This is a genomic window from Roseovarius sp. E0-M6, from assembly GCF_037083845.1.
GTDB lineage: Bacteria > Pseudomonadota > Alphaproteobacteria > Rhodobacterales > Rhodobacteraceae > Roseovarius.
Genome location: NZ_JBAPLA010000010.1, coordinates 1 through 54412, shown reverse-complemented (window position 1 = coordinate 54412; position 54412 = coordinate 1). Strand labels below are relative to the sequence as shown.

The 54412-nt window shown below is 58.6% G+C and carries 61 protein-coding genes, 11 pseudogenes and 1 other annotated feature (1 of these 73 cut by a window edge); of the genes and pseudogenes, 51 read left to right on the top strand and 21 right to left on the bottom strand.

Translation table 11 applies throughout. The features are described 5' to 3' along the window. Positions 1–1408, bottom strand: the 5' portion of a protein-coding gene (locus V8359_RS18370; RefSeq protein ID WP_336430571.1) for a M23 family metallopeptidase. The gene continues 8 nt to the left of window position 1, outside the view; the window shows 1408 of its 1416 coding nt (coding positions 1–1408); the start codon lies at positions 1406–1408; the stop codon falls past the left edge of the window. A gap of 387 nt (positions 1409–1795) precedes the next feature. On the opposite strand from V8359_RS18370, the gene groL reads away from it, so the two are divergent. The 9 genes from groL (at position 1796) to V8359_RS18325 (ending at position 10101) form a co-directional block, all read left to right on the top strand. After that, positions 1796–3403, top strand: a complete 1608-nt coding sequence (gene groL / locus V8359_RS18365; RefSeq protein WP_336430570.1) for a chaperonin GroEL — start codon at positions 1796–1798, stop codon at positions 3401–3403. Between the two features lie 69 nt (positions 3404–3472). Next, on the top strand, positions 3473–3640 hold the full coding sequence (locus V8359_RS18360) for a hypothetical protein (protein WP_336430569.1): 168 nt from the start codon (positions 3473–3475) through the stop codon (positions 3638–3640). A 106-nt stretch (positions 3641–3746) separates the two neighbouring features. After that, positions 3747–4466 carry a hypothetical protein gene (locus V8359_RS18355; protein WP_336430568.1) on the top strand — a complete coding sequence of 240 codons (720 nt, stop codon included), beginning with the start codon at positions 3747–3749 and terminating at the stop codon, positions 4464–4466. Beyond that, complete coding sequence (locus tag V8359_RS18350; protein WP_336430567.1) at positions 4463–5152, top strand: class I SAM-dependent methyltransferase; 690 nt, start codon at positions 4463–4465, stop codon at positions 5150–5152. The genes V8359_RS18355 and V8359_RS18350 overlap by 4 nt, the downstream gene beginning before the upstream one ends. A 61-nt stretch (positions 5153–5213) precedes the next feature. Then, positions 5214–7286, top strand: coding sequence for a HelD family protein (locus V8359_RS18345; RefSeq protein ID WP_336430566.1), 2073 nt, complete (start codon positions 5214–5216; stop codon positions 7284–7286). Further along, complete coding sequence (locus tag V8359_RS18340; RefSeq protein ID WP_336430565.1) at positions 7279–8541, top strand: MgtC/SapB family protein; 1263 nt, start codon at positions 7279–7281, stop codon at positions 8539–8541. Before V8359_RS18345 ends, V8359_RS18340 begins: the two co-directional genes overlap by 8 nt. 212 nt (positions 8542–8753) lie before the next feature. After that, on the top strand, positions 8754–9002 hold the full coding sequence (locus tag V8359_RS18335) for a hypothetical protein (protein WP_336430564.1): 249 nt from the start codon (positions 8754–8756) through the stop codon (positions 9000–9002). 58 nt (positions 9003–9060) lie between these two features. Next, the gene (locus V8359_RS18330) at positions 9061–9285 is read left to right on the top strand and encodes a hypothetical protein (protein ID WP_336430563.1); all 225 of its coding nucleotides are present in this window, start codon (positions 9061–9063) and stop codon (positions 9283–9285) included. Positions 9286–9369: 84 nt separating this feature from the next. Next, complete coding sequence (locus V8359_RS18325) at positions 9370–10101, top strand: RES family NAD+ phosphorylase (RefSeq protein ID WP_336430562.1); 732 nt, start codon at positions 9370–9372, stop codon at positions 10099–10101. 72 nt (positions 10102–10173) lie between these two features. Here V8359_RS18325 and V8359_RS18320 read toward each other — a convergent pair whose 3' ends face one another. After that, positions 10174–11388, bottom strand: coding sequence for an MFS transporter (locus V8359_RS18320; protein WP_336430561.1), 1215 nt, complete (start codon positions 11386–11388; stop codon positions 10174–10176). Positions 11389–11745: 357 nt separating this feature from the next. Between V8359_RS18320 and V8359_RS18315 the strand changes: the two genes are divergently transcribed. Both V8359_RS18315 and V8359_RS18310 read left to right on the top strand, forming a co-directional pair. Further along, on the top strand, positions 11746–11973 hold the full coding sequence (locus V8359_RS18315; protein WP_117156237.1) for a hypothetical protein: 228 nt from the start codon (positions 11746–11748) through the stop codon (positions 11971–11973). Between the two features lie 31 nt (positions 11974–12004). Further along, on the top strand, positions 12005–12616 hold the full coding sequence (locus V8359_RS18310; RefSeq protein WP_336430560.1) for a hypothetical protein: 612 nt from the start codon (positions 12005–12007) through the stop codon (positions 12614–12616). 27 nt (positions 12617–12643) lie between these two features. On the opposite strand, the gene V8359_RS18305 is transcribed toward V8359_RS18310, so the two are convergent. From V8359_RS18305 to V8359_RS18280, 6 genes and pseudogenes are all read right to left on the bottom strand, one after another. Next, entirely contained in the window at positions 12644–12991 is a 348-nt protein-coding gene (locus V8359_RS18305; protein WP_336430559.1) for a TraR/DksA family transcriptional regulator, read from the bottom strand. 5 nt (positions 12992–12996) lie between these two features. Further along, positions 12997–13851: a universal stress protein gene (locus V8359_RS18300; RefSeq protein ID WP_336430558.1), complete on the bottom strand. Its 855-nt coding sequence runs from the start codon at positions 13849–13851 to the stop codon at positions 12997–12999. 14 nt (positions 13852–13865) lie between these two features. Beyond that, positions 13866–15356, bottom strand: coding sequence for a SulP family inorganic anion transporter (locus tag V8359_RS18295; RefSeq protein ID WP_336430556.1), 1491 nt, complete (start codon positions 15354–15356; stop codon positions 13866–13868). A 67-nt stretch (positions 15357–15423) separates the two neighbouring features. Further along, positions 15424–15480, bottom strand: a sequence feature (sul1 is cis-regulatory element that is thought to sense ions involved in sulfur or methionine metabolism; They are found in Alphaproteobacteria). A 224-nt stretch (positions 15481–15704) separates the two neighbouring features. Then, positions 15705–16352 (bottom strand): annotated as a pseudogene (locus V8359_RS18290) (hypothetical protein); the annotation flags it as partial. 157 nt (positions 16353–16509) lie between these two features. Continuing rightward, a complete protein-coding gene (gene scpB / locus V8359_RS18285; protein ID WP_336430555.1) occupies positions 16510–17106 on the bottom strand; it encodes an SMC-Scp complex subunit ScpB in 597 nt (198 codons plus the stop codon). A gap of 3 nt (positions 17107–17109) precedes the next feature. Then, positions 17110–17994 carry a DUF1403 family protein gene (locus V8359_RS18280; RefSeq protein ID WP_336430554.1) on the bottom strand — a complete coding sequence of 295 codons (885 nt, stop codon included), beginning with the start codon at positions 17992–17994 and terminating at the stop codon, positions 17110–17112. A 278-nt stretch (positions 17995–18272) separates the two neighbouring features. Between V8359_RS18280 and V8359_RS18275 the strand changes: the two genes are divergently transcribed. Then, positions 18273–19259, top strand: coding sequence for a tyrosine-type recombinase/integrase (locus V8359_RS18275; protein ID WP_336430552.1), 987 nt, complete (start codon positions 18273–18275; stop codon positions 19257–19259). Between the two features lie 37 nt (positions 19260–19296). On the opposite strand, the gene brnA is transcribed toward V8359_RS18275, so the two are convergent. Together brnA and V8359_RS18265 are read right to left on the bottom strand one after the other, a co-directional pair. Then, on the bottom strand, positions 19297–19512 hold the full coding sequence (brnA, locus tag V8359_RS18270) for a type II toxin-antitoxin system BrnA family antitoxin (RefSeq protein ID WP_336430551.1): 216 nt from the start codon (positions 19510–19512) through the stop codon (positions 19297–19299). Then, positions 19499–19762 (bottom strand): BrnT family toxin, encoded by a 264-nt coding sequence (locus V8359_RS18265; RefSeq protein WP_336430550.1) that lies wholly within the window; start codon positions 19760–19762, stop codon positions 19499–19501. Before V8359_RS18265 ends, brnA begins: the two co-directional genes overlap by 14 nt. Before the next feature lie 182 nt (positions 19763–19944). Between V8359_RS18265 and V8359_RS18260 the strand changes: the two are divergent. Then, positions 19945–20652 (top strand): annotated as a pseudogene (locus tag V8359_RS18260) (recombinase family protein); the annotation flags it as partial. A 129-nt stretch (positions 20653–20781) separates the two neighbouring features. Here the strand turns inward: V8359_RS18260 and V8359_RS18255 are convergent. From V8359_RS18255 to V8359_RS18245, 3 genes are all read right to left on the bottom strand, one after another. Continuing rightward, complete coding sequence (locus tag V8359_RS18255) at positions 20782–21075, bottom strand: helix-turn-helix domain-containing protein (RefSeq protein WP_336430549.1); 294 nt, start codon at positions 21073–21075, stop codon at positions 20782–20784. After that, positions 21072–21413, bottom strand: a complete 342-nt coding sequence (locus V8359_RS18250; protein ID WP_336430548.1) for a type II toxin-antitoxin system RelE/ParE family toxin — start codon at positions 21411–21413, stop codon at positions 21072–21074. The genes V8359_RS18255 and V8359_RS18250 overlap by 4 nt, the downstream gene beginning before the upstream one ends. A 371-nt stretch (positions 21414–21784) precedes the next feature. Continuing rightward, entirely contained in the window at positions 21785–22012 is a 228-nt protein-coding gene (locus tag V8359_RS18245; RefSeq protein WP_336430547.1) for an AbrB/MazE/SpoVT family DNA-binding domain-containing protein, read from the bottom strand. A gap of 463 nt (positions 22013–22475) precedes the next feature. Between V8359_RS18245 and repA the strand changes: the two genes are divergently transcribed. The 3 genes from repA (at position 22476) to repC (ending at position 25937) form a co-directional block, all read left to right on the top strand. Further along, on the top strand, positions 22476–23675 hold the full coding sequence (gene repA / locus V8359_RS18240; protein WP_336430546.1) for a plasmid partitioning protein RepA: 1200 nt from the start codon (positions 22476–22478) through the stop codon (positions 23673–23675). Continuing rightward, positions 23675–24643 (top strand): plasmid partitioning protein RepB, encoded by a 969-nt coding sequence (gene repB / locus V8359_RS18235; RefSeq protein WP_336430545.1) that lies wholly within the window; start codon positions 23675–23677, stop codon positions 24641–24643. Before repA ends, repB begins: the two co-directional genes overlap by 1 nt. Positions 24644–24881: 238 nt before the next feature. Then, a complete protein-coding gene (gene repC, locus V8359_RS18230) occupies positions 24882–25937 on the top strand; it encodes a plasmid replication protein RepC (RefSeq protein WP_336430544.1) in 1056 nt (351 codons plus the stop codon). A gap of 229 nt (positions 25938–26166) precedes the next feature. Here the strand turns inward: repC and V8359_RS18225 are convergent, their stop codons facing one another. Continuing rightward, complete coding sequence (locus V8359_RS18225; RefSeq protein ID WP_336430543.1) at positions 26167–27375, bottom strand: Fic family protein; 1209 nt, start codon at positions 27373–27375, stop codon at positions 26167–26169. Between the two features lie 291 nt (positions 27376–27666). Between V8359_RS18225 and V8359_RS18220 the strand changes: the two genes are divergently transcribed. From V8359_RS18220 to V8359_RS19355, 26 genes and pseudogenes are all read left to right on the top strand, one after another. Next, positions 27667–28137 carry a hypothetical protein gene (locus V8359_RS18220; RefSeq protein WP_336430542.1) on the top strand — a complete coding sequence of 157 codons (471 nt, stop codon included), beginning with the start codon at positions 27667–27669 and terminating at the stop codon, positions 28135–28137. A 40-nt stretch (positions 28138–28177) separates the two neighbouring features. Next, positions 28178–28948, top strand: a pseudogene (locus tag V8359_RS18215) (ArdC family protein); the annotation flags it as partial. Then, a complete protein-coding gene (locus V8359_RS18210; protein ID WP_336430596.1) occupies positions 28909–29313 on the top strand; it encodes a DUF3768 domain-containing protein in 405 nt (134 codons plus the stop codon). The pseudogene V8359_RS18215 and the gene V8359_RS18210, both read left to right, overlap by 40 nt. A 153-nt stretch (positions 29314–29466) precedes the next feature. Beyond that, positions 29467–30237 carry a ParB/RepB/Spo0J family partition protein gene (locus V8359_RS18205; RefSeq protein WP_336430540.1) on the top strand — a complete coding sequence of 257 codons (771 nt, stop codon included), beginning with the start codon at positions 29467–29469 and terminating at the stop codon, positions 30235–30237. Positions 30238–30341: 104 nt separating this feature from the next. Continuing rightward, positions 30342–30641 (top strand): type II toxin-antitoxin system RelB/DinJ family antitoxin, encoded by a 300-nt coding sequence (locus tag V8359_RS18200; RefSeq protein WP_044353023.1) that lies wholly within the window; start codon positions 30342–30344, stop codon positions 30639–30641. Beyond that, a complete protein-coding gene (locus tag V8359_RS18195; protein WP_336430535.1) occupies positions 30628–30903 on the top strand; it encodes a type II toxin-antitoxin system RelE/ParE family toxin in 276 nt (91 codons plus the stop codon). The genes V8359_RS18200 and V8359_RS18195 overlap by 14 nt, the downstream gene beginning before the upstream one ends. A 106-nt stretch (positions 30904–31009) precedes the next feature. Beyond that, a complete protein-coding gene (locus tag V8359_RS18190) occupies positions 31010–33289 on the top strand; it encodes a strawberry notch-like NTP hydrolase domain-containing protein (protein ID WP_336430534.1) in 2280 nt (759 codons plus the stop codon). Positions 33290–33410: 121 nt separating this feature from the next. After that, complete coding sequence (locus V8359_RS18185; RefSeq protein WP_336430533.1) at positions 33411–33797, top strand: DUF6878 family protein; 387 nt, start codon at positions 33411–33413, stop codon at positions 33795–33797. Position 33798: 1 nt separating this feature from the next. After that, entirely contained in the window at positions 33799–34260 is a 462-nt protein-coding gene (locus V8359_RS18180) for a DUF6915 family protein (RefSeq protein WP_336430532.1), read from the top strand. Between the two features lie 100 nt (positions 34261–34360). Further along, positions 34361–34663: a hypothetical protein gene (locus V8359_RS18175; protein WP_336430531.1), complete on the top strand. Its 303-nt coding sequence runs from the start codon at positions 34361–34363 to the stop codon at positions 34661–34663. 124 nt (positions 34664–34787) lie between these two features. Next, positions 34788–35438 (top strand): annotated as a pseudogene (locus tag V8359_RS18170) (DUF736 family protein); the annotation flags it as partial. A 396-nt stretch (positions 35439–35834) separates the two neighbouring features. Beyond that, positions 35835–36149 (top strand): hypothetical protein, encoded by a 315-nt coding sequence (locus V8359_RS18165; protein ID WP_336430530.1) that lies wholly within the window; start codon positions 35835–35837, stop codon positions 36147–36149. After that, positions 36146–36499 (top strand): hypothetical protein, encoded by a 354-nt coding sequence (locus V8359_RS18160; RefSeq protein ID WP_336430529.1) that lies wholly within the window; start codon positions 36146–36148, stop codon positions 36497–36499. Before V8359_RS18165 ends, V8359_RS18160 begins: the two co-directional genes overlap by 4 nt. Next, entirely contained in the window at positions 36489–37328 is an 840-nt protein-coding gene (locus V8359_RS18155; RefSeq protein ID WP_336430528.1) for a hypothetical protein, read from the top strand. The genes V8359_RS18160 and V8359_RS18155 overlap by 11 nt, the downstream gene beginning before the upstream one ends. Before the next feature lie 151 nt (positions 37329–37479). Next, positions 37480–38613 (top strand): DUF1611 domain-containing protein, encoded by a 1134-nt coding sequence (locus V8359_RS18150; RefSeq protein ID WP_336430527.1) that lies wholly within the window; start codon positions 37480–37482, stop codon positions 38611–38613. Further along, a complete protein-coding gene (locus tag V8359_RS18145; RefSeq protein ID WP_336430526.1) occupies positions 38610–39731 on the top strand; it encodes an alanine/ornithine racemase family PLP-dependent enzyme in 1122 nt (373 codons plus the stop codon). Before V8359_RS18150 ends, V8359_RS18145 begins: the two co-directional genes overlap by 4 nt. A gap of 47 nt (positions 39732–39778) precedes the next feature. Continuing rightward, positions 39779–40015 carry a hypothetical protein gene (locus V8359_RS18140; protein WP_336430524.1) on the top strand — a complete coding sequence of 79 codons (237 nt, stop codon included), beginning with the start codon at positions 39779–39781 and terminating at the stop codon, positions 40013–40015. 127 nt (positions 40016–40142) lie between these two features. Continuing rightward, on the top strand, positions 40143–40424 hold the full coding sequence (locus V8359_RS18135) for a hypothetical protein (RefSeq protein ID WP_336430523.1): 282 nt from the start codon (positions 40143–40145) through the stop codon (positions 40422–40424). 104 nt (positions 40425–40528) lie between these two features. Continuing rightward, positions 40529–41335 carry a transglutaminase-like domain-containing protein gene (locus tag V8359_RS18130; protein ID WP_336430595.1) on the top strand — a complete coding sequence of 269 codons (807 nt, stop codon included), beginning with the start codon at positions 40529–40531 and terminating at the stop codon, positions 41333–41335. Positions 41336–41467: 132 nt separating this feature from the next. Then, complete coding sequence (locus tag V8359_RS18125) at positions 41468–41596, top strand: hypothetical protein (RefSeq protein WP_267886194.1); 129 nt, start codon at positions 41468–41470, stop codon at positions 41594–41596. 75 nt (positions 41597–41671) lie between these two features. Then, a complete protein-coding gene (locus tag V8359_RS18120; RefSeq protein WP_336430521.1) occupies positions 41672–42205 on the top strand; it encodes a hypothetical protein in 534 nt (177 codons plus the stop codon). Then, the gene (locus V8359_RS18115; protein WP_305511614.1) at positions 42205–42414 is read left to right on the top strand and encodes a hypothetical protein; all 210 of its coding nucleotides are present in this window, start codon (positions 42205–42207) and stop codon (positions 42412–42414) included. Before V8359_RS18120 ends, V8359_RS18115 begins: the two co-directional genes overlap by 1 nt. A 15-nt stretch (positions 42415–42429) precedes the next feature. Next, positions 42430–43392 carry a transglutaminase family protein gene (locus V8359_RS18110; RefSeq protein WP_336430520.1) on the top strand — a complete coding sequence of 321 codons (963 nt, stop codon included), beginning with the start codon at positions 42430–42432 and terminating at the stop codon, positions 43390–43392. A gap of 746 nt (positions 43393–44138) precedes the next feature. Continuing rightward, positions 44139–45068 (top strand): DUF2493 domain-containing protein, encoded by a 930-nt coding sequence (locus V8359_RS18105; RefSeq protein WP_336430519.1) that lies wholly within the window; start codon positions 44139–44141, stop codon positions 45066–45068. Between the two features lie 229 nt (positions 45069–45297). After that, entirely contained in the window at positions 45298–46314 is a 1017-nt protein-coding gene (locus V8359_RS18100; RefSeq protein ID WP_336430518.1) for a nucleotidyltransferase family protein, read from the top strand. 7 nt (positions 46315–46321) lie between these two features. Further along, positions 46322–46417, top strand: a pseudogene (locus V8359_RS19355) (DUF2493 domain-containing protein); the annotation flags it as partial. Between the two features lie 211 nt (positions 46418–46628). Here the strand turns inward: V8359_RS19355 and V8359_RS18095 are convergent. From V8359_RS18095 to V8359_RS18085, 3 genes are read right to left on the bottom strand one after another with little or no spacing between them, the layout of a single operon-like run. Beyond that, positions 46629–46922 (bottom strand): TrbC/VirB2 family protein, encoded by a 294-nt coding sequence (locus V8359_RS18095; RefSeq protein ID WP_009503803.1) that lies wholly within the window; start codon positions 46920–46922, stop codon positions 46629–46631. Beyond that, positions 46919–47533, bottom strand: coding sequence for a lytic transglycosylase domain-containing protein (locus V8359_RS18090; protein ID WP_336430516.1), 615 nt, complete (start codon positions 47531–47533; stop codon positions 46919–46921). The genes V8359_RS18095 and V8359_RS18090 overlap by 4 nt, the downstream gene beginning before the upstream one ends. Positions 47534–47576: 43 nt before the next feature. Beyond that, positions 47577–47945 carry a hypothetical protein gene (locus V8359_RS18085; protein WP_336430515.1) on the bottom strand — a complete coding sequence of 123 codons (369 nt, stop codon included), beginning with the start codon at positions 47943–47945 and terminating at the stop codon, positions 47577–47579. Positions 47946–48155: 210 nt separating this feature from the next. On the opposite strand from V8359_RS18085, the gene V8359_RS18080 reads away from it, so the two are divergent. The 3 genes from V8359_RS18080 to V8359_RS18070 all read left to right on the top strand — a co-directional run bounded on the left by V8359_RS18080 (position 48156) and on the right by V8359_RS18070 (position 49216). Next, on the top strand, positions 48156–48407 hold the full coding sequence (locus V8359_RS18080; RefSeq protein WP_336430594.1) for a hypothetical protein: 252 nt from the start codon (positions 48156–48158) through the stop codon (positions 48405–48407). A 124-nt stretch (positions 48408–48531) separates the two neighbouring features. Further along, positions 48532–48789, top strand: a complete 258-nt coding sequence (locus V8359_RS18075; protein WP_336430513.1) for a helix-turn-helix domain-containing protein — start codon at positions 48532–48534, stop codon at positions 48787–48789. 172 nt (positions 48790–48961) lie between these two features. After that, positions 48962–49216, top strand: a complete 255-nt coding sequence (locus V8359_RS18070) for a hypothetical protein (protein ID WP_336430512.1) — start codon at positions 48962–48964, stop codon at positions 49214–49216. Positions 49217–49357: 141 nt separating this feature from the next. On the opposite strand, the gene V8359_RS18065 is transcribed toward V8359_RS18070, so the two are convergent. Both V8359_RS18065 and V8359_RS18060 read right to left on the bottom strand, forming a co-directional pair. After that, the gene (locus V8359_RS18065; protein ID WP_336430511.1) at positions 49358–49879 is read right to left on the bottom strand and encodes a hypothetical protein; all 522 of its coding nucleotides are present in this window, start codon (positions 49877–49879) and stop codon (positions 49358–49360) included. A 36-nt stretch (positions 49880–49915) separates the two neighbouring features. Next, positions 49916–50113, bottom strand: a complete 198-nt coding sequence (locus V8359_RS18060; RefSeq protein WP_336430510.1) for a hypothetical protein — start codon at positions 50111–50113, stop codon at positions 49916–49918. A gap of 225 nt (positions 50114–50338) precedes the next feature. Here V8359_RS18060 and V8359_RS18055 point away from each other — a divergent pair, with 225 nt between their 5' ends. Both V8359_RS18055 and V8359_RS18050 read left to right on the top strand, forming a co-directional pair. Continuing rightward, entirely contained in the window at positions 50339–50593 is a 255-nt protein-coding gene (locus V8359_RS18055) for a hypothetical protein (RefSeq protein ID WP_336430508.1), read from the top strand. A gap of 104 nt (positions 50594–50697) precedes the next feature. Beyond that, a pseudogene (locus V8359_RS18050) lies at positions 50698–50985 on the top strand (hypothetical protein); the annotation flags it as partial. Between the two features lie 16 nt (positions 50986–51001). Here V8359_RS18050 and V8359_RS18045 read toward each other — a convergent pair. Next, positions 51002–51775: pseudogene (locus V8359_RS18045) on the bottom strand (IS110 family transposase); the annotation flags it as partial. 136 nt (positions 51776–51911) lie between these two features. Here V8359_RS18045 and V8359_RS18040 point away from each other — a divergent pair. The 3 genes and pseudogenes from V8359_RS18040 to V8359_RS18030 all read left to right on the top strand — a co-directional run. Further along, positions 51912–52265 (top strand): annotated as a pseudogene (locus V8359_RS18040) (integrase core domain-containing protein); the annotation flags it as partial. A gap of 25 nt (positions 52266–52290) precedes the next feature. Then, positions 52291–52488 (top strand): annotated as a pseudogene (locus V8359_RS18035) (DDE-type integrase/transposase/recombinase); the annotation flags it as partial. Between the two features lie 137 nt (positions 52489–52625). Further along, positions 52626–53618 (top strand): IS110 family transposase, encoded by a 993-nt coding sequence (locus V8359_RS18030; protein ID WP_336430506.1) that lies wholly within the window; start codon positions 52626–52628, stop codon positions 53616–53618. A gap of 291 nt (positions 53619–53909) precedes the next feature. Here the strand turns inward: V8359_RS18030 and V8359_RS18025 are convergent. After that, positions 53910–54173, bottom strand: a pseudogene (locus V8359_RS18025) (transposase); the annotation flags it as partial. A 52-nt stretch (positions 54174–54225) separates the two neighbouring features. On the opposite strand from V8359_RS18025, the pseudogene V8359_RS18020 reads away from it, so the two are divergent. After that, positions 54226–54412 (top strand): annotated as a pseudogene (locus V8359_RS18020) (IS6 family transposase); the annotation flags it as partial.

Below are 54412 nucleotides of genomic sequence, written 5' to 3'. Positions count from 1 at the left end.
TGGCCGCCAGCAAACTTGCCAACTGATCACGCGCTGCTTCGATCATGACAGACACATCCATGTGTCTCTGTGTCCCATCACTGCTCCGAGACAGGCGCCTACCGGTGAGCGGCGGTACCGGGCGACCTTCGACAACGACTTCATAGTGGAGATGCGGTCCCGTGGATGTGCCTGTCGATCCGACATGACCAATTTCACGACCGGCAGGGATCCGGTGGTCAACTTCCAGCGTTTCGTTCACCGCGCTCAAATGGGCATAGACAGTCTGGATGCCTTGCGCGTGCTCAATCTCGATCATCAACCCGTAACCGCTTCGACGTCCGATGAAGGAAACGCGGCCAGACTGTGTCGCATGGACCGTGGCGCCTTCTTCGGCGGCAAAATCCACACCTTCATGCATCCGCACATTGCCGTGGACCGGATGCTGGCGCATTCCAAACGCCGAGCTGAGGCGTGCGCCCTTGATTGGTTGAACGAAGGTGAGTAGCGCTCGTCCATCCTTGAAGACATGGGTTTGTCTGGATTCGTCGCCCGGCCAAACGACCTCATACCTCTCGTCGCCCAGGTCGAGTTCAACGAAGTCGATCATCGGCTCACCTATGACACGATCATCCAGACGGTTTTCACGCCAGACCACGCGCAGATGCTCGCCCCCGACGAGTTCGCGCTGCAAATCCAGCGTACCGGCGAAAACCAGCTCCAGATCGGTGGCGAACCTGGTCGGAATATCAGCCTTGTCCAAGGCCGCATATATGGAACTTTTGATCTCTGTTTCGGCAGCTTGACGCATGGTCTCGAGTTCAGGTGGCAGCACACTGACGGACGGCGCTTCTCCAAAAACCGCCTGAATACTGACCCCGTTGTCGATTTCCAGCGTTGCCAGGCGCGGCAATCCATCTCGTTGGAGTTCGAGATCAAGCCGATGGCCCGGTTTCAGTTTCCTGAGATCGAATTCGGACCCGATCGCATCGGACACGACAGCACGGGTGGCGGTATCGAGGCCTGCCTTGGCAAGGAGGACGTCAAGGTTTTCCCCGGAGCTTACGACGCGGGACCATGTGACATGCTCTTCGTCCAAAGGCCGCAGGCCCCGAGCCCCCTCTCCGAGGGATACGTCCCGCGACAGTGCCTGTTCCTTGGCATCTGTTTCGAATGGCGTATCGAGATCTTGCAATCCGGCAGACGGAGCGCCGATAGGCACTACGAGAGTTTGCGCTTGCCGCACCTCTCGAACTGTCAGGATCGCTCCGACACAGACAATAGAAGCCAGTGCGGTCCAATATCTTAATCTCATGGGGATTTCCTGACCGCTGCTGTTTTCTTGTTGTTTGGGGCCTTCGCTTGGCGGAGATGTACCACGCCCAAACCCATTGACCTGCAAGCAAGCATCATCGGACCAGATGAACAAGCTTGATCGACGTGTAAAACAATAGCGATGCCTGCAATGCCCCGTAACCATTCGGCAAAACTGTACCAACCTGTCTGCAGGACATATGATCTGGAAAGTGATTAAAGTTGGTGGCCAAGGTCACGCGCATTCACCCCCACCCGGTCCCGAACGCGCAGTCAGGTTGACGTTACCTGGAATGCCGCTTAATTCTCGACAAGCGTCACCCTTGGGAGGCGCATGAACGAGCAGGCTGGTGCCGGCGCGTCGCAACGTTCAAGTTGCTACCACAATGGCCCTCCGACCCTGCTCATTGCTGCAAGTCGACACTGGAAGGGTTGAAGACCCGAACATTAGCACGACCAGGTTCTGCTTGCCGCCTATCCGCAACACGGAAAGGAACTCGGCATGACAGCGAAGGAATTTTCATTCGATATCGAGGCGCGCAATCGCATGCTGATCGGTGTCGACATACTGGCCCGCGCAGTGGGCGTCACACTCGGTCCCAGAGGACGAAACGTCGTCCTCGAGAACGGTGCATCCCCGCCCCACATCACCAAAGACGGCGACACGGTCGCGCGCAGCTTCGAGCTGGAGGACCGCTTTCAAAACATGGGCGCCCAGATGGTCAAGGAAGTGGCCAGCCGCACCAACAGCGAAGCCGGCGATGGCACCAGCACGGCGACCGTACTCGCCCAGGCGATGTTGCATGAAGGTGTGAAACTGGTGGCAGGCGGGGCGAACCCCATGGACGTGAAACGAGGCATTGACCGCGCCGCCAGTGCAACGGTCACGGCGCTTCACGCTGCGGCTCAACCGGTGGGGGGACAAAGCGATATTGCAAAGGTCGGAACCATTTCTGCCAATGGAGAGGCCGATATCGGGACGCAAATCGCAGAGGCAATGGATCAGGTCGGGCCCGATGGCGTCATCACGATCGGTGACAATCCTGGTCTTGCGACAGAAATCGAGATCGTCGAGGGTATGCAGTTCGCGGGCGGGTATCTAAGCCCACATTTCGTAACAGACTCTGAAACATCCACTGTTTCATTCGAGAGTGCCCTTATCCTTCTCCACGATGGAAAACTCTCCTCGCTTCAGCCTCTCTTGCCGATCCTGGAAGCCGTGACCCAATCCGGTCCGCCATTGCTGATTATCGCCGAGGATGTAGAGGGCGAGGCCCTGTCCGCACTGGTTGTTAACAAGCTGCGCGCCGGTTTGAAGGTGGCGGCCGTCAAGGCTCCGGGCTTTGGAGATCATCGCAAGGCCCTGCTCGAGGACATTGCAACCGTCACTGGCGGCCAGGTTGTCAGCCGCGACCTTGGCATGACGGTGAAGGCAGCCAATCTCGAGATGCTGGGCAATGTGCGGCAGGTCAAGATCACGCGCGACGCAACCACCCTGATTGGCGGCACGGGTGAGCCAGACGCGATTGCGGCGCGGGTCACACAGCTGCGCAGTGAGTTGGAGACGGCCTCCTCGGATCGCGAAACAGAGCTGTTGCGCGAACGGCTGGCAAAGCTGGCCGGTGGCGTCGCCATAATTCATGTCGGTGGGATGTCGGAAACCGAGGTGCGGGAGCGCAAGGACCGGGTTGAGGACGCCCTGAACGCGACACGGGCCGCTGTTGAGGAGGGTGTCACCACGGGAGGTGGTGTCGCACTGATCCGAGCGGGGCGGATCCTGCAGGATCTCAGCGGCGATAATGCGGATGAAAATGCCGGTATTTCCCTGGTGCGGCGGGCGTTGTGCGCACCGCTCATCAGGATTGCGGACAATGCCGGGTTCGACGGAACCTTTGTGATCGGCAAGATACAGGACGCCGAGACCGACACGTTCGGCTTCGACGCAGCAAATAATGACTACGGCGATCTCGTGGAACGTGGCATCATTGATCCTGTGAAGGTTGTCCGGGTCGCGTTCGAGAATGCGTGTTCGGTGGCCGGGGCAATGATCACGGCGCAGGTCGCTATCGCCGATGCCGTATCGGATGCCGAGACGGCGGAAATGGCGTGATCCGTCGGGCGGGTTTGCCCCGCCCGCTTCACCGACCTTTCAAATCCGTTATTTGTCAGGATAAACTCAATGAAACAGCAATTGAAAAATCTGATTGAAAGAGTGCTGATCGCGCGCCCGAATGCCAGCTTGGAGGATATCCGTAATCTGGTGCCGGTCATGCGTGACAAAAGCGACGACGAAATAGAAAAAATGGTGACGCCAATTCGCAATCAGCGTGCCAAAAGGTCAAGATGAATGGAGAAAATATGGTGCTGAATGAATTGTGGGGCGACCCGTTCGATAAATGCGCACCCCTGGGATTTAATAGAATAGGCCTCTCAATTTTAGGGGTGAGCATGACATGAGCGCACTCTTTGAAGAACTCGATTATTGCCCGACGCCAATTGGCGCGCTCAGCCTGCGGCGACGCCGGGATTTGCGCCTTGGTGTGGATGTCTGGGAAATCATGCTGGGTCAAGAGTTCCTGATGACCAGTCATTTCACGGCTTCTGAGGTTGCCCTCGGGCATTTGGGCGTTGGGGCATGCAGAGGTGACAGCCTCGAGGTCGTGGTGGGGGGACTTGGTCTTGGCTACACGGCAGAAGCTGTTTTGTCCGAGCCAAGGGTCGCGGATCTTCGCGTGGTCGAGTATCTTGCCCCGGTTATCGAGTGGCACGAAAACGGCATTCTTCCAATGGGAACGCGACTGATCGACGATCAACGTTGCCGGATGCTCGAAGGCGATTTTTTTGCCCTGGCAGCAGGTGACGGATTTGACCTTGAAAATCCGGGGCGGCAGTTCGATGCCATCCTTGCTGATATCGACCATGCCCCCGATCATCTGCTCGATGCGCGCAGTGACAGTTTCTATCAGCCGGACGGACTGCGCGCACTCAAGCGCCACCTGAAACCCGGCGGCATCTTCGGGCTATGGTCGGACAAGGTGACAGATCAACGGTTCCTCGACCGTCTGGAGGCTGCCTTTCCGGAGGCGTGGGCGGAACCCGTAACTTTCGACAACCCACTGACCGGCAACCCGTTCACCCAGACCGTTTATCTGGCACGTGCGGACGATGGATGACGCTGGCACGCACGGATATCTCATCGACACGCCCTGTCACGTTTGGCACCTGTCCTGTCTGCACCTCATCTGCGCCGCATTTTCTGCGAGCTGACGGGCGCGACTACTTTCGCTGCCGGGCGTGCCAGGCGCGGTTTCTCGATCCAGCTTGGCATCCGTCACGGGACGTGGAGCACAAGACCTATATGCACCACGAGAACGACCCTGACGATCCGCGATATCGGCGGTTCCTGTCGAAACTCTCCGATCCCCTGATGGCCCGGCTTTTGCCCAAGTCGCAAGGGCTGGATTACGGTTGCGGTCCGGGGCCGGCATTGGCTCAGATGTTGCGCGAGGCAGGGCACGATGTGTCGCTCTTCGATCCGTTCTTTATGCCCGACCCGGCACCATTGAACCGCACCTATGATTTCGTCACTTGCACCGAGGTGGTCGAACATTTTCATCATCCGGCAAAGGAGTTTGGCCGCTTGCGTAGATTGGTTCGACCCGGCGGATGGCTTGCCATCATGACCTGCTTTCAGCCCGACGATGGCGTCTTTGAAAAATGGCACTATCGGAAGGATCCGACTCATGTGGTGTTCTATCGCGATGACACGTTCCGGTATCTTGCAAACCTCTGGGGCTGGACTTGTAAGATTCCTGTCAAGGACGTCGCACTGATGCAACGCCCAGACGAACACGCATGACCACATGGCTGCGTGATCGCGGGTGGCATGAAGCAAGCAATGGCAGCAAGAAAACTTGAAGATGACCACTGACAAAGAAGATGAGAACCGGAGACTGACCGCCTGCCTTGGGCGGATCAACGCCAATCTTGGTACGATTGGCACGCGCCTGTCCGAGTATCAGCGCGACATTCAGGCTGCCCATGATCACATGTGGGAACATCGCCGGGACATGGACCACCTCGACAAGGCCGCGATGCGCCAGTCGATCGACCAGATGATGCGGTCCTCGGACATTCTGCGTGCGCAGGCGATCAAGCTGGAAAAGCTGCGCAAATCCCCCTATTTCGGTCGGTTCGATTTCCGCCGTGCCGACCGGAACGAGACAGCGGTCTATTACATCGGCATCCACGATTTCCGGGATGAAGAAACGCAAGACTCGTGGGTCTATGACTGGCGCGCGCCAGTGTCCGCGCTGTTTTATGATTTCGAGACGGGACCGGCGCGGTATGTTGCCCCGTCCGGCACGATTGCTGGCGACCTGACCCTGAAACGGCAGTTTCGCATCCGCGACAGCGAGATGGAGTTCATGCTGGATGTCAGCGTGAACATCGTCGACGATGTGCTGCAGGACACGCTGGCGCAGGCCAGCGACGACGGCATGAAGAACATCGTTGCCACCATCCAGCGAGATCAGAATGCAATCATCCGCGATGCAGAGGCGCATACGTTGATCATTCAAGGGGTTGCGGGGTCCGGCAAGACATCGATCGCGCTGCACCGCATCGCGTTTCTGCTCTATCGGTTCAAGGATACGCTGACCTCATCCGATATCCTGATCATTTCGCCCAACCGCGTGTTCGCCGACTATATCGGCAACGTGCTGCCCGAACTGGGCGAGGAAACTGTGCCCGAGATCGGGATGGAAACACTCGCGGGCCAGCTTCTTGGCGACAAGATCCGCTTTCAGACCTTCTTTGAGCAGACTGCGCTTTTGCTCGAAACCGATGACGTTGACATGAAAGAGCGGATCCGGGCCAAGGCCGCGCCTGCGTTCCTGGGCCAGATCGAATCCTATGCCCAGCATCTGGAAAAGACATCCTTTCAGCCCGAAGACATCACGATCCGTAAACGTCCCTTGCCGGGTTTCGTATTCGAAACCACCTGGCAGCGGTTGAAACGGCTGGACATGGCTGAGCGGATCGTGGCCTGCGGGAATTCCGTGATCGAACAGTTTGAAATCCAATACAGAATCGAGCTGCGCAAGGAAGAGCGCGCCGGAGTTCGAAAGGCGGTGCGCGACATGGTCAATCGGACAACGCTGCGCAAGGCCTACAAGCAACTTTTTGACTGGATAGACCGGCCGGACCTTTTCAAGCCGAAAGGCGGCAAACTGGAATACGCCGATGTCTTTCCCCTGATCTATCTCAAGATGCTCACAGAAGGGGTTGAGAACCCGTATTCAGGCGTCAAACATTTGCTGGTTGATGAGATGCAGGACTACACGCCAGTGCAATATGCTGTGCTGGCGCGCCTGTTCAAATGCCGCAAGACGATCCTGGGCGACGCCACACAATCGGTGAACCCCTACAGCGCTTCGACACCCGAGCGGATTGAAAGCGTTCTGGACGGCGCGTTTCGCGTGACGCTGAACAAAAGCTACCGGTCTACCTGGGAAATCATGCAGTTCGCTCTCGGTATCTCGCCAAACCCGGATCTGATCGCGATGGAGCGTCACGGTCCGGTGCCAGACGTGCAGGTGGTGAAAACGCAGAAGGACGCCGTCGCACGTATCGCCGAAGACATTAAGGATTTTCGCAATTCGGATCATACCAGTCTGGCCGTACTGGCCAAGACGCAAGTACAAGCCAAAAGACTGCACAAGGCGCTGTCTGATATGAGCGTTGACGCAAGGTTACTCGAAGAGGGAAGCACTGGATTTTCCACGGGCGTCGTCGTTTGCACGCCGCACCTCGCCAAGGGGCTGGAATTCGATCAGGTCATCATACCCGATGCCAGTGCTCAGGTCTTTTCAACCGAGATGGATCGCAACCTGCTCTATGTCGCCTGCACCCGGGCCATGCACCGCCTCAGCTTGATTTCAGTGGGCGAGATAACCGATTTCCTCACGTCAGAGGATCTCGTCGATGCCTGAAATTGAGATCTTCCTGCGGTTGGGTTTGGCACTGGCCATTGGCCTGTTGCTGGGTCTTGAGCGTGGGTGGCATGGGCGAGCCGAAGACGAGGGCGACCGCATTGCAGGCATCCGCACCTTTGCCTTGACCGGTATGTTCGGTGGGGTCAGCGGTTGGTTGGCCGATTTGATGGCACCAGCATTACCGGCTTTCGCCCTGCTTTCGCTCGGCGGGCTTTTGGCACTCAGCTATTGGCTCAGGCTGCGCGAAGATGATGACCTGGGTCTCACAACAGAAGTCGCCCTTCTTCTAACCTTCGTCCTGGGCGTGGCCTCGGTGATCGGGGATATGGCGCCGGTGGCGGCAGTTGCCGTCGTTGCGGCGATACTTTTGTCGATGAAACCCACGTTGCACCATTGGGTCAGGCAGATCGAGCGGTTCGAACTGGAATCTCTGTTCAAACTCGCGTTGATCTCGGTGGTGATCCTGCCGCTGCTGCCAGACCAGGGTTATGGCCCAGGAGCGGTGCTCAATCCATACGAGTTGTGGTGGGCCGTTGTCATCGTGGCGACGTTGTCCTTTGTCGGGTATCTTGCGATCCGCATCGCCGGTACGCAATTCGGTATGCTTGCAACCGGCCTGTTCGGCGGCCTTGCGTCATCCACCTCGACGACGCTGGCGCTTGCCCGCCTTGTCCGAGCGGATGGTTCCTTGTCACAAATCGCGGCGGCCGGGATCGTGATTGCAGGCTCGGTGACATTCCTGCGCATTGTCGCGCTTGTCGCGGTGTTCGAGCCCGCGCTGGTCGCGCCGCTCGTCTGGCCAATGGTCACGATGGCCGCGACCGGGCTTGCCGGGGCCGGGCTGCTGCACATCTTTGCCGGTGGTGACAAGGCCTCGCATGATGAAATCCCCGACAATGGCAACCCGCTCGCCCTGAAAGCCGCTTTGGGATTTGGCGTGGTTCTGGCGGTGGTGCTGATCGCAGTTCACTATCTGCGGGGGTGGCTTGGCAGCGAAGGCGTTTTCGCCGCGGCGGCCTTTTCAGGCATCACCGATGTCGATGCGCTGACCATCTCGGTGTCGCGCCTGATTGATCAGGATCTGCCTTTGATCGACGGGGCTGTCGCCATTTTCATCGCGGCATCCGTCAACACGATCGTGAAAGCCGGGATCTCGTTGTTTGCGGGAAACGGCGGTCTGGGCCTGCGTGTCGGGGCGATTTACCTCGCAACCATCGTGGCCGGCTCCTTGAGTCTTTGGCTGGTCGGCTAGGCGTCCCGCGGCCTACTGGTGGGAGCGATGCCCTCGTTTGGTGGACAACGCCCGATATTGCGACTATGGTTACTCACAAACCAGCTCAGCGAACGCGTCGTACTGCGACCTTCGAGCAGCATGTTTACCGAAAATTGAAAATATTTCGCACGCGAACTGCGCCGATCAGGCAAGCAGTTCGGGGCCGGAAAAGAATGACAGAAGGATATCAGATGAGTTTGAAAGTTAAGATTCAAGACAGGGACAAAGAAGTCGTTGGAAAAGGGACGATCGACGGTGTCGTTCCGTTCTATTTCAAGGACCAGGGCCATCGTTGGATGGTTCGGATCGGGCAGAATTGGACATTCAAGGAGCGTGATCTGGTCGATGGCTCCACGCCTTCCACCTCTGCTGCTCGAAACAAGATGTGCTGGGCAATCGCTCAATTTCGGAACCAATCACGAGGCGTTACCTGCGCGTGAACGCGGTTAAGGCCCCTAAGCCTGCCTACGCCAATTTGAACACTAAGAGGAGAAAGAGATGATACAAAAAATCACATTGATCGAAAGCATCAGTCGCAAGACGGCTGATCAGTTGCACCAACACCTCATGGATTTCGCAGAAGGCACGCATCGCTTGTTTTGGATCGACAACCGCGCATACGTCGAGGTCCATGCGCCGAGCGATGCGGAGCTGCTTCGTCGCGAGTTCCCCGCTTTGGTTGGGGGTGCCGCAACGTACGACGGAGGAAGCTTTCCATGGTGAGGTGCAGATCACTGCCCTTGCCCGTAAGCTGAACTGCCCAAGCGATGGCAGCATCCGAATTGAAGGACGCGGGGTATTGTGTCCGTGACTGACTTTTCCGGTCCTCGCGATTTTCTGGATTTCAGAACCGAAGCATCACAACGGAGCCGATACCTGCGTTCGAAAAGCGGTGAAAGGTTCCTACGTGCCGTCGCCGATACGTGTAAAGCACGGCTGGAGCGCATTCCTGCTGGTGCAGAGTTCTGGCGCGCGCAAATAGGGCACGACTGGACAAGCGATGCTGACGGGCGACGGATCAGCGGCCCGCATCCCGAGACCCGCATGCGTCCTTGGCAGGACCGGGCCTATGAGGGGCGAGTAAACGCAAAGGGAATACCCTGTCTTTATCTTGCAACCACGCGAGAGGTTGCAATGTCAGAAGTTCGGCCCTGGATTGGCTCAATTCTTTCCGTGGCCCGCTTTAGCCTTGGGCGAGACGTCACAGTTGTCGACTGCTCCAAATATCATGGGTTCGATGCTCCGAATGATGATCTGGCCGGCCTGGACGAGCTAAACGAAAAGGTCTGGGCGCATATCGACTACGCTTTTTCGCGCCCTGTTACGCGCAGCGACAATACTGCCGAGTATGCCGCCACTCAGATCATTGCCGAGGTGTTCCGTTCGGAAGGGTACGATGGTGTGATCTACAAAAGCGCGCTCGCGACAACAGGCTACAACATCGCCTTGTTCGACCTCGACGCAGCGCTGCAGACGGAATCCTATCTTTTTCAGGTCAGCAAGGCGACGTTCGACTTTCGCGAAATCACGCTTGACTGATGTGCGAAACTTTCCCGCGCGGTGTCTCCGATAGCGACCCTAACACCAGCCTTGCTTGCTTGGTTTTGGTATTCACAACGCCAATTCACGCGTCAGACGACGGTCGATCAAAAAGCACACCCCAGCAAGCAGGACGCACCACAGGCCCATGAACAGGCTCTGAGTGGGGAAGTCGACGCCTTGATCAATCAATATGCCAGTAATGCCCGGTCCGATCGCAGTTGAAATTACCATGATGGTCGTCGCAAGCGAGCGGATCGAGCCAAGGTGCCTCGTGCCGTAGACCACAGGCAACAAGACGCCCCAAAGCGCGCTCGCCATGCCCTGCGTGATGCCGATGACACCAAGGGCGACATACCAGGCCACAACTTGTTCCGAGGGCGCTATAAGAGCGACCCCGATTCCCATGGGCAGCAAGAGCAAGGTCAGCAGTCGCTGCGGCCCGAATCGATCGGCTGCCCATCCTGCCGCAAAGGCCGAGGCCACCGTCGTGACGGCAAAAGCCGAATATCCCGGTGCCATCTGGACCAGGGTCCAGCCCTTGACCTCGGCAATGTGCACCTGGTGAAAGAACACCACCGTACCGATGAAGCCCGGCGTCAGCAGGATCGGCAACAGCGCTGGCAACAACCAGTGGCGCACCGCATCCCGTCTTCGCCATTGGCGGCCCATAAGACCAGGAATGAGCATTGCATCGGCGTGCCCTCGGGGCGAGCGATCATCCCGAAGAAGGAGCCAAAGCAGCGGAGCGATCGCAATGCTCAAGATTATCGCGACACCAAGCCAAGTCGGCCGCCAGCCGATTGCTGCGATCAGCAGAACAGCGATGATCGGGATCACGACTTCGCCAGCGGGATGTCCGAGATTGGCGATCGACACCGCACGGCCTCGTGTCGCCTCGAACCAACGGCCCATGGCCGTCATCGCAATATGGCTGAACATACCTTGACCGCAGAACCTGAGAAGGAACAGCGAGATGCCCAGTAACCAAACGGAATGCGCCACGGCCATGCCGACACAAGAAAGCGCAAACACAAATGCCATCATGGGTGCAAGACGTGACAGGCGAACAGTATCTGCCGCTGATCCGCGCCAGAACAACAGTCCGGTAGAACAAAGCGTGGCGGCCGTGTAAAGGCTGCCCCAGCCGCCATCCGTCAGACCATGCTCTGCCTTGATCGCTCCCGCGAACAGAGAGATGAACCATGTCTGACCAAAGGCGGACGCGAAGGTGAGAACGAACCCTGCTGTCAACCAGCGCAGGTTCATCTTGATGAATAAAAGCATCTCTCTACGTCGTTTCTTTGCCGTCAACGGATCGCCTGAGCTCGGAATTGGTTCCGAGCCGCAAAGGCCGCTGGACGAGTGTATGGGAAAATTTTGACCGACCGGATGGTGGCTTTATTCAACCAGGATCCTCACGGCAATGATACCACATTGCTTTCACAGCAAGCACCAGAATGCAAGCGCGACTAGACACACCACCTCGGCCTGCGCTGGACTTTCGACAAATCCTCCGCTAAGCGCATTCCTAGAGATCAACAACGTCGGCAAACTCGCGGTGGGTATCTCGTTACCGGCAACATCTTCAGATGTCCTGTTTGTTCATTTTTGGTGAGCAAAGCAGCAAAAACAAGGAGGTGCATGTTTACAAAGATCGCATTGAACAGGCGGCTCAGCCGCAAGACCGTCGGACTAATTCACCGGCATCTTTTCGATTTCGGCCAAGGCGCAAATCGCGTTTTCTGGGTGGGCAAGCGAGCCTATATCGAGACTGATTGTCCGGCGGATGTCACAATCATTCGCGAACAGTTCCCAACGGTGATCGAGTGTGAACTCGAACCGATCTCTCACGAATCCCAATTTTACTAAATCATGAAAAGGAACGGAGGATATTCCACTTTTGAAAAAAAACACCACGAAAGTTCAACCCCCGCAAATCCTCGAACGAGAATATGGTCGATATTTGATAAAGGCGGGAATTCTGAACGATACAGTTCTCGCAAGAGCGTTCCCGAAACCGCCATCAAAATTCCGCCACCTCATCGCAGAAGCCTCCGGTGATACGCCTGAGGATGCGATTGAACGATTGATTGCCGAGCTCGAAAAACTGCGTTCGGATCGACGGTCTCTCAGGCGCGTGGACCCTGCTCTCGCGATGGGTGTGCCAACACCCGATGAATACGCGGATGCTTTGCGCAGCCTGTCTCCAAGCCCGAGGCTCTTGAGTATATTACATGACCATGCCCTGTCTCGGCGTCGGGGGCGATACCTGGCGGATCTTGCTCGGGAAAACGAACACTCATCCGTTCAGGATATCCTTACAGCCTACGAAAAACTTGGTACGGATATTCTTAAAGTCATCGAACCTGACGAGGTCGTCAAATCTGGGCTTTCTATCATAATGCCATTTGAAGCGGGAGCCGATCCTACGGCGAAAAATGTAGGCACGCTGCAACCAGAGCTTCAGGACGCAGTACTAGATCTTCTGGGCTCGGAGAGACGATCAGAATGAATGCCGTGAAGCGGTCAATCTATCGGGTCACGTGGCGCAATCCCGGCAGCGCATCACCGTTGGGTCAAGCTCGAGCCGACCCAACCCGATAAAATCGCCGCACTCATCACACCACCCGAACTCCCCAATCTCTATGCGGGCGATGGCGGCCTCAAGGGCGCGCCCACGCCCATTTCGCCGTGTTTCCTGCGCGGAGGCCATGGCTTGCTGCTGCATGGCATCCATGCGGCTCAGGCGTCCGACGCTCTGTTGATCAAGCTCCACAGGCCTGCGGTCTGCAGCCGTATGCTCGGAGGCTTCGCGCAATGCGCGCAGCTCTTCTTCAAGCCGTATCAAGAACAGCGCCTTCAGGTCTTTCGGGGTTGGCTCATCCATTGGCTTTACCGCATCAGGACGACAGGAACCTTACAGCTGCGGACCATCTCGGTCGTGGTGGAACCGATCACAAGGCTGCGGATACGGCTATGGCCATAGGCACCCATCACGACCATGCCGAAACCTTCATCCTCGACCAGCTTTCCAAGTTCAGTTTCCGGCTGACCTTCGATGACACGCGTGTCGGCATCAATGCCCGCTGCCTTCAGAAGCGCCTTGGCATCCGCAAGCCCCTTCTTGGTCTCGGGGGTTTCGCTGCCGACCGTGACGACAGTGACCTTGAGATCGGCGAAAAGCGGGCTGCGCGCGATATGATCCACGGCCTTCATCGAGGAACTTCCGCCGTCATAGGCGACCAGCACCGAGCTGATGGGCTGGAACGCGCGGGAGGCGACAAAGACCGGCCGATGGGCCGCGCGCACGATGCGTTCCAGGTTCGACCCCAGATGTCCTTTGGCAAAATCCGCCGATTCGCCGCGTTTGCCGATCAGGATGACACGGGCGTCTTCTTCGATTTCGGAAATCGCTTCAACGATATCACCATGACGCAGGCGCGTTGTGATCTCCGTCACGCCGTCCTGATCGACGATGGCGCGGGCGTCCTCAAGGACGGCGCGGCCGCGATGGCTGATCAGTTTGGCACGCTGCGCGTCCAGGTCGGCGAGTTCTTCAAGAAGTTTACTGCGCGCGCCGAGGCGAATAGCCCCGGACAAGTCTGTATTGGCGGAGTTTTCACGCCGACCGAGGACATGAATCAGCTCTACCGGTGCGTCAGTTCTCTTGGCGATCCATGCGGCGTGATGACATACACTTTCCGAATAGATCGATCCGTCCACCAGCGCGATAATTTTCTTTGTCATAATCTTTCCCTCCCTCAGTGATCCATCAACTTGTCCATCGCGCCGGGCTTGTCATGAATGGCAAGCCGGTCGACAAGGGTTTCGGTCGCTTCATTCATTCCGACGACCTCGACTTCGGCCCCGTCGCGGCGGAACTTGAGGATCGCCATATCCAATGCCTGAACCGAACTGATATCCCAGATATGCGCGCGGCTCACGTCGATGACGACCTGATCCGTGGCTTCCTTGAAATCAAAGGCGTCCATGAAATCCTCAACCGATCCGTAGAACAGTTGGCCCTCGACATGGTAGGTACGCACCCGCCCGTCGTCGCTGATCTCGGAGCGGACACTGAACAGCTGCGCAATCTTGCCCGCGAAGAAAATGCCCGAGAGCAGCACACCCACTAGCACGCCAATGGCGAGGTTATGGGTGTAGACGACTGTCACAACCGTGGCGATCATTACGATGGACGAGGATCTGGGATGAACCGTGAGCGCCTTGATCGAAGACCATGAAAAGGTACCGATCGCGACCATGATCATGATCGCCACAAGGGCCGCCATAGGGATGATGCTGACCAGATCACCCAGAACCACCACCATGAAGAGCAGATACACGCCTGCCGCAAAGGACGACAGCCGTCCACGACCGCCGGATTTCACATTGATGATCGACTGGCCGATCATCGCACAGCCCGCCATGCCACCGATAAAGCCGGTCGCGGTATTGGCGATGCCCTGCCCGACCATTTCCTGAGACCGGTTCGATTTCGTGTCTGTCAGATCATCAACGATGTTCTGCGTCATCAAGCTTTCAAGAAGGCCCACAACCGCAACCGCAACCGAATAAGGCAGGATGATCATCAAGGTCTCGAGGGTGAGCGGGATCTGTGGAATGAGAAATATCGGCAGTGTGTCTGGCAACTCGCCCATGTCGCCGACCGTGCGCACATCAAGGCCGAGTGCAAACGCCAGGGCAGTGAGGACGACGATGGTGACAAGCGGTGACGGGACCGCCGTGGTGAGGAGCGGAAACAGGTAGATGATCCCCAACCCTGCTGCGACAAGCGCGTAAGTGATCCATGTCACCTGGCGTGGATCGAGCTCGGGCAGTTGCGCCATGAAGATCAAGATGGCGAGTGCGTTTACAAACCCTGTCATGACGGATTTCGACACATACCGCATGATGAAACCGAGCTTGAAAAGCCCTGCTGCGATCTGCAAAAGACCTGCCAGAACCGTGGCTGCCAAGAGATATTGCAGGCCGTGATCTTTCACGAGCGTGATCATCAGCACAGCGGTCGCCGCAGTTGCGGCCGAAATCATGCCGGGTCTGCCACCTGTGATCGCAATGATCACAGCGATCGAGAAGCTTGCATAAAGCCCGACCTTCGGGTCGACGCCAGCAATAATTGAAAAGGCAATAGCCTCAGGGATGAGCGCCAGCGCCACCACGAGACCGGCGAGCAAATCGCCGCGAATATTCCCCAGCCACTGGCCGCGATAAGCATCAAGTGAAATCATGAAATAGGTATCCGATACCGGCCAGGCATAAGACGCAAAGCCGGAGTGCGTTCGCACAGTTGTCTATCGTTGTCCGGCGGATCGGCGGCCGGAAGAGCCACCCGGGATCTCTCCCAGGTCCAGGTTCGCTGCAGCGCCGCATAGAGGGTTCTGTGGCGAAGCGCAACTCTATAGGCGCTATCACAACGAAAACCTCGTTTCCTTTTGGACTTCACGACGGTCCACGCCCAAAAAAGAAGCAGACCAAGAATCGGTCACAAACATCTGCCAGAAACCTTCCTACTTGGGTCTGAAAGACGAGGACGCTCAGAAAAATGCTTCTCGAAGCAAAGACCGAACTTGGTTACATTACCGGGCTTTGGCGCGCCACATCCGATACCGCCCCTGCCCGGTCACTTCGCTGATCAGACCCCCCGCTTCCATCCAGGCGAGGTTGCGCTGAACGGCGGCACGGCTGGCTCCGGTCAGGGCCTCGCCCATCGGAGCGGAGACGAGCGGCCATTCGGTCAGCACAGCTCGTAAGGCTGGCGGTGTCTTGCCCGAGAGCGGGGTTATCTTGGCTTCCGCCCGCGCCGACCATGCCTCGATATCGTCGAGGTGGCGCGTCGCGGTAAGGCATGCCGTCTCCATCCCTTCGAGCCAGCGCGCCAGACGGTCAGCAGGTGGGCCGCCAGCGCGCTGCCCCGCTGCCCCGCCCATGGCCAGAGGCGCAAAGACTGCGCCCTTGGCATCGCTGGCCGCGATCCGCGCGGCCGTTACTGCCGCTTCCATCCGTTCACCTTGATGCCCAAGGCCCGCGAGGCTCCAGAGGTGAAAGCCCATGCAGGCGCGGCTGATCGGGTGAAGATCGGCGGCTTGTGCCATCACGCTCGTCCACCCGCCTGCGCGGTCCGCGAATGGCTCTGCCTCATCTGCCATGTTTTCGGGATCTCGACGGTCTAGGAACGCAGACAAGTCCACCTCTGGGCCTGGCCCCCCGGTCAGGCTGCGCCAGCCTGGCGCGGACTGGTCACATCATTCAGCGATGCCGTCCTGCCTCGGCCTAAAGCTGGGCCTTGCTCCACCACCGCTGGCCCGTATTTGGCAGATCTCATTCAAGCGGCCGCGCGGCTCCATCAGAAGCGGCAAGCGTTTTGAGGGTCAGAGGCGGGTTTCAGGGGCGCGCGGCCAGCCCGGCGTCATTCAGCTGTTCAGCGTCTGGCAGGTCGCGCAAGCTCTCCATCCCGAAGGCCGCAAGGAACGCGTCTGTGGTCACAAAGGTATAGGGGGCACCACGACGCGGCGCGCGTGGGCCAGTTCCAATAAGACCGTGTGCATGCAGCCGCCCGATCAGGTCCCGGCTGATCTCTTTGCCAAAGATATCCTTCAGCCCGTCGCGGGTGATCGGCTGGTGGTAGGCGATGGCCGCCAAAATCGCCACGTCGAAGTTGTTCAGGTCCAGCAACTGGTCCCCGACATCCGCAGCGGCGCGGATCGCAGGCGCGTAAACAGGCCGCGTCCGGAACATCCAGCCGCCAGCAACCTGGGCGATCTCGAACGCCCGCCCTTCCAGATCGGCGGCAAGATCCTCGATCAGCAGATCAACCGAGGCCGCCTGCCCCACTATGCGCGCCAGATCCTCGCGCGGTACAGGCGAGGCAGAGGCAAACAGCACCGCCTCGATCCGGCGCATCCATTCCCGCCAGCGCAACTCCGGCGGCAGGTCTGATAGTTCGCGGTCAAGCTCGGTGTCGAGTCCATCCTTGACCATCGCTCAGACTCCATAGAGCCGGAAAGTGTCGCGGCCAGTCAGTTCGCGCACCGCCCCGAGGTAAACCAGCCGGTCGCAAAGACGCCGCGCGGCGCGGTCCGGCAAGGGCAGGGCACCGGGTGCCACCGCATCGCGGGTCAGGAACATGTCGACGGCGTCGCCTGCCCCCTTTGCCCGAAGCTTTGGTGCGACCGCTTTGAGATGCGCCGTCCGCCGCGCGAGGTCTGCGGCGAGACGCACGGCCTCGCGGGTCGATGAGATGAGCGCGCGATGACAGGCCAGGCGCAAATCGTCACCCCGCTTGCGCAGGTCTGTGCGTTTCAAACCCGCGGCCAGCAGCGGCACGACATGATCCCAACCAAGCGCCTGGGCGAGGGCGGCGTCCGCGAGGATCAACGCCGGGACTTCGGCACGGGGCGCCTCCGTCAGGACAGCATCCAGCACCACCACGGCACGGGTGACCGGTGCCCCATTTCCCGCATCCAGCCACGTAGCGATCTGGCACGACTCGAAGGTCGGTAAAACTCGGCTCAAAGCCTTGACCGATACCGACCATTCCACCGCGCGACGCCAGGCAAGGTAAGTTTCCCCCGCGGGACCAGGTAGATCGCCAGGGCGCAGAAGATGAATCGCGTCGCGCAGCTCTGGGGCTCTTTCCGGACGACCAGAAAACCCGACACATGCCTCGCCCGCTCGCAGCGCCAGCCGATCCCGCAACAAGGCTTTGGGGACCTCTTCGCGTCCCAACACAAGATGCAGGTGGTTCAGCGCCGCGCCCGACAAAAACGCTACATCTTCAAAGGCTTCAGGACGTGCCGAGGTGACCCATGCGGGCATCCGGGGTAGAGTGTCTGTGTCGATGGAGTATTCCGGTCGGGCAAATGTCATGACTGAAGCCTAAACCATCGCGGCGCTTTGCTCCAGAAAGTTGCACAGAAAACGCCTCACTCTACCTTTTGCCATTGTGTCCAATAACCTTGTGTTATCGGACATAAAATGATATACTCAAAAACATGGGTAGTCTCTCAAATAACAGCACCAAAACCGAGGGTTTGGGCGGGGCAGAGTCCGAGATTTCGAGCTCAGCACCTAATACCACGGCGAGCAGCGACGAACACGACGAGAGAACCTCTCGGGACCGAGCCTCAATCGCTCTGCCCGCCCATATGGCCGGTTCCGGCGCGCTCGACCGGCTGATCGATACCGCCCGGGACTACGCCGAGGCCTCGACGGCTGAGAACACCAACAAGGCCTACGCGGCCGACTGGAAACACTTCACCCGCTGGTGCCGACTGAAAGGCACGGAACCTCTGCCCCCCTCGCCCGAGATGATTGGACTTTATGTGGCTGATCTGGCTGCACCAGCCGGGAAGGTCCCTGCCCTTTCGGTCTCCACGATTGAGCGTCGTCTTTCGGGGCTTGCCTGGAACTACAGGCAGCGCGGGTTCACTCTTGATCGCAAGGACCGGCACATCGCCACCGTTCTGGCAGGGATCAAACGCAAGCATGCGCGCCCGCCGGTCCAGAAGGAAGCGATCCTGCCTGAGGACATCCAGGCCATGGTGGCCACCCTTCCCTACGATCTCCGCGGGCTCCGAGATCGGGCGCTCTTGCTCTTGGGCTATGCAGGCGGCCTGCGCCGTTCGGAGGTGGTCTGCCTCGATGTGCATAAGGACGATACACCGGACTCCGGCGGCTGGATCGAGGTCTTCGATGGCGGCGCCCTGCTCACCCTCAATGCCAAGACCGGCTGGCGCGAGGTCGAGGTCGGGCGTGGCTCAAGCGACCAGACCTGTCCCGTCCACGCGCTGGAGCAGTGGCTACACTTTGCCAAGATCGACTTTGGTCCGGTCTTCGTGCGCACATCGCGGGATGGCAAACGTGCCCTCGAGACCCGCCTTTCCGACAAGCACGTCGCACGGCTGGTCAAGGCAGCCGTTCTGAAGAGTGGCGTCAGATCTGATCTGCCGGAAGCTAAACGGTTGGCGATGTTCTCCGGCCATTCCTTGCGTGCCGGGCTCGCCTCGTCGGCAGAGGTTGATGAGCGCTATGTTCAAAAGCAACTCGGACATGCGTCGGCCGAGATGACCCGGCGCTACCAGCGCAGGCGCGACAGGTTCCGGGTGAACCTGACGAAGGCAGCCGGGTTGTGAGCCCCCTGCCTTGCCGCAGGCGCATGTTTGGGCGTTATCACTGTAGCCGCTCTGCGATCCACATCTTGATCAGTGCCTGACGGGTGATGCCGAGCTTCTGGGCCTGCCGGTCCAGACCTGCGACAACCCAGGTCGGGAAATCCACGTTCACCCGCTTGGCCTCGACATTGAGGCGGCGCGCCTTTGTCCAATCGACATGGGCGGACATGTCTTCGCCCGCCTCAAACCGTTCGTCGAATTCAGTCGCCTTCATAATGGTCAATCTCCTGCTTGCGAGCGCGGCGCACGGAAATGATCCGCACCCGGTCGCTCCGGTATGTGTAGACAGCCGTCCAGTGTCTGGCCCCGATCATGCCAACCGCCAGAAAGCGTGGCTCATCCGTGACGTTGGCAGGGGCCTCGATCAGATAAGGATCATCCCAGAGGGCCTGAGCCTCATCAAAGTCGATCCCGTGCTTTGCACGGTTCGCGGCACTCTTGTCGGGATCATACTCGAACTTCATGAGAATCAATATATGCCGAAAAAGTATAATTACTATACCTTTTGAGACAAATCAGCGCGAAATGAGACTGCCGCGCCACTCATGGCCACATCGCTGCGAGTCCACGGCGCGCGGCCCTTTGGTGAAGCTGTAAGCTAAAATACGAGGCGTGGGATTTCAGCTTACAGCTTCAATTGAAACGGGTAACTAAACGCGACAACCGGCTTGCGCGGTCTCTGTCGCACTTACTGGAGGTGATCGAACGTTTGGAGGCCAAGGGAGCTTTCTTCCGCTCGCTGCAGGATCCAATCGACACCGCCTCCCCTCAAGGAAAATTCACATTGCAGATTCTGGGCGCCGCGGCTGAGTTCGAGCGCGCGCTGATACGTGAGCGCACAAAGGCCGGGCTTGCCTCTGCGCGCGCCAAAGGGCGCGTTGGTGGCAATCCTGGGCTTCGCACCAAAGACCCCGCCGCGCTGCGCAAGGTGCGGCTGGCACGACAGGACGGCTACATGGAGCGCCTGAACGAAACCGCGCAGGATTGGGTGCCCCACGTGCGACGCCTACGGCCGGATATGGCCTGGGAAGATGTTTTGCGAATCATTAATGGCCCCCTGCCCCACGACCGGCACTGGACCCAAAGCCGGCTACTCCGTGCAGTGAAAGCCTATGTCCGCGACGGGTTTCTGCCCGCTGAAGTGCTGGCCCGCGCCAGACGCCGGGATACTGACGACCGCCTGCCGGCGATTATAGCTGCGATCAAGGGTGCCGATCCTGACATAACGCTGCAGGCGATCTGCGAGCGGCTGGAATCCATGCGTGAGCGCACGCCTCGTGGACGGACCAGCTGGCAGCCTTCTTCCGTGAGGATGCTGCTGGAACGTGCGGAAAAGCTAGGATTGTTGGCGTAGTTTAGAGAGCAACGTTATTCCATAGCCAATGAGATATCGCTCACCCCGTTCGCGAGCTCAGCAATCTGAAGGCTTCATTGACCGTATCTTCGAAAGGAGCGTCAAAGGGATATCACCTTGCACCACAGATCAAGCGCCTCGCAGCAGATCCTGCACGACCGATGGCTTCTTTGCGATCAAGGCCAGCAGGACTTGAGCAGGGCCCGTCGGGTGTCGACGCCCATGTTCCCAGTTCAAGAGCGTGCCTTTTGCTACTCCTATGCTTCGGGCGAATTCAGCCTGTGAGAGACCAGTTTTTTGGCGAACTTCGGCCACATCGACATCGACAACGGATACCTCATGGACCTTGGCGGCCGTCATGCTTCCATCTGCGAATGCCAAGGCCTCTTCCAGGCCTTTCGACACCGATTCATATGCAGTCATGTTGCGTCTCCATACCTTGCGACAAGCGCTTTGCTCATTTCGACTGCCCCGGCTTGTTCAGCCTTGGACAGGTTGGCCTTTTCGTTCTTGGCAAAGACCGTGATCAAAAAGATCGGCATATGGTTCCCGCCAAATACATAAAACGTCCTGAAACCGCCGCTCTTGCCGCCCCCAACTCTTGGGATGCGAATCTTGCGAAGCCCACCGCCGAGAGAAACCCCATCATCAGGATTGCCGGCAATGTAGTTGATTGCAGCCTCGCGCTCTTGTTCCGACATGATTGCTTTGGCGCGCCTTTGGAATTCGGGCAGTTCCACCACCGTCTGCAATCGTGTCATTCTAGGTTACCATTTATGCTTCGCTGACGTATAAGTCAATGGCACACGAACCGCGCTTAGCGCAACCCAGTTTGTGCCACTCTTGGATATTGCCCAACTGACAGCGTTTCGACCAGATGCTTGAGGCAAGGGTAGATCGCAGCTCGAGAGCGTCGAGTGGCTTGGTCTTTCGGAAAACAGCCCTGTCATCACGTGCCAGAAGAATGGATGCGGTGTCCTCCCGGCTGAACCCTGCATTCTTCCGACACTTAACGACCCCTGCGTTCAGCACCTGGACACTGGTCCGGGACCCCTGCCCTTGTATCTCCTCGGCCCGATCCTCCTTTGGATCGTCTGCAATTAGGTAGAAAACGGCATTCACATCTGCGGACTCAGCGTTCATGCACCGCGTCGCGACACATACGCGTCTCCTTGGGCAGCTTGCCCCGAAACCGCTTCAGTGCTTTGAGGATGTCATCCACGCGAGGCTTACGCCGAACACGCACAGCACCATCGTCTTTGACGAGGTCGATCTCATCACCTTCCTTCAAGCCGAGTTCAAGCACAAGTTCGGCGGGCAAACGGTCAGCTAGATAACTCCCCCATTTAACGACTTGCATCTTGTCCTCTCAAGGCATGGATAAAACAACGTTCAGTGTACATCCATCTCGCTCCACAAGCAAAGCCATCGCCCTGCACGTGCGGCGACGGAAATGCGCCGATCCGCCATCGCAACGGAACCTGTTGTCGTCCAAAAAAATTGAAGAATCATTCGGTTCGCACTGGTTCAGCGGTACCATTGACCAATAATGCCTGGTCTGTTTCTCAGCAGGTAAGGTTCCCTTTTTCGAAGAAGCACTCCATTAGTTCGAGTTTTTAATTCTCAATTTCAATATCTTAACCAAGATCCGGCAGCTTGATTGAAATTGGTGCTGTGGATAACTTTTGCACTACATCTAGATTCTTCTTGCCGGACTCGCTGGATCGTGGCATTCCCATTCTGACGGCAAATTGCGTCAGACGCGTTGTGCGTCGTCAAAATGATCAAGAGCCTTAACAGAGGCCAAGAGCGGGCGGCAGGATATGGATGATCGTAACGTTGAATATGCGCAAGGCATAGGCTCTTCTGACATCGGCACGTTTGCCGACAATCTGGCCGAGTCCTTGGATCGGCAGATGAAGATCGCCTTCGAACCCGAAGAGCGTAAAGCCTTGCGGCGTTTCAGTTCGACCGAAGTCGCCGGTCTCCTGCGCGTAAGCACGTCTAACCTGCGCAACCGGCACAAGGACGGTAGCTTCCCGGAAGTGCATACTGATAACCGCGGGCACCGCTTCTACACAGCCCAAGAAGTGGACGAACTGCGCAACATCTTGGAGCGCACAGGAAAGAACGCCGAATCGTATCGGCCAGGTCGACGCGATGGCGACCGACTTCAGGTGCTATCGGTCGTCAATTTCAAAGGTGGTTCGTCGAAAACAACAGCGACGATACATCTTGCACAGCGTTATGCCTTGCGCGGCTACCGTGTTTTGGTCCTGGATCTCGATCCGCAAGCAAGTTTGACCACATTTTTCGGCTTTCGCCCTGAGCTCGAGTTCGCCGAGGGCGGAACAATCTATGATGCTCTGAGATATGAGGATCAGGTTCCGCTCTCTGACGTGATCCAAAAGACCTACTTTCACAAACTCGACATGGTTCCGGCGGGCTTGATGCTCTCGGAGTACGAAACCGAGACAGCAAACGCGCTCGCCCGTCGGATGCAGCCCATTTTTGCGGAGCGCCTCGCCTTGGCGCTCGAGGAGGTAGAGGCAGATTACGACATCGTATTGATCGACTGCCCTCCTCAACTCGGCTTTCTGACTCTCACGGCATTGGCGGCCTCTACGGGGCTCCTGGTGACGGTCGTGCCAGGCATGCTGGATATCGCTTCCATGAGCCAATTCCTGAAACTTGCGTCAGAAACGGTAAAGGCCGTGGAAGAAGCGATTGGACGGCGTGTGACATGGGATTTCGTCAAATTCCTGATCACAAGGTATGAGCCGTCAGACGGGCCACAGACCCAAATGGCTGGCTACCTGAGATCAATTCTCGCCGGCCAGGTCATGACTGAACCCATGCTGAAGTCTACCGCAATCTCTGACGCCGGAATGACCCAGCAAACCGTCTACGAAGTTGATCCCGGCCAGTTCATCAGGAAAACGATTGATCGCGCTCTGACCAGCGTGAACGGCGTTGCCGATGAACTGGAGCAGACGATCCAAATGGCATGGGGGCGTCGCTGATGGCCAGAAACATTTTCAACCAACCTCCGAAGGACGGAAAAGAGAGCGCGGCTCCCTCCCCTACCCTGGAAAAAGCTGCAAAGCTGCCCGGCTCTGTTGGCGGATTGCGGGACTCCTTGCGCGAAATCACGGCCAATTCGATCCGGGACATCGAACCCGATCAGATTGACATGGATGGCCTTCGCGATCGGTTGGTGCTGGAAGATTCGAGTATCGACGAGCTTGCCGAGAGCATTCGCAAGCATGGCCAACAAGTGCCGATCATGGTCCGCCCATCGGGCCAACCCGACAGATACCGCATCATCTACGGTCGCCGTAGACTGGCGGCGATCCGCAAGATCGGAGGAACGGTCAAGGCAATCGTTCGCACATTGGACGACGACGCCTCGCTTATCGCACAGGGTCAAGAGAACAACCTTCGACTTGATCCTTCTTTCATAGAAAAATCTTTGTTTATCAAAGAGATGCAGGAAATTGGATATAAACCCGGCGTCATTCAGGATGCTTTGGGATTAACCCGGCAAGGCGTGTCCAACCACCGGGTCGTTATCGATCAACTGCCTGATGGGCTTGTTCAGCTTATCGGGCCGGCACATGGCATCGGAAGACGGCAGTGGGGTGATTTAGCGGCCCTATCGGGAAAGGTAGACTTGGTGAATTCGGCCAAAGAGGTGGTCGCCGCCCTGCCCGACGGCACTCCAAGCCCCGAGAGATTTCAGGCGGTCTATTCTGCTTGCTCGCACAAGGCGCGTGCAGACAAGAAACTGACCAGTAGCGGCGTGACGTCCGTCGTCATGAATGAGAGCGGCGACACTGTCGGAACGCTGACAGTCGATCAGAAAGCGATCGCCATCAAGATCGCCAAAAAGGACAACCCGGAATTCGGCCAGTGGCTCGAGGAGCGTGCGGAAGCTACGCTTTTGCAACTCTTCGATGAGTGGCGGAATGAGAGCGGCTCTGGGTCCTAACCCAGGCCAAATAGAGGAACCCGAGCAAAGGAGAAAAGCGAAGACCAGAAAGAAAAGAGCCCCCCAAAGTTTCCCCTGGAGAGCCCTCATCATTCGATTTGCACTCATGATGTAGCAACCTCCAGCAATCCGGTCAAGACTCACCGATTCGGTGAACCGATTTTTATTGCCTTTTCCCAGATAAAATCTTGGGAGGAGACAGGGAAGCTGTGGGCCAAACGGTCATCGTGATCAAATCATGGCATTTACAAAACTATCAATCGAGGCTGCTGGTGCAGATGCATCATGCGGCTCAATTCCCGCATCTGAAATCGATATCTGGACCATCTTCCGGGCCCTGAGAGACGCGCGCAGCGTGTTCGGACTTCGCCCTGGCCACATCCAGACCCTTCAAGCAATGCTCAGCTTTTTGAAACCTGGCCACGGCGAAACGGTTTTTGCATCAAATTACTCCATTTGTCAGCGCGTTGGCGGAATCGACGAACGGACACTCCGCAGGCACATCAACCGTTTCGTTGAACTTGGTTTCATCAAACGCAATGACAGCGCAAACCGAAAACGCTACCGTGTACGCTCTTCCCGCGGGGACTGCATCAGTTATGGTTTGTCTCTCGCCCCCCTACTCCAACGTGCAAGCGAACTAATCGCCATAGCACAAGAGATAGAGAATAATCGCCGGGACCGGATTTTTGTCCGGAAACAAATTCTTACAAAACTTGCACATCTAGAGGAACACGACCCAACAAACCCAATCATACACCACGCGCGCAAAGCCCTGAGGAGGAAGCTAAACCTCCCCGAATATCGCGCACTACTCGCCAACACGGACGCAGAATGCCAGAGTTTGTCCACTCCGGACGATTCACCAGAAACAATGCAACTGCCCGCCAATGACGGACAAACTGTCCGCCATCAATCTAAGTCCGAAGAAGAAAAAAAAGATTTAGAAGACATGGTGTCCAATGAAAGGCTGAAACCAGAACAGCTGACTTCAGTCTGTGACCAAGCAACCGCATTCGCCACAGAAAAGCTTCGGGATTGGATGGACATTGAAGCTCACGCTCGAAATCTTGCGCCAATGATGGGAATACACCCAGAAACGTTCGAAAAAGCAAAGAAAACTGTAGGAGCACAGAAAGCATCATGCGCGATTTTCATCATGCTACAGCTAGGACAACGCATCAGGGATTTTGGAGCCTACTTTCACAGTATCACTCTGGGCCAACGTCAAACCCAATTTGATCCAGTCCCTCTGATTAAACGCCTGTCCAGAACCAACGAGAGTGTCACCTAGTGTCCACCGCGGTGGACGTCCGACCGGAAACCACGCTTATGACCGCGCCATCTCTCCGAGCACTACAAAGGGGTCACCCCGAGACCCGCCCACGCGATGATGTGCGATCCTTCAGCTTGCCTCGGAACAGAAGATGTCCACCGCGGTGGACAAACTGGACACCAAGCGGGCACAGTGGCTCCCGCCGCCAATCCTTGAAGGATATGATCAGTGTTCTCTCGTTGTAATTCTAACGCTCCGCCGGCAGGTCAGCATCACCAAACAGGTTTGGAAAGAGCCTCTCTCGATAATCCAACGGAAACGCCAACCGCACCGGCGTCTTCGGAGATGCGGAGGTCAGGTATCCGGCGGCGGTCAGTTTGCTCAGCGTGTTGCGAGCAGTACGCTCGGACGTCTTGAGTACAATCTGCGCGCCGCCGCGTTCCAGTGCGCCATGCCGAAGTACCGCCGAGATCAGTTCCGGCGCACGTTTGTCATCGATGGTATCTGCAACAAGACGACGATACCGTTGGTCCAGTCCGCCGAGATCGAATAGTCTTGCTGAGAAGGTGATCTGGTCCAGCGTCACTTTCAGGAACCATTCACTGAACGTCTTCAGTGCCGCTTCTGACAGGTTTCCCCGTCCGTCGCGGTCTCCGCGGCGTGGACTGTCGGCCAGATCCATCATCCGTTTGTACTCGCCCCGATCGGTTAGCCCGCGCGCTAGCCCACGTGATACGGACCAGAGCCCCTGGCCACCAATCCCCGCTGTGAGGGCCATGGCATGAGACATCAGTCTGCTGACACGACCGTTGCCATCCGGGAAAGGGTGGATGTAGTTCAACCGGTGATGTGCAGACGCGATCGCGATGATCCGTCCGCTCGAAGACCGCGCCGCAATTTTAAACCGTTTGTCGAAGTGGTCCATGAATGCCGCGACGCGCGACGATGAAGGAGGTAGGTGACGTCCGACTGCGACTTCCCGATCATCATCCTGGCGCATGCGTCCCGGAACGATGGACTCTTGTGTGCCATCGGGATGTTCGATGACCCGAAACTCATCAGGCATCTCGTCGTAGAAGCTCTTATGGACCCAAGTCAGGAATTCGACGGATGTGGGGCGGGGCAGGGTGCCTTTGCGATGCATCTCGTCGACGGCCCGCTGAACGATGACGTGCGCCCGGGCCTCAAGGGCGAGGGGACGGGTTTCTTCCTCAAGCTCGGCACCAGCCAGCGCCCTTTCGATGTCGCGGGGGCGCGTGTTGTGTCCTTCGATCAGGTTGGAGTAGTAGCAGTTCATCACACGGACGAGATCGGCAAGTTCGGCTGCGCTGTCAGGATGCAACCCTTGTCCCAGCCCGGTGGCTTCCCTCTGGATGTCGACCGAAAGGTCTGCCAGTTCTGTAGGAATATGCTCCTCGAAGAAGCAGGGTTCGATCCTGGCGGGTGTTTCCAGCATTTGCCGATCTTCCATGTTTGCAAAGTAATTGAAAAATAAACACATTTCGAACTTTCAAGCAAGGTTTTGCCGATATGCATTGCCGATCTTGGTTGCCGATCTAGAATTGCTGCATGAAATCAATGCCTTCGGCAGATGTGCCGGGCTTTTCGGTTTTGTTGTGTGCCCAAGGGGGCCGTAGAAAGTGAAAGTGTTCTTCGGGTTTTGTGACTGACGGATGTGGGCCTTTGGGGTCCCTCAGATGGGTCCGGGCCGGATTTCGGTCTGTCTTTCCCGATAAAGGGCATTCCTATGCAAACAGATGTCTTGCGCGTGCTGCGCGCGACCGCTGCCTCCTGGTGGCGGCACAAGGAACTGCGCCGAACTGGCCAGCTAGAATTGGCACGGCGGCTCGAACGCAAGACCGTGTTGCGTGATCTCGGCTATCTCAGGCAGGCGGCGACGCTGCCGAATGCCCATGTGATCTGCGGAGAGGGCGGGACATTCATCCATCTTGATTGGACTACCGTTTCGACTCTCGCGCCGATCGAGCGCTTTCCATTGGCCACTCTTGCGGTCGCACGAGGGACCCCGTTCATCGATATCCGACCCGTCACCGATGTCATCGCCTTCGCGAACTTGCCGCGGGTGGCGCGGGACGGATCGGGCGACCCTGAACCTTCGGGTTCCGGCAAGTCCGTGTCGCTGACCACCTACATCGACACGGTCGAAGCCCTCGGTGCCTGGATCATCAACGATCCGCGGTCCCATCAGTCACCCTGATCACCACTTACTCTCACCAAACCTCGAAAGGACGCCAGCCATGGCCCGATCCCGCACGCCCAAATTCGATGCCTCCGAGGTCATCACAAACGAAATCATCCGCATCATCGAGCGCGGCGTCCTGCCGTGGCGCAAGCCATGGACCGCAGGTGGCAGCTCTCGTCCCCTGCGCGTGGGCGGGGAACCCTACCAGGGAGTGAACAACTTCCTGCTGACGATGCGGACCGTGATGGCGGGCCACAGCTCGCCCTTCTGGATGACGTTGCCGCAGGCCAATGCGTTGGACGCAAAGGTCCGCAAGGGCGAGAAATCCTCTGTCGTCGTCTATTACAGCCAAAGCCGGAAAGACGCGGGCGGCGAGGACGACCGCAGCGACGGCGATGATCGCTCCGAGGAAGCCCACATCTTCCGCTTCCAGAAAGCCTACCGCGTGTTCAATGCCTGCCAGATCGAGGGCCTGCCCGACAGTTTCTACCCCGACCCTGAGCCCGCGCCCGAGCATCCGCCGTCCGAGCCCATCCCGCACATGCAGGCGTTTTTCGATGCCATCGACATCACGACCGTCTTCACAGGAACGGAAGCGTACTATTTGCCCCCCGTGGACAAGGTTTACATGCCATCCATCACGCGGTTCCAGGACCCGCGCAATTTCTACGGGGTCTGGGCCCATGAGCTGGCCCATGCCACGAAAGCCCCCCATCGACTGAACCGTGATTTCGGGTTCTCGAAGTTTGGCAACACGTCCTATGCGCGCGAGGAGATCGTCGCGGAATTGACCTCGGTGTTCCTGGGTCAGACGCTCGGCTTCAGCCAGACCGTCCGGATCCGAGTGTGATCGCGGCGCAGAACGACGCGTTTCGCAAGCTCGCATGCCTTGGAGTGCCGCCTGCGCAGCCCATCCAGGGCCGGATGCATGTCACCCGCTCGCTTATGGAGGCCGGCGATGGCTTCATGGCCGAGGCGGTGAAGGCCACCGGTGAGTTTGCTACGTTCGAGCCTGAGAATGACCCGGAAGGCTGGCACGATTTCGGGGCGGTCGAGATCCGGGGCGAGACCGTGTTCTGGAAAATCGATCTCTATGAAGCAGACTCGGATTTCCGCTACGGGGCTGAGACCCCGGACAATCCCGCCACCACCATGCGCGTGCTGACCATCATGCTGGCGCGCGACTGGTAGGGCAGGGGACTCCTCCCCCTGACATCTGAGACGATGAAGGCCCACTGACCCCTCAAAGGGAAAGTGGGCCTTTTGTCGTGGTGATCCCTGAAGCCGGGGATTGGTCACGCGCAAGCGCGCGGGCCGCATCTCACCCACCTGGAAGGATATCCCATGACCACAAGCTTTGCCCCTCTCACCGTCGCTATCGGCGATCTCGTCCCGCATCCCGCCAATGTGCGCAGCAACTCCCCGGAAACCTATGACTCCGAGAACATCGCGCATCTGAAGGCCAGCATCGCTGTGCTGGGCCTGCTCCAGCCGCTCCTCGTCCAGAAGCTTGACGGCAAATATGCTGTCCTCGCCGGTGGCCGACGCCATGCCGCGCTGAAGGAGCTGATCGCCGACAAGGTCGGCTCCACCTGGTATGCGGCGGCAAGGGTCACCAATCTCGACGGCACCCCTGTCGAAGACACGACCTATGTCACCGATGCGGATGGCTCCGTCACGTTCGGGGCTGTCTTCCTCACCCGATACGATGACGGCTGCTGGGGCTACAAGGACATGGAGGAAAGTGCTGGCCCGAACGATTCTCGTGCTCCCCTTGGGCTAATCGAGCTTCTCTCCGACCTGAAAGACCCGGACAGCTACGCCCAGGACTGGCGTCAGCGCTGCCGGAATTGGGCTGCAATCCCGGACTACGAGGAAGGCGACAAGATCAGGCTCGCCACGCCCGTGACGCTCACCGATGGCAGTGCATGCCAGATCGTCACCGCGACGCACTACAGGCGGGGCCGGCAGAAACGCCGTTGCTACCGCATCGAGGAAACCGGTGGGCTCGTACGCCTGTCGAAGGCCTCGCTTGCGGGCTCGGAGCTGCTCAGCTCCGCGAAAGTCGCGACCAGTCCTGTGCTGGCGGAGTTCCTGGCGGGGCAGGGTGGCTGAGTTTCCCGCTGAGACAACACCACGGGACCACGCGCGCACATACTGCCGACTTGAATTCGTATCTCAAATGAGATACATCACTCCCATCAACTGGAGGACCATCCATGCCTGCCCAAACATCCATGCTTCATGTCCGTGTTGACGATCAGCTGAAAGCACAGGCTTCGGACGCACTCGCGGGCGTCGGTCTGACGCTCTCCGATGCGGTGCGTATTCTTCTGACCCGCGTAGCCGCAGAAGGCGGATTGCCTGCCGGATTGACCGCTGATCCGGATGCCTATGACGCCTGGTTCAGGGCGAAGGTACAGGAAGCGCTGGACGATCCAAGGCCCACAACGCCCCATGCCAAGGCGATGCAAGACGCCCAGGCATTGATTGATGGGAAGCGCCTTGCCAAATCTTGAATGGAAAGCCACGGCCATAGCCGACTTGCTGGCAATCATTGACTACATCTCTGACGACAACCCGGATGCCGCCCAAGTTCTCAAAGACGAGATTGAACACAAGACGTCCCTCCTTCCAGAACGCCCTCAGATGTACCGCGCGGGCCGTGTGGACGGGACTAGGGAGATGGTTGTTCGGCCGAACTACATCGTGGTTTATGCTGAAAGCCCTGAGATAGTGACCATTTTGCGCGTTCTTCATGCTGCGCAGCAGTGGCCATGATCGGGGTGCAGGCCCCCCGCTAAGTAATTGCCCGCTCTACGCCTTCAAAGTGTAGAGCGGGCTTTTTGTCCTTTGGAACTCAGACCCTGATCCAAAGGAATTCCCCATGTCCAAGCCTTTCTCAACGCTCCCCAATCCTGTTGAATCCGACGCTAACCTTACCTCTGCCCTCGCGCAGATCGGCGCGGAGGTCGAAAACCAGCCCCTGCGCAGTTCAGCGCTCGCGCGTATCATGCGCGAGACGTTCCATGGCAGCGATGCCGGCGGTGCCTGGGACTGGCGCATGGCCTATGACCTGATGCAGGCCGCGGCTGTTCAGGTGCTGCTGCGTGGGGATGGCGCGGCAGGTGACATCGCCGCTGCAAGGCTGCTTGTCTCGCGGCTCCTGACGGAAACCCGCCGCTCCGAGCAGCAGATCCGGCTGCAGCAGTTTTCCACGCCGCTGCCATTTGCGGCGCTGGTCTTGCGGGCCACGGCGATCCGCAAGGGCGAGACTGTTCTGGAGCCCTCGGCTGGCACCGGTGCCCTGGCTGCTTTCGCTGCCCGGGCCGGTGCCACGCTTGTGCTCAATGAAATCGACCCCTTTCGCCAGCGCCTTCTGCGCGCGGTTTTCGGCGGCGAGGTCACAGGTCATGACGGCGAGCATATCGATGATCTGCTGCAGACGCCGGTTCTACCCGACGTCGTGGTGATGAACCCGCCCTTCGCCTCCTCGGTCGATCGCTCCCGAGACAAGCACATCGCCGCCAAGCATCTCATCGCGGCTGCAAAGCGCCTGGCACCCGGCGGACGGCTGGTGGCGATCATGCCGTCGGGATTCACGCCCGAACGCGATGCCGCGCATTGGTCCCGCGCCTGCGGTCTCCTCACGCCGCGACTGGCGCTGACGATGCCGGGGCAAGTCTACCGCAAGCTTGGCACCTCTGTCGAAACCCAGCTGATGGTCTTCGACAAGGTGCAGGAGGACGGCGAGATGATCCGCGCCATTGTGTGCGATCTGGATGAGGCCCTTCCTTTTGTCGACTCCGTGGCCGCGACCCGGACCGAGATGCGCCACGTACAACAGGCGGCAGCGGTTACTACTGCGCGACCGACCGTTGCACCATCTGCCCCGCGCAAGACCGCCGCTGCGCCTGTTGCCGCCTCCAAACCCCGAGCCAATGCCGTCCGTCCGCTCAGCTTCACAAGCTTTGAGACCCCTCGCGACAACACGCCGGTCTCGGACATCTATGCGCGCTACCGTCCGCAGCGGATCGAGATCGCGGGTGCGCAGGAACATCCCACCCCGCTCGTTGAAAGCATCGCCATGGCCTCGGTTGCCCCGCCCATGCCCTCAAACACGGGCAGTGATGCCTTGCGCCTGCCCGCACGGTTGATCGAGGAGGGAGATCTTTCCGAGGCACAGCTCGAGACCATCATCATGGCGCATGATGCCCATGCCCTTCCCATCCACATGCAGAACGCGCTCTTTGGCGAGTTCATGCGCCGGATCGCTGATCAGACCGAACGCGCGCGGGCGGCGGGCACGCTCGATCTCGGCGTCGAAACCCTGCGCGGCGAAAAGATCGAGCAGGTCTCCACAGAGGATCTCTGGACCTGCCCAAAATCCGGCGCGGTGACGCGGATCATCGGGCTCGAGGTCACGGATCCGGTGCATGTCCTTGACGCCGAAGAGGCCATGTCGCGCAATCCGGACAAGCTGCCCATGGTCAATCGCGCCTCCGGTCGCGCGGCGCTCATCTCGGCGCGCCCCATGCAGATGTATGACGAAGACATCGTCACGCTGATGCGCAAGGTTGTGCGGCCAAACGGGTCGAGCTACCTGGAGGAGGCGCGGTTCACGTCTTCGGCCTGGGAAGAGATCGACAGGCCTGAGTTCGCACGGCTTTGGGATGCCGAGGCTGCGTCCCTGCCAAAAACCACCACGACCAAGCTCTACCTGCTGACCGGACTGCTGCTGCCAATCTGGAAGGACATTCCGACCACCAATGAGCGCATCTACCGCGTCACGCCGGACGGGGCGACCGCCATGATCGGGCGCACCCTGAGCGAGGAAGGGGCGGCCGCGCTGCGCGCCCGCTTCCTCGTCTCCAACCCGCAAACGCCGCTGGAGATGCTGACCGCCGCCCTTGGCACCACCGCGCCTGTCGATCTGGGCCGGGGTCTGACCCTGACCCGTCGCCGTGTCGCAGGCGAGATGCGCCTTGAGTTGGGCGGTGCGGATCGGGGCATGATTGATGGCCTCAAGGCCATGGGGTGTTTCACGGAGATCATCGCCTTCCAGCTGCGGGTGTTCCTGCCGCATGGGGACGGGATCGACACGGGAAGCATTCTGGCCCGGATCGTGGGGCAGGAAGCCGCCATGACGTCAGAACAAGCCGCCTGAAAAGTCAAAGCGAGCTTCCGGTTGGGCGGCGTGGATCGGGATTTGGCCGATCTGCGCTTTCCGGGCGCGCGCTGACCAATGCCAGGCCCGGCCCCCCAAATTCAGACAAGAGGACGGAACCATGACCAATCCCCAGATCGATTATGCCGCAATGGCGGCTCAGTGGCGCGCGGAGCGCGAAACCACCTTGAAGGCATCCCGAACGGAGCTGCTCGCGCAACTACGTGCGCTTGGCATCAGCGAGGTCACTGCCGAATACGAAGGCTATGGCGACTCTGGCAATGTCGAGGATGTGACGGTGCAGCCTGCAGAGGTCAAACTGCCGGAGCCGCTTGCCACAGAGGTTGGCGACTTCGCCTGGTCGCTCGCCTATCACCATCACCCGGGGTTCGAGAACAACGAGGGCGGCTACGGCACGCTGACCTGGGACTTGCGCAACGACAGCATCACCCTCGATCATGCAGATCGCTTTGTCGAATGCTCGCACAGCTATGACGAGGGGATTTGAGATGGCTCACCCACTTCATCATGCTGAAAGCTCTGCCCGGAAATTCGGCGGGGTGCCGTCTGACTATCAGTCTGTGCACGATTGGTTTGACGCATCGAAAGAGCACCTCGCGCTCTTCACGCACCGAGCCATGCGCCATCATGCCCTTGGCCTGTTTGAGGCCGAACGTGTCTTCGGCCTGGCCCTGACCAATAGCACTGGTCGAGAAATCCCCGTGCGCTGGATCGGCGAGCAGCATATCCGTGAAGACTGCCAGGGCCGCATTCCGAGCATGGCGGACTGGCTGCGACGGATCCAGCCTGAGCCATGGATGGCCAATGGCCATATCGACCGGCATTCTGGCGATGAGCCCTGCGGCGACCCAAGAGTTGCCTGGGCATCTGAGGTCGCCGCCGGAAGAACGGTTCTTGGCCTGAAGGATTGGATGGCGGCGCGCGCGACGCAAGCCATGCAAAGTGCCTGACAGCTCCCGGCTCTTCGCCAAATGAATGCTGCACGGAAGCCCGGTTGGAAGAGCGGGCTTCTTGCGCCGTTTCCCCACCATTCTTCTTGAGGAGGATCGCATGACACTCGATGAAATCAAGGCCGCCGTCGATGCCGGGCAGACCGTGCATTGGGCCAATACCGGCTATGTTGTGCACAAGGACAGGCTCGGTCAGTACCTCATCACCTATCAGCCGAACGGCAGCTGCATCGGCCTGACCGACCGGGAAGGGCACCGGTTGAACGGAGAAGAAACGGAGTTCTTCATCGCGCGATCGAAGGACAGCGCGGAAAATCCGGGCAGCAAATCAAGACCAGACGGGCAGGGGAGGGGCGTAGCACCCGGAGGCGCGGGGGCACTCCCACTCGGACGGCAGCTCTGACCCGCGATCGGGGCTGAAAGGAAAGCGAGCTTTCTGGTTTGTGATCCCTCAAGGGGTCGAGAAAGCAATCCCGGATGCGTTGGCAAGAACGTCAGGCACCGGCCAATCCAAAAGGAACCATCCCATGTTCGCAGGAACCCTCACTCGCAATGTCGAGATCGCAGCCGCTCAGTACACCGGCATGATCCACGGGGCACGCTTTGACATCGCCATCCGGTTGGAGGCGCGGGCCAAGATGTCCGAACGCAGCCCGGATTTTGACGTGACGGCAGTCAACAAATCAGGCCGCAAGGTGCGTATCGGCACGGCCTGGAACGAGACCGGCAATACCAGCGGCAACCCCTACATCTCGATGCAGCTTGATGTCGGCCTCGGCCCGTTCCGGGTCAACGCGGTGCAAACGAAAGAGGCGCGCGCGGCCCAAAGCGGCGAATTCGAGATCATCCCGCTGGTCTCGAACGGCCTGATGAAATCCGGCTCGATCTCGGGCGAGCTCACCGCCATGGACGCTGACAACGCCTTCACCGGCTACATCGCCAACATGATGTTCGATCTGGAGTTCATGCTGATCGAGAACAGCTATAAATCCGAGGAGACCCACCCCGATTACCGGATCGAGGTCAGCTCGCCCCGGGGCACACCGATCCGCGTCGGCTCGGCGTGGATGGCGAAAAGCAGCCGCACGGGCAATGACTACCTGTCGCTGCTGATCAACACGCCCGATGGCGATCTGCGCGTGAACGCCGTGCAGAACGAAGAACAGCGCGGTGGGCAGGCCGAGCCGCGCGAGCGTGGAGAGGACCGTCACGACATATCCGTTTCGATCCTCGCCAACGGACGCATAGAGAAATCGCTCGAACTCGGGTGGGTGCGGGTTGAGGACATTGGGTGTGGCCATCGTCGTTCCATTCCTAGGTTGCAGGAACGCAAATCGCCCCTGTTTCCCACAAGGGTACGCGCAGGTCGGTCCCGGCGCCCTTACACAGGTCAGTGTCGGCGACTGTGCCCGGCGAGTTCGCAAACGGTTCGGCGCCAGAGACTAACCTGTGTCAGCGCAAGGCGAACGATCGTGAGTTACACAAGAAGAAAGCGTTCGACAGGTCGGGCCCGGACTCCAAGGGGCCGTCGACAGTAATGAGCGACGAATCTGCCAACATCGCGGAGACCAGAGATGACCATGCGGTCGATTAGATCGACGGTGACGTTTTCGAACCCGTTCACCTTGCCGGGATACCCGGGCGATTTGCCTGCGGGTGACTACGAAGTTCTCGTCGAAGAAGAGCTTCTCCAGGGTCTGAGCTTCGAGGCTTTCCGACGGACGGCGACCTACCTGACGGTGCGCGGAAGGGGCCGTCATGCGGGACGCTCCGAGTTACGCGCAATTTCTGACAGTGATCTGAAAGAGGCGCTGAGTCGGGATCAGGCAGCGACCGAGACGATCAATCACAGCGATGCGGCGCTTTCTCCGCAGGAGGATGGAACATGACATTTCCCGAATGGACGAAACCCGGTGTTTACGGCGCGTTGGTTGGCGCAGTTGCTGTCTCTGTTCTTGGCTTCACCTGGGGCGGCTGGACAACTTCAGGCGGTGCCCTTGAGATGGCTGATAACCTTGCCGCAGAGCAAGTCACCTTGGCCATGGTGCCGGTCTGTCTAGGCCTTTCAGAAGCGGATGCGGAACGCGTCGAAATACTGGCAACGCTTCGAGAATCTTCCGGCTTTCAGCAGCGCGATGCAATGATGGAAACCGGCTGGGCCACATTGCCGGGCACTGACACCCCGAGCCGGGATCTGGCAGACGCATGTCTTGCGGAGCTCGCTTTAGATGGATCGTAAAACAGGATTAAAGAAACCCCGAGTTCCGCAATCTATCGCAGCTGATGTTCCGGCAGACAGACCAACCGTCATGGCCCTATTCTTAGGTTCAGTTATGGCAATCATGTTGCTTGCACTCCCTGCATTTGCCCAATCCTCACTTCAGCCAATGCCCGAGAATGCCAGTGCAAAAAGTTACGGTGATGGATGGGAATGCAACATTGGATTTCGTCTGAACGAGAATGCCTGCGTCGCTGTGGTCGTGCCGCAAAACGCATATGACACGAACCGGTCCTACGGGTCCGGATGGGAATGTCTGCATGGGTTTCGCAGAACCGATGAAGCTGCATGCGTTGCGGTAGAGGTGCCCGAAGGTGGGTTCTTGGACCCCTCAGGCGAACCTTGGCGGTGTTTGCGTGGCTACATCGAGGTCGATGACACATGTCAGGAAATCGTGCTGCCAGCAAATGCGTACTTGGCAGATACCTCATATGGCTCCACCTGGACGTGCGAACGCGGGTTCGAAGCAACGGGCGACCAGTGTACTGCTATCGCGGTTCCGGCCAACGCCTATCTGAACGGATCAGGATACGGTCTGCCCTGGACATGTGAGCGCGGCTTCTTTGAACGGGCTGGTCTGTGCGAAGCCGTCGCGATCCCCGCAAATGCATACTTCGATGACGCAAGCTACGGCTCAGGGTGGAAGTGTGATCGGGGATACGCCGCCTCAGCCGCGACATGCGAATTCATAAACGTTCCCGAAAATGCGCATCTGGTCAGGTCGGGAAACCGCTGGGAATGCAACAAGAATTTCCAAAAATCAAAGGGGCTGTGCGTCATTAACAACTAGGCGCAAGCCACGGCGCCATTCCCATTCAAAATGCACATGTGAGGGCAATTCTGCCCTCCGTGCCAACCTGTGAAAGAGAACTACAATGGAAACTAAATCTGAAACTGTCGATACCATCCGCCGCCCTATCAGGGGACCGCAAGCACCTCCAATGAAACAGATCAAATCCGTAGGCTTGACGTCAGGCAGGCAGATCACGTCCTCACCAACGGCGGTCGTCTATTGCGAAGGGAATTTCGCGCAAGTCGATGGCAAGACGGCAAATGGCCTTGTGCGCCATTCGCAAGCGTATCGTATCCTTTCTGTAATCGACAGCACCTGTAGCGGCCAAAACAGCGGGACCGTTCTGGATGCTGTCAGCAACAGCATACCTATCTTTGGTCATCTGGACGCCGCAGTTGCCCATGAAACCGCCCTTCCCGATACTCTGATCTATGGGATGGCCCCTTCAACAGGGCGTCTCTCGACTGCGGACCGAGGCGTTGTTCTCCAAGCGATTGAGCTTGGCATGAACATCGTGAGCGGGCTGCATGAATATCTGTGCGATGACACAGAAATAGCCAACGCGGCGTCAGTTCGCAATGTCACGATCCGCGACATCCGCAAGCCGAAACCCAGCAAGGACATGCGCCTGTTTGATGGCAGTGTCGCCGCTGTTAAAGCGCTGCGGATTGCCGTTCTGGGAACCGATTGCGCCATTGGAAAGCGGACAACGGCGACCGTATTGGCTCAGGCCCTGAATGCCAGCGGCATCAAGACGGTCCTTGTCGGCACGGGCCAAACCGGCCTGATGCAGGGCGCGAAATACGGTATCGCAATGGATGCCGTACCGCCCCAGTTTTGCTGTGGCGAGCTTGAAGGCGCGATTGTTGCGGCTTCTGAAGTGGAACAGCCCAATGTGGTTTTGATCGAAGGTCAGGGTGCTTTGAGCCATCCCGCGTTTTGCACATCTGCCTTTATCCTTCGGGGGAGCCAGCCGGATGCTGTCATCCTTCAGCACGCGCCGAAACGTGCCCATCGCAGCGACTTTCCCAATATGCAGATGCCTTCTGCGGCAAGTGAGATTGCCTTGATCGAGGCCTTTGCAGATACAAAGGTCATCGGTGTCACGCTCAATCACGAGGGGATGTGTGAGGCCGAAATCACCGACACCATCGCGGCGCAATCACACAAACTCGGGCTGCCCGTCACCGATGCGCTTGCGAGGCCCGCTGCACAACTGCTTGCGATGGTAATCGCCGCGTACCCTGGATTGACACAAGGGCCGTCTATGGCCGCAGTATGAGCTGCCCGCGCATCGAAGTGGATTTGGGCAAGATACGGCGCAACACGCAGACACTTGTCGGGCGCCTGAGCCCGCGTGGGATCGGCGTCACGGGCGTGACCAAGGCTGTCTGCGGGCATCCTGCAATCGCTCAGGCCATGCTCGATGGTGGTGCCGTGGGGCTTGCAGATGCACGTATCAGCAATGTGCAAAGGCTGCGTGCGGCAGGCATGACTGGCCCCATCACTCTGATCCGTACACCGATGTTAAGCCAGGCCGATCACGTCGTTCAGTCATGTGAAGCGAGCTATAACACCGAGAAGTTGGTTATTACGGCCTTGGCTGCTGCCGCGATCCGCAATGGGTCCGACCACGGTATCATTCTTATGGTCGAGATGGGGGATCAACGGGACGGGATTTTGCCCGAAAACCTGGAAGATATCGCGCTGCACGTCATGCAAATGCCTGGGGTTGCGTTGAAAGGGATAGGCGCGAACTTTGCCTGTTTGAGCGGGCTTAGCCCGACTGCTTTGCAAATGGCGGCTCTTTGCGACCTCGCGAATGAGATCGAGGGGGTATGCGGCCCGTTCCTCAAGATCGTGTCTGGTGGCAACTCAACCAATTTACCGTGGGCGCTTGGCGAACACGCGACGGGTCGCGTCAACGACCTCCGTCTGGGTGAGGCGATCCTTCTGGGAGTTGAGCCGGTGTCTGGAGACCAGATCGGCGGAATGCACACGGACGCCTTCACGCTTGTTGCCGAAGTTATCGAAACGGGTGCAAAACCTTCGCCTTTCCCTATCGCCCTCATCGATCCACCTAGGGAACGACTTCGCATTGTGACACCCAGTGGTGCCTCTGCACGCATGATCCTCGCGATGGGGCATCAGGACACCGACATTCTGGGGCTTTCAATGCCTGCTGGAAGCACATTGATCGGTGCAACCAGCGATCATCTTGTCATTGGAACGCTCGGCATCCCGCCAACGCCGGGATCCGAGGTAAGATTCCAGATGAATTATAATGCGTTAATGCATGCCATGGCCGCGCCTGACATCGAAGTAGAGCTCATGGGTTATCCACCCACACGCCCATCACGGCGCACCCAGAGCAAGGTCGACCACTTGGCGCTGGTTTGAAAGACCTCGCTTGATTTTGCCGCCTGCAAAACAAAGGAAACTGAAAATTGACTAAACTTACAAAAAGCAATCTGTTTAAAGTGTATGACTCCAAACCGGAAACCGCGATGGATAAGACGACGCGTGTCGTCAGGCAAATGGTCGACGAAGAAACGGAACAACGTGACGCCAAGAATTCCCGACTGCGTACCGCCCGTCTTGAAAGAGAAGCAAACACGCCACCTGTAACCAAGACTTCAGCAGCGTCTAAATCACGTCGCTCGAAAGCCGCTTCGACCCGGTAGTTGAATTTCGGCGGGCATGTTTGCGTGATGTGCTCCGCCGGGCAATGGTCACTTCAATCGGGCGGAAATCGGCCAGGGCTGCTCCCAGAACTTCCCAACACTCCCTGCCGATCACAAGGAACCATCCATGACAAACGCAGAGCGATCCCCAGAAAAAATCCACTATATCTGCCAGACTTATGTTGAAATGAAAGCTGGGCGCAACGGGCAGACAGGCCTGAAGATTGCCAAGCAGTTTGAATATTCCACAGCGTCGGAAGCACAAAACAGAGCCGAACGAGAGGCTCTATCCGAGGAGTGCGCGGGTGCCGACGCTTACATGGTCATCGAGGATCCAGCCAGTGGAGAAGTCGGCGAACCGAGCTTCCTCGTAAGGCTTGGGAAGGTTCCAGAACTTGACGATTTCTAGAATCCTGAAAATGGCCGCAATCTACCGGGACTTCCGGCTCTCCGACGGGGCGTGCATCCTTGGACGGTGATCGTGACATGACAAGGCGCGGCAGTGTGTCCGACATGCGGGTCAGCATAGGGTGTCGTCTGCGATACAGCTTCCCCCAGCCGACGCCTTTGCTCGCGCTGCTGAACGTCCACTATTCGCGCTTTGGCGATCTGGAGCGCGCCGATTACCTCGTCACGTCGCCGAGCGTGCCGCTCGAAAGCTACCGGGACGGATTCGGCAACTGGTGTACGCGCTTGTTGGCTCCGGAGGGCGACTTCTGCCTGTCGACGGATGGCATCTTCCGCGACACGGGCCGGCCCGATCCCGTCTTTCCCGCCGCGCAACAGCACGCGGTTCAGGATCTGCCATCCGATACGCTCGTGTTCCTGCAGGGGAGCCGGTATTGCGATACCGATCTTCTCTCGGAGGAAGCCTGGCGACTTTTCGAGACCACGGAACCCGGTTGGTTCCGCGTCCAGGCGATCTGCGATTTCGTGCACGGACATGTCCGCTTCGACTACATGCAGGCGAAAGCGACGCGCACCGCATCGCAGGCAATGGCCGAGCAACAGGGCGTCTGCCGCGACTTTGCCCATCTCGCCATGGCTTTGTGTCGCTGCATGAACATTCCGGCACGCTACTGCACCGGATATCTGAGCGACATCGGTGAACCTCTCCCGCATCCGCCGGGGGACTTCGCCGCGTGGATGGAGGTGTTCCTTTCTGGAGAATGGCACATGTTCGACCCGCGCAACAACAAACCGAGGTTTGCGAGAATTCTGATCGCGCGCGGCCGCGATGCCGCCGATGTCCCTTTGACCCAGACATTCGGTGAAAATACGTTAACGGAATTCAAGGTCTGGACGGATGAATTGGCCTGATTGATCTTGGCCTCCTTTTCGATACACCATCGTAAATCACATCGCCAATCCCCATATGTAAAGTACCGATGTCAAACATCCCGGTCCATCATGGATGAGGAGTTGGCTCCGGCCAATCAAAGGATTGATGACATGTCCTTCAAGGACCTGACCGCCAGGGCTGCGGCCGCATTGAAGCTGAAGCCTGCAAAGACCCCTTCCGAAGAGAACGAGACCAAGCCCGCCGGCAAGGAAGCGCCAGCGAAACAAGAGACATCTTGAGGCCTGCGCAGGCTGCGCGCCCCATTCTCAAGGAGCGCGCGAACAACAGAAACAGTAAGGGAGAGGATTACGCCGATGGAAGATCTGACGAGCAGGACCGTTGCGGTTTTCGTCCGACCGTTCACAGTTCCAGGCTTTGCCGAGACGCTCCCGGCTGGAGAGTACGAGATCGAAACGGAGTTGGTTTTGCCACCGGATCAACAGGATCCCGAGGCGTGGAAGGCCTCCGTCCTTGTAAAGCTTCACCCCCGAACATCGCATCCTGGACTTGCGCGGACACTGACCGTTTCCCTTGCCGACCTGGACCACGCACGTGCGAGGGACAAGCTGACGGGTAAGGCGTTGTCCGATTTTTTCGTCGAGGAAATGCTGGCGGATCCGATGGTGCGCCTCGTGATGGAGGCCGATGGCGTCTCCGAAGCACATCTGCGGCATCTTTATTCAGGCCGCGGGACGCCCGATCCCGATCTGAATGTGCCGGCGTCGACGACGACCACCCAAAGGAACCGGGACGATGTGTCAATCCGGGCCGCCGAAAACGAAGGCATGCCTTCAATATCGGAAACACTGTCGCGATCGCTAGGCCGCCAAGTGGCGGGACGGACTTGATGTCGGACGAGGCCATGGCCGAAGGCGAACGGCTATACATTCCGACCGTTCGGGCCCGGCGCGACGTTCCGCAGGAACGCCAATGCCTGCGGTGCGAAACCCATTTCTGGAGCGAAGGGTTCGGAGAGCGGATCTGTCGGCGCTGCAAGGGATTGAACGCCTGGCGAAACGCCGTGCCCGATAGCTCCGGGTCATCGCGCCGCCGCTGATCCGCATCGACTTGCGTGCCGTCTTGCTCGAACCACACTGGACCTCAAATTTTGGCCTGCCTCGACGTCCTTCACACGACAACCTACCGATACCGTCAGGCGGTCGCTCTCGGGCCGCACAGGTTGATGTTGCGTCCGCGCGAAACGCGGGAATTGCGTCTTTTCTCCCACGAGATCTCCATTGCCCCGACGGCGACCGTAACCTGGGTGCATGATGTGGCCGGCAACGCGATCGGCACCGCCATCTTTGACGGTCCGACAGATCATCTGGTGATCGAAAGCCGAGCCACCGTGGAACTGACCGCGCCAGCCTGGCCGGTCTTTGCCATCGCTGCCTCGGCCGCCCAGTACCCCTTTGTCTACGCCGCCGACGAATGGACGGACCTGGGTGCGTTGACGGTGCCGCAATACGATGACGTCGATGGCCGCCTTGCCAGATGGATCGAGGGCTTTGTCATGGCACGCCCGACCGACACGCTGTCTCTGCTGAAGGACATCAGCAATGGCGTGTTCACGCAGATTTCCTACCAGAGCCGCGACGACGAAGGCACCCAGTCGCCGATCGAGACACTCGACAGGGGATGGAGCTCGTGCCGCGATTTCGCTGTCCTGCTTGCAGAGGCAGTCCGCCGTCTTGGCCTGGGGGCCCGCATTGTCTCCGGCTATCTGTCCGATCCCGAAATAGGCCTCGTCGGGTCGACGGGTTCAGGAACTACACATGCCTGGGTCGAAATGTTTATCCCCGGTGCTGGTTGGATTGCCTTCGATCCAACGAATCGAAGCGTCGGGTCCGGAAACTTGATTCCGGTCGCAGTCGGTCGCGACATCCACCAGGTCGTACCTGTCTCGGGGAGTTTTTCGGGAGGTTCCGACGCCCTTGTTGACCTTTCAGTTCAGGTCTTGGTTCGCAGCAGAACAAGGCAAAACACTTTGCCCATGGAGGAAGGGACACGTTGGTCCGCTGGATCAACTGCTTAACGGCTGGAGGTGTGCAGTGTGTGTGCAACGCAAATTGAAGGTCGGCAAACCGCGCCAGACTGGCCACGTGCTCAGACGCACCGAATTCACACTTAGTCCTGCATCTCGCCCGTTCCTGGATGACGCAGCGAAGTTCCGCTTTTGACCTCTACAACTGAAACTCAGATTTTTCCCAGTCTTCCTTTGGAACGCAGTTCCAACTTGCCTTGCGGCCTCCCCAGCTCGGCTTCGCGTGTCGCAGGGGAGAACGGCCCTTCGTTCCGTCGCGCATTCGGCCATTCGGCCTCACCGCGGCGTCGCACCCGGCATCCCGGTTTGCCCGCCTCGCGAGCACGTTCCTCCCCGGCCGCTCCGCCGGATTGCGCTCTGGTCTGTTTTGGCCTGAGGCCAAAACGATCCCGCCACTTCATCCGTCTCCCGCGTCCGGTCGGCCCGTTTGCCTGCTCGGGTCGGGCAAACCTACCGTCAAAACACACACACATGAATGCGGAAGCATATCCTCCGGATGGCCCCCAAATCAGCCCGCGTCAAGGATCGCAAAACTTTTCGGCGAGGGCAGGGTTTGTGGCAAGGGGCGGTCCCGTGCGTGAGGGCGCGCATGTGTCAGTTGCTGCACGAGGAAAACTTTTGCGCCCGGCAAGCCGGCGGCTGCGCCGTCCCTGACCCGGGCAGATTCGGAAACCAGGCATTCGGCCATGCCCCCACACTCACGTGGTGGCCTAGGAACCGAACACTGGAGACCAGACATGGCTTACGACACCGCAAACACCTACGAGACGATCGAACTTTTCGGGCTGACCGAGAAGGACGCGCAGCTGCCGATCCCGGAAGATCACATCCTGACCGACCACATCATCCGCGAGAGCTTCGAGGCTTTGCTCGGCCAGCTGCGCGGGACCGGGCTTGAAGCAGAAATCGAACCGCTGGCCCATGGGCTCGCGATGATCCTGCAGCGGCGCAAGGTGGCGCTTGGCAAGGAGGTCGACCGCACCGCCGACAAGATCGGCGCGCTGGCAAAATCCCACGACGGATCGGAGATCGCCGAGACCGCGCTCGAAGAGGCGCAGGCGCGCTTTCTGCAGCTGCGCGAGATTGTCGGCGCCATCGAGGTGATGAGCGAGGCGGCGGCGGAATGCTACGAGATCGAGACCGGTCACGCCTTCATCCCGGCAGCCGGCTCGCGCGCAAGCGTCCGGGCGCAAGAGACCGGGGCGGTCTTCGAGGCGCGGCAGCTTCTGGAGCAGCACGACCGCGAGACTGCCGAGAAGTCGAAAGTCGAGGGGGTTCCCTTGATCGTCTCAGGCGCCACCGACTGGACCGATGTCGATGTGATCTTCAACACGCTCGACAAGGTTCGCGAACGGATCAAGCAGAACCGCAACCAGGAGATCTTCCTCTGCCACAAGGGTGGCAAGCACGGGGCGGAGATGATTGCGGCTCGGTGGGCCCGGGCACGCGGGATAGCACAGGCGCGCTTTGATCCGCGCTGGTCCGCGCATGGGCGAGCGGCGCCGTTCAAGTGCAACGACGAAATGCTGGACGACAAGTTCGCGGCGACGGGGGTTGTACTCTTCGGCGGCAACGGGGTCGCGCTGAACCTCGGGCAGAAGGCGGAAGCGAAAGGCCTGACGGTCATGCGGGTTGCGGACCCGGCGAAGACGGCATCACAGGACTGAAGAGAGAGGGTCGCCTTCGGGCGGCCCTTTCGTCATGTCTCATGGCGCGTGCGGTCGGTTACGCAAGATCGGCCCCTCGCGGGGACCTAGCCTCTGCGTTTCTTGGTGCCCGGTTTCGGCGTGTCGTTCATGTGCCCCCCACATCGGTTGAGCCAGATTTCTATCTTGCCTAGCAATTTTATGTTTTGATAGGTATATGCGTGCCAAGCAAAACTTGGAAATGATTGGCATGACACCTCTCAGCAGCATCGCGATGAGCGCTTATACCGATCTGGTGCGTCTCTTGAAGGATGATGCCTTGTCCAGTGTCGAAGGCAAGCCCACGCTCAAGGAGCGCGGCGACAAGGCCTATTGGTACGCCACGCGACGCGTCGGAACCGAGATGCAGTTCACCTATATCGGCGAAGACAGCGACGAGACACGCGCGCGCATCGACCGGGTTGAGGAGCTGCGCGCGACTGCCAAGGACCGGCAGGCAGAACGGTCGCGGCTCGTTCGACTTCTGCGCGCCGAAGGCATGACTCCCACCGACCGGGCGACCGGCTCCATCCTGTCGGCCATGGCCGCAGCGGGGACATTCCGGTTGGGTGGCACCATCGTCGGGACGAACGCGTTCCGGCTCTATGAGGGCGAGCTTGGAGTTCGTTTGCCCTTGGGGGGCATGGCCAATACCGGTGACATCGACATCGCGCAGTTCGAAAAGCTCAGCGTTGCGTTGCAGGATCAGGTCGACCCGGGTCTCGCCGAGACGTTCTCGGCGCTCAAGTTTGATCCCTTGCCGGCTCTTGACCAAGGCCGGACCTGGCGATGGGCCCAGGGTGGCAGTGGCCAGCTAGTCGAGTTCCTGACACCGGCCTTCGGAGACGAGACCATTCGAGAGCTGCCCGCCTTGGGCGTGAACGCCCAAGCGTTGAATTATCTCAACTTCCTGATTGCCGAGCCGATCCATGCGGCGGCGATCTATCGATCCGGCGTTCTGGTCCAGGTGCCGCGACCGGAACGTTATGCGATCCACAAGCTGATCATTGCCGACCGGCGCCGTGACGGGGCGGGGAGCCTCAAATCTGCAAAAGACCGCGAGCAGGCCGCGTTCCTGATCGAGGCGATGGCCGAGGACCGTCCCGACGATCTGTCCCGCGCCTATGCCGCTGCGCTGGAGGTTGGTCCGCGCTGGCGCGATCACATCGGCAACTCGCTGAAGCGGATGCCAGAGACGAAACTAATCCTCGACGGGTTGGGAGTGTGATTGCCGCAACGGGGTGGCGCTGAACCTCGGGCAGAAGGCGGAAGCGAAAGGCCTGACGGTCATGCGGGTTGCTGACCCGGCGAAGACGGCGTCGCAGGATTGAAGAGAGGGGGTCGCGCTTGGCGCGGCCCTTTCGTCATGTCTCATGGTGCGTGCAATCGGTCACGCGTGATCGGCAGTCCGCGGCGTCCAGTACCGTTATCCCTCTACCCGGTCCGTCAGTGTTCGGTCCATCCGCATTGGTGCGGGCTGGGGATGGTGCGCACCTCACGCACATCGTCAGCGGGGCGAGCCCAAGAAAGAGGGGCGAGCGTTCAGCCACCGGCAAAGACCGCGGCAACGATGGTGGGGGCGGCGGCAACACCAGCGATGCCCACGAGGACCCAGAGCGCCTGGCGCAGATCGATGATGTTGAAGAACCAGCTGAGAAAGACCCCGAGAACGGCAAGCGTCGCGATGACAACGCCAAGTGGGCCGGTCAGCGCATCGACGATGCCCTGTAACAGGCTCTGGATCGGGGAGAGATCAATGCTCTGGGCGAGGGCGGGTTCGGCAATCAGCAGGAATAGCGCCAGCGAGGCGACAAAGAGGTTTGAAATCTGTTTCATGAATTTGATCCTTCCAATCGGGCCACGACGGCCATGACGCGGGCCACGTGGTTCTGGGTTTCTCGGTAAGGGGGAATGCCACCGTGTTGGCGCACGGCGTCCGGCCCCGCGTTGTAGGCCGCCAGCGCCAGATGCGGATCGCCGAACGTCTCCAGCATCATCGCGAGGTAGCGGGCGGAGCCGTCGAGGTTCTGCAGCGGATCACGCGGGTCGACGCCCAGATCACGCGCCGTCGCTGGCATCAATTGACCAAGGCCAATGGCACCTGCACTTGAAATCGCATCCTGCCGGTAGGCGCTCTCAACCTCGATATTTGCCCGATAGAGAGCCAGCCAATCCGTCACGGAAAGCCTCGCGCGACGCAGGCCAGGATGGCCGGCATAGCGCAAGGCCGTGGTCTGAATCCCGGAGAGGACATCGGCGCGGGGCAGGGGAGTCGGGCGGGCAAGGGCCGCGACTTGGACGCCCTCTTGCTCGGCCTCTACCTCGCCGAAGATCGCGATCCCATCGGAGGCCGAACCCTGACCAATCCCGTCATTGTAGTTTCGAGCAAAGCTGCTTTGGGAGCGTGACGGGATCAGGGAGCCGTCGCTCTCCATGACCAGGACCATTTGAGCTGAGGCAGGTGCTGCGACCAGCCAGAGGCAGACGAGGTTAGCTGCCAGCGCCCTTGTCTGATGGGGCTTTGTCTGACGGCGCAAGTTTGTTGGTACGGCTTGTCCCCGCCTCAAGCGGCAGGTCGACATGCGCAAAGCCAAGGCCAATGAAGAAAGACACCACGCCGGAGATCGTCTTGAACTCGCGGATCTTGATATCGTTGTAGGTCGTCCGCGTGCGGGCGGTGACGAGGAGCTTTTCCACCCCGTCATCAGAGACAACGCGCATGATCCAGACCCCGTAATAGCTAGGGCCTTTCTTATGTGCCGACTCCTGGCACAGGATTTCTGCGCTATGGCCGCTTTCCACGAGCTCGCGGAACCTGGCTTCCGTAACCACATTTGGTGCTTCGATGTCCCAGTTCATGGCCCGGCTCACGCTTTCTCCAATGGCGCAACCTCGGGGATTCCTACTTGAACCCCAGAGTTACGATAGTATACTATCAACCGCAAGATGTAATATCGTGCTTTAGCTGTAGTTTGGTTACGCAAACACTAGTCACGGCCAATGTCCACGATCAAGGAGATAACAGGTTTGAGAAACCCAAGGTTGACATGCCTGCTCCCATTGCAAGCTATGGCCCTTCTGATCTGCGTTCCCGGGCAGGTTTTGGCGGAATCCTGCTTCGCCCCGGCCCGTCCTTTCGTGCCAAGCGATTCGCAGGCCGCGCGGGACTATGCAGACATCATCCGTGGCGATTTCGAAGACTACATCCAGGATATCCAGAGCTACTTCCGTTGCCTCGACAGCGAACGCGCCCGCGCCTTCGAGGAAGCGCGCGAAGTCAGCGAGGACTATGGCCGGTTCCTGCAATTGGTAGGGGATTGATGGGCAACCTCGGGACCATCAGACTTGCAGCCCATGGAAACCAGACGCCGATAATACCCTCACATATCTACTTTTTAGATAACAGATTTCATCCGCTAGCGACGTCACAAAAGGTATGTGACGCGTGGCAAAAACAATCAGAAGCACGGGACAGGTGGCACTCTGCCAGGCATTGGTCGGCGCCCGCATCAAGGCGGGCCTCGGTCAGGAGGACTTGGCGGTCAAGCTCAAGTGCCATCAATCACTTGTGGCGCGCATTGAAAGCGGCCAGCGCCGGGTCGACGTCGTCGAGTTGGTCGTCCTTGCGCGCGCCATCGGCTTTGACCCCTTCGAGGTTTTGGCGATCGTCGAAGCCGCCACGGAGCCCGACCATAGGATTTGAACTATTTAATTGATTTAGAAAACGGAAGCTGAATTCACCCAGTGTGAAGGCCTTTACCGCAATGAAGAACAGTAACCGATATTAACGAGGCTCGGCATGCGGTTGCACCAAACGATTTGAGATCCAGGCTGCTTGCTATCCGGAACGCCAAATTGCAGGAAATTAGTTAACAGTGAATGAAGATAAGGTCGAAGGCGTCGCGATCGCCAATTTGATCGGGACGGATGAGCATAGTGTTGTCGGATGGATCTATCGCTGGAATACCGGCGCGCTGGCGGTGATGTGGGGTGTCAATGGCCCCCAACGGGTTGCACGATGTCAACCTGACCTCAGTGACGTTGAGAAGAGTGAAATCGACTTCGATAGCTTGACCCGTATCGAGGTGAAGGGCAGCGGACAAGATTGGCCTTGGCGGTCTGCGAAGTGAACGAATGAAGCGACTGTGAGCGACCCGGGCGTATCCGTCCCATCGGTCTTGTGGCGCAAACTTGGAGCTCTGTGTCTGATTTAGGTGGTGTTGATCGGTCTCGTATGCGGGCGCCGCTGCATTACAGTTCGCGGCTGGGCCTCAGTAATTTACCTGCTCGAACCCATAGTTACCCGCATAGTCGCGCCAATCCACGAATACCGAACGATTATAAAGGCTTGGGCAATTCGATCCCCATCCTTCGAGCCCGATATGAGCGGCGGGTAGAGCCGTTGGTGCAGATACTGCCCATGAAAAATCGCCCTGCGTGCCGTATGTGCCGAGGTAGACCAGCGCATAGCGTCTGCACTCAACTTTATCCCCAGCTTCTCGCTGTGAGGCGAAGCGAACATCAAAAACCCGAATGGACCGCACGAAATTGAACTCCGGGCCACTGATGTCGATGTCTGCACGATTTTGGACAAGGCGCAGGACAAAATCCTCTGGGACGAGTTCGTCAGAGGTTTCGTCAAAGCTCCAAGCGGCTGGTTCTGTTATTGCGCCCTTGACGCGATGGTTCGCGGGAAAGGACTTGCGCGGGCGAATATTATTTGTTTGGAACAAGGCGTCGAACATCCGGTCTGTTCCGCTCGGCTGACGTTCGATCTCGTAGGACGCACCCATCGGACAGCGCCAAATCTGCAGCGGTGGTTCTACCGGTCAGGGCGTGATCCGCCGGATGAATTCGGCGCGAGCTTGAGAACAAGGGACAGATGCTGGCCAACCGCCAGACAAACACAGAAGAATCGCGCAGTCGATCGGATAGGTCTGAGCTTTTGTTTTTGAAGGCAGCGAAATATTCGCAAAAGCGAGCGCGGCCACAAAGAGAAGGACATGTTTCTTGACCGGAAAATGCATGGTAGGGGATCTCCTTAAAATACGGCGAATATAAATACGAAGATATACTATCGCAACTCTTAGTATATTAAATATCATCTTATAATGTAACATAAGAAGTCTTATCGGCCTAACGTTTCAGCGAGTAATTCCCCGCTTGGACCCAAGCCGACTCGACAAACAACCTGATAAGAAACGCTAGAAAACGAGATCGCCCGGTCGACGGGCTTGGAGTGAATGTGACCAGTGACCAAGCGCAAAGAAGACGGTGAGGCCGTTGCTCGCCTGTACGGAGACGACCGGTATCAAGTCATTGGATGGGTCTATTTGTGGAATACGTCGGAACTGTCGATCCTCTGGATTGGCGGAAACCGCACTACGAAACTTGTCGACCCGCCCTTGAGCCGGGGCATTCTGGCGAAAGCCAAAGTCGTGACACCCGATGCGGTGATTGATCTCTTGGACGCTCTGACAGCTATCGGTCGGGATGGTGCTCGATGAAAGGACTTGAATAAGAAATTGCAGACGCCAAGCGAAATCGAGTGACAATAATATACTATTGTGGAATATAGGGATCACATGAGAAGCACTCTGGACCCCATTTCATGCCGAAGTTCTTTCCCTATCTAGCTGCAATATTCATCGCTGCGTTCGTGTCCCTGTTCGGAACAGCAAATCGGACCCAGGCACAAAGCTACCCGATCGATTGCGCCATTCTGTTGTGCCTCTCGGGGGGCTGGCCGGCTTCCGTGCCCTGCGCGCGGGCACGTGTCGAATTCATCCGTCGGATCACGCCCTGGCCCGTCGAGCCGCCGCTGCAGATCTGGCGGTGCCCCATTGGCGTCTCCTATCGTAAAGACGGTCGTAGCGTTGCGGAAGGACGCATCTACGACGCTCTGCTCAATAGCGGACAAGGCTGCGCCCCTCTGCAAGAACGAGGCGGAACATGCGCACCGCGTCAGAATCTGCATGAACTGGCAATCCGACAGAGTCGACGGCAATGGCGTAAATATCTGAAAGTAATTGTTCTTTGGAAACCTTCCGGCCAACAACATCCCAGGCATCGGCGACGAAAGCCTCGCGGCTCATGGCCGAGATCATGTGTGGCGATGGGTACTTCTCCATGAATGCGAGAAACCAGTCGGTGCGGGAACTGCGATGAAAGCGTTCCGCCTCGGGAAAATACAGCGGCAGGTAGTGGGTCAGGATACGGTGCCAGAGCTCGGTCTTCGACCGCGAGACGATCTCGTGGGTCTTCGACAGCTCCTGGATATCGGCGGTCCCGGTGACCAACGGGTCATGGAAGAACTGCACCGCGCCGATCTCGAGCATGTGCAAGATGACCTGAGCGTCCTTTGGGTCGTTCTTGTCCCAGCTATTGTGCAGCGCCTCCCGCGTCCGGGCGAGGCCGACGGAGGAAACAAGCTTCAGTTCGAACCCGGCTCGGCCAAGATGATGCGCTAAAGGCCGATGATAGTTGCCGGTCGCCTCGAAACCGATCCTCACCGGGAGATCGTAGCTGGCGAGGGCTGCAGACAATCTCCTGAAGTCCTCCAGCGTGTTGGTAATCGTCATGCGACGTCGACGCTTCTTGCCGGGGATGCCGATCAGCACCTCGTGGCGATGCTTGGAAATGTCGATGGCGACCAACAAGGTTGGCGCGATAGAATGGGTGGCGGTCATAGCCGGTCTCCTCAGCAGTGTGGTTCAGCAAAACCACTGTTGAGACCTGAGACCCGGTTATGGCCACCCGCTACGCTACATGAGGGCTGCGCAGGCGGCCATAACCTATCAACAGCCCTTCTTCCCGACGTGCTACGGGACAGAGTTCACCAGTCGCGCGATCCTGAAATGGGCCAACGACAATGGCGTGGACTGGCATTACATCGACCCGGGCAAACCACAGCAGAATGCCTTCATTGAGTCATTCAATGGCAGCCTGCGAGATGAACTCCTGAACGAGGAAATGTTCGACAGCCTGGACGACGCTCGCCGGAAGCTGGCCCTCTGGCGCTACGATTACAACAACGTCAGGCCGCACTCGTCGCTCGGCAACAAATCACCCGCAGAAGCGCGCCGTACGCTTGAGCAATTTGAGGGCTCCGCGCCCGGCGCGCTTGCCCAAACCGAAACCGAAGATTATGAAAACCAGACCAGCATACTCTCGTTATGAATGAGGGAGCTTCAGGGGGCAGGTCATTCGGCCTAAGCACCGAAATCATGTCTGGTCGTACGACTTCGTCCATCGCCGCACCGAAGATGGAAAGGCGTTCCGCACGCTCAACATAATCGACGAGCAAAGCAGAGAGTGTCTGGCCATCCGGGTGGACCGAAAACTGAACTCAGGCAACGTCATCGACGTGCTTAGCGATTTGTTCATCCTGCGCGGCATCCCGCCGTTCCGACAGGCCCAACCTGGCCTGCAGATGCGCAACGGCTTCGCGCTTCACGGCGGGCCTTACCATTAATGGGATGGTCCGCCCCGCATCTCGGCGTCACACTTGGCGCCACAACCAGCAAGGAGGAATGTCTGATGCGCACCAAACCACAACCAAACGCCGCTACCTACGGGATCGACATCGGCAAGAAGGTCTTTCATGTCGTCGCGCTGGATGCCGATGGGCGCCCTGTGCAGAGAGCCAAATTCTCGCGCGAGACGTTGCTGCGGTTTTTCGAAGCCGCGAACACTGCTCTGATTGGCATGGAAGCCTGCGCCGGATCTCAATGGCTGGCGCGCAAGCTCACCGCGCTCGGTCATAATGCCAAGATCATTCCGGCCAAGTTTGTAAAACCTTACGTGAAGTCGAACAAATCAGACACCATCGACGCTGAAGCCATTGCGGAAGCCGTCACCCGCCCAACGATGCGGTTCGTGCAGGTTCGATCAGAGGCCCAAGTTGATCTGCAGGCCCTGCATCGTATCCGGGACCGGTTGATCCGCAACCGGACCGGCCTGATGAACCAGGCGCGTGCTTTTTGCATCGAATATGGCTTGGCAATGCGCACAGGCGCCGGTGGCTTCCATGCAGACATTCGCCGCCATCTGGCCAACGACCAGAACGACCTGACCAGCACCATGCGGAACCTACTCTCCGATCTGCTGGATGATCTCGCGCACATCGAGAAGCGGGTCGCCGAGCTGACGAAAGAAATCGAAGCGATCGCGCACAGTGACGAGACCGTGCGGCGGCTGCTCACGATTCCGGGGATCGGTGCGCTCGGCGCGACCGCGCTCGTCGCTGCTGCAGGCGACGGCCGCCAATTCCGCAAAGCACGTGACATGGCGGCGTGGCTGGGTCTTGTTCCGGCGGAGCACTCCTCCGGAGGCAAGCAGACCCTGCTGGGGATCAGCAAGCGGGGAAACGGGTATGTCAGGCGCCTGATCATCCATGGTGCCCGGTCATGCTTCCTACACCTTGACCGCGAGACCCACGCTTTGGGCAGATGGCTCAGCGCCCTTGAAGAGCGAACACACCGCAACAAGGCCGTCGTAGCATTGGCGAATAAACTCACCAGAATTGCCTAGGCTATCCTGACGCGCCCTGGCGACAACTATCTGCGGACCAAGGGGGCGGCAGCATGATCTGATCGTTTCAACCGCAGATCGATTGCAGGGGACGTGATGACCAAACGGCTGATCGACCACGGGTAAGCCACGTGCAAAAAAACGGGACTTGATCCCGGAGCAAGTAATCTGGAACCCGAGGTGCGGATCTCATCAAGGCCTGGCTGGCAAAACCAGCCCACTGATCAGAGGCCGGATACATTTACGCAAGCCAAAACGTCACCACGCGACTTGCAACCGCGGGGCGGACCATACATTTTTTGAGAGCAGTTCCTTCATTGCTGCCGCATCAAGCATCTGCTCGGTCAAGAGCTTCTTCAGTTTTGCGTTCTCGTCTTCGAGCGCCTTGAGCCGTTTGGCATCGGAAACCGTCATCCCGCCAAACTTTGCCTTCCAGGCATAAAAAGTGCCTTCCGACATCCCGTGCTTGCGGCACAGATCAGCGCACTTCGCGCCGGCCTCATGCTCGGTCAAAATGCCGATGATCTGTTCTTCGGTGTATCTCGTTCGCTTCATGGTCCGTCCCTTCGTTGGGCCGGCCTCTAATTCCAAATGGAGGAAAAATCCCGTGCCAGGTCACCGCTACCCGCTGTCCTGTCGCGATGTCCGTGACATGCTGTCAGAACGCGGAGTGACGGTCGATGCTTCAACCATTCACCGCCGGGTTCGCAAGTTCGGCCCCGAGATTCGCAAACGGGCATTCGGTGCCCACCGTTCGTGGCGCGGCCTACAGTGGCATGTCGACGAAACTTACA

What these genes read in the sequence shown, in the direction of transcription:
- V8359_RS18180 (WP_336430532.1), top strand. Translation starts at nt 33,799, where the DNA reads ATGGCTCACCCACTTCATCATGCTGAAAGCTCTGCCCGGAAATTCGGC.
- V8359_RS18200 (WP_044353023.1), top strand. Translation starts at nt 30,342, where the DNA reads ATGCCTGCCCAAACATCCATGCTTCATGTCCGTGTTGACGATCAGCTG.
- V8359_RS18090 (WP_336430516.1), bottom strand. Translation starts at nt 47,533, where the DNA reads ATGGTCCTGGTCATGGAGAGCGACGGCTCCCTGATCCCGTCACGCTCC.
- V8359_RS18340 (WP_336430565.1), top strand. Translation starts at nt 7,279, where the DNA reads ATGCCTGAAATTGAGATCTTCCTGCGGTTGGGTTTGGCACTGGCCATT.
- V8359_RS18355 (WP_336430568.1), top strand. Translation starts at nt 3,747, where the DNA reads ATGAGCGCACTCTTTGAAGAACTCGATTATTGCCCGACGCCAATTGGC.
- V8359_RS18205 (WP_336430540.1), top strand. Translation starts at nt 29,467, where the DNA reads ATGACCACAAGCTTTGCCCCTCTCACCGTCGCTATCGGCGATCTCGTC.
- V8359_RS18185 (WP_336430533.1), top strand. Translation starts at nt 33,411, where the DNA reads ATGACCAATCCCCAGATCGATTATGCCGCAATGGCGGCTCAGTGGCGC.
- V8359_RS18085 (WP_336430515.1), bottom strand. Translation starts at nt 47,945, where the DNA reads ATGAACTGGGACATCGAAGCACCAAATGTGGTTACGGAAGCCAGGTTC.
- V8359_RS18150 (WP_336430527.1), top strand. Translation starts at nt 37,480, where the DNA reads ATGAAACAGATCAAATCCGTAGGCTTGACGTCAGGCAGGCAGATCACG.
- V8359_RS18250 (WP_336430548.1), bottom strand. Translation starts at nt 21,413, where the DNA reads ATGACACGATTGCAGACGGTGGTGGAACTGCCCGAATTCCAAAGGCGC.
- V8359_RS18245 (WP_336430547.1), bottom strand. Translation starts at nt 22,012, where the DNA reads ATGCAAGTCGTTAAATGGGGGAGTTATCTAGCTGACCGTTTGCCCGCC.
- V8359_RS18165 (WP_336430530.1), top strand. Translation starts at nt 35,835, where the DNA reads ATGACCATGCGGTCGATTAGATCGACGGTGACGTTTTCGAACCCGTTC.
- V8359_RS18190 (WP_336430534.1), top strand. Translation starts at nt 31,010, where the DNA reads ATGTCCAAGCCTTTCTCAACGCTCCCCAATCCTGTTGAATCCGACGCT.
- V8359_RS18115 (WP_305511614.1), top strand. Translation starts at nt 42,205, where the DNA reads ATGTCGGACGAGGCCATGGCCGAAGGCGAACGGCTATACATTCCGACC.
- V8359_RS18060 (WP_336430510.1), bottom strand. Translation starts at nt 50,113, where the DNA reads ATGCATTTTCCGGTCAAGAAACATGTCCTTCTCTTTGTGGCCGCGCTC.
- V8359_RS18350 (WP_336430567.1), top strand. Translation starts at nt 4,463, where the DNA reads ATGACGCTGGCACGCACGGATATCTCATCGACACGCCCTGTCACGTTT.
- V8359_RS18130 (WP_336430595.1), top strand. Translation starts at nt 40,529, where the DNA reads ATGCGGGTCAGCATAGGGTGTCGTCTGCGATACAGCTTCCCCCAGCCG.
- V8359_RS18225 (WP_336430543.1), bottom strand. Translation starts at nt 27,375, where the DNA reads ATGCTGGAAACACCCGCCAGGATCGAACCCTGCTTCTTCGAGGAGCAT.
- V8359_RS18295 (WP_336430556.1), bottom strand. Translation starts at nt 15,356, where the DNA reads ATGATTTCACTTGATGCTTATCGCGGCCAGTGGCTGGGGAATATTCGC.
- V8359_RS18335 (WP_336430564.1), top strand. Translation starts at nt 8,754, where the DNA reads ATGAGTTTGAAAGTTAAGATTCAAGACAGGGACAAAGAAGTCGTTGGA.
- V8359_RS18145 (WP_336430526.1), top strand. Translation starts at nt 38,610, where the DNA reads ATGAGCTGCCCGCGCATCGAAGTGGATTTGGGCAAGATACGGCGCAAC.
- V8359_RS18255 (WP_336430549.1), bottom strand. Translation starts at nt 21,075, where the DNA reads ATGACTGCATATGAATCGGTGTCGAAAGGCCTGGAAGAGGCCTTGGCA.
- V8359_RS18065 (WP_336430511.1), bottom strand. Translation starts at nt 49,879, where the DNA reads ATGGGTGCGTCCTACGAGATCGAACGTCAGCCGAGCGGAACAGACCGG.
- groL (WP_336430570.1), top strand. Translation starts at nt 1,796, where the DNA reads ATGACAGCGAAGGAATTTTCATTCGATATCGAGGCGCGCAATCGCATG.
- V8359_RS18135 (WP_336430523.1), top strand. Translation starts at nt 40,143, where the DNA reads ATGACAAACGCAGAGCGATCCCCAGAAAAAATCCACTATATCTGCCAG.
- V8359_RS18360 (WP_336430569.1), top strand. Translation starts at nt 3,473, where the DNA reads ATGAAACAGCAATTGAAAAATCTGATTGAAAGAGTGCTGATCGCGCGC.
- V8359_RS18105 (WP_336430519.1), top strand. Translation starts at nt 44,139, where the DNA reads ATGGCTTACGACACCGCAAACACCTACGAGACGATCGAACTTTTCGGG.
- V8359_RS18305 (WP_336430559.1), bottom strand. Translation starts at nt 12,991, where the DNA reads ATGGATGAGCCAACCCCGAAAGACCTGAAGGCGCTGTTCTTGATACGG.
- V8359_RS18345 (WP_336430566.1), top strand. Translation starts at nt 5,214, where the DNA reads ATGACCACTGACAAAGAAGATGAGAACCGGAGACTGACCGCCTGCCTT.
- V8359_RS18265 (WP_336430550.1), bottom strand. Translation starts at nt 19,762, where the DNA reads ATGAAGTTCGAGTATGATCCCGACAAGAGTGCCGCGAACCGTGCAAAG.
- V8359_RS18080 (WP_336430594.1), top strand. Translation starts at nt 48,156, where the DNA reads ATGGCCCTTCTGATCTGCGTTCCCGGGCAGGTTTTGGCGGAATCCTGC.
- V8359_RS18330 (WP_336430563.1), top strand. Translation starts at nt 9,061, where the DNA reads ATGATACAAAAAATCACATTGATCGAAAGCATCAGTCGCAAGACGGCT.
- repC (WP_336430544.1), top strand. Translation starts at nt 24,882, where the DNA reads ATGGCATTTACAAAACTATCAATCGAGGCTGCTGGTGCAGATGCATCA.
- repB (WP_336430545.1), top strand. Translation starts at nt 23,675, where the DNA reads ATGGCCAGAAACATTTTCAACCAACCTCCGAAGGACGGAAAAGAGAGC.
- brnA (WP_336430551.1), bottom strand. Translation starts at nt 19,512, where the DNA reads ATGAAGGCGACTGAATTCGACGAACGGTTTGAGGCGGGCGAAGACATG.
- V8359_RS18160 (WP_336430529.1), top strand. Translation starts at nt 36,146, where the DNA reads ATGACATTTCCCGAATGGACGAAACCCGGTGTTTACGGCGCGTTGGTT.
- V8359_RS18320 (WP_336430561.1), bottom strand. Translation starts at nt 11,388, where the DNA reads ATGCTTTTATTCATCAAGATGAACCTGCGCTGGTTGACAGCAGGGTTC.
- V8359_RS18125 (WP_267886194.1), top strand. Translation starts at nt 41,468, where the DNA reads ATGTCCTTCAAGGACCTGACCGCCAGGGCTGCGGCCGCATTGAAGCTG.
- V8359_RS18155 (WP_336430528.1), top strand. Translation starts at nt 36,489, where the DNA reads ATGGATCGTAAAACAGGATTAAAGAAACCCCGAGTTCCGCAATCTATC.
- scpB (WP_336430555.1), bottom strand. Translation starts at nt 17,106, where the DNA reads ATGGTCAAGGATGGACTCGACACCGAGCTTGACCGCGAACTATCAGAC.
- V8359_RS18120 (WP_336430521.1), top strand. Translation starts at nt 41,672, where the DNA reads ATGGAAGATCTGACGAGCAGGACCGTTGCGGTTTTCGTCCGACCGTTC.
- V8359_RS18280 (WP_336430554.1), bottom strand. Translation starts at nt 17,994, where the DNA reads ATGACATTTGCCCGACCGGAATACTCCATCGACACAGACACTCTACCC.
- V8359_RS18030 (WP_336430506.1), top strand. Translation starts at nt 52,626, where the DNA reads ATGCGCACCAAACCACAACCAAACGCCGCTACCTACGGGATCGACATC.
- V8359_RS18275 (WP_336430552.1), top strand. Translation starts at nt 18,273, where the DNA reads ATGGCCGGTTCCGGCGCGCTCGACCGGCTGATCGATACCGCCCGGGAC.
- V8359_RS18100 (WP_336430518.1), top strand. Translation starts at nt 45,298, where the DNA reads ATGACACCTCTCAGCAGCATCGCGATGAGCGCTTATACCGATCTGGTG.
- repA (WP_336430546.1), top strand. Translation starts at nt 22,476, where the DNA reads ATGGATGATCGTAACGTTGAATATGCGCAAGGCATAGGCTCTTCTGAC.
- V8359_RS18315 (WP_117156237.1), top strand. Translation starts at nt 11,746, where the DNA reads ATGTTTACAAAGATCGCATTGAACAGGCGGCTCAGCCGCAAGACCGTC.
- V8359_RS18175 (WP_336430531.1), top strand. Translation starts at nt 34,361, where the DNA reads ATGACACTCGATGAAATCAAGGCCGCCGTCGATGCCGGGCAGACCGTG.
- V8359_RS18220 (WP_336430542.1), top strand. Translation starts at nt 27,667, where the DNA reads ATGCAAACAGATGTCTTGCGCGTGCTGCGCGCGACCGCTGCCTCCTGG.
- V8359_RS18300 (WP_336430558.1), bottom strand. Translation starts at nt 13,851, where the DNA reads ATGACAAAGAAAATTATCGCGCTGGTGGACGGATCGATCTATTCGGAA.
- V8359_RS18095 (WP_009503803.1), bottom strand. Translation starts at nt 46,922, where the DNA reads ATGAAACAGATTTCAAACCTCTTTGTCGCCTCGCTGGCGCTATTCCTG.